Below are 57,671 nucleotides of genomic sequence, written 5' to 3'. Positions count from 1 at the left end.
GCGAGCAGGACCGCCAGGACCAGGTGCGCGAACTGACGGACCGGCTGGAGCAGTTGCGGGAGCAGCGCACCGAACAGCTCCTCGGGGGTAACTCCCGCGACGCCGAGAACACCGGGCGCCGAATCGACGAGGTGCGCGAGGAGTTGTCCTCGCACCAGACGTACGACGAACGCACCAGCACGCTACGGCAGGAGCTGGCACAGAAGACCGGGAGCCCCGAGGCCCCGGGCCACCTCGACCGCATCACCACCGGAACCGACCAGCGCGGCGGCACCGACGAGCACACACCGGCCGAGGAGCACGCACCGGCCGACGAACACACCACGCCCGCGCACGGCGGGACCTCCGCGGAGGGGAACGCGGTCAAGGTCCCCGCGGACCACACCCCCGCCCGCGACCAGCACACCCCCGGAGAGCAGGGGGCGAAGCCGGAAACCGGCTCGCGGCCGCCGCACGAGGAACAGCCGCACCGCCAGGACCAGGGGAACGGGCAACTCGTCGTCCACCGCCCCTCCGAGGACGACTCGAGGTCCGGCCGGTCGCACGAGGACTCGACCGATCCCCGCCACCATCCGGTGCCCAGCACCAAGGGACTGGACGACCTGAGCCGCCCCGCCCCGCCGCCCCGTATGAGGCTGAACCGCACCCCGCGCTATGTGGTGCGCTCAGGCTTCGACCAGCGGCGGTTCACGGTCGGCGACACCCCGTACACCGATCTGACCGTGCGCGTGGCACTGCGCGACGACGGCTCGGGCCTGCACAACGCCGACGACACCTGGAACAGGGCGCAGCAGGGCGTCAAGCAGTACTTCAACGACCCGAAGTACACGCTGCCCAACGGCGACCGGCTGCATGTCACCATCGAGCGCGTCGGACCCGGCGACAAGCCGCACCTGACCGTCGACTTGGTGGGCACCGGCCACGGCATGGACCAGCGCAGCTGGACGCCCGGGGCCAAGCCCGTCGAGTACGCGCACGAGATCTCCCACCAGCTGGGGCTGCGCGACGAGTACGCGGACGAGACCGCACCTCAGCGCCCGCACATCCCGGGCAGTCTGCTGGGCGACGTCCACCAGCGTCCAGAGCATCAGGAACTCACCCACGGCGGCCTGCGCGACCGTCATCTCCAGCTCCTCGGCGCCCTCACCGCGGGCCATGACGATCTGCTCTCCCACCAGGACCACACCGTCGACCACCGGGCGGACCACCCGCAGGACCACACCGGCGAGTCGGTCGCGCCGAGGGGGCCGCAGCAGGGCACTCTGCACGACTACCTGCCCGAGAACGAGTGGTGGAAGTTCTACATCGACCCCAAGAACCATGCCGAGGCAGAGGCCGCCTTCCCGCACGACCCGGGCTCGTACTACGACCACGACCGCTCTCCCGGGTTCCAGAAGGGCATGGTCGCGGCCTACACGAGGTTCCTGGGCGATTCCGAGACGGTCAAGACGCCGATGGACTCGTCGTCGTACCGGACGATGCACGGTCTGGCGACGAGCCACCTCAACCGTGATCTCGACTGGTCCGGTGGCCGTCCGACGCACTTCCCGTTGCGTGGCGAGACGCTGGCCCCCGACATCTTCGACGAGAAGGTCGGGGACCGGGCCCTCGTCTACGACATGACCACGCACGACTGGTCCAAGGGCCTGCCCAAGCCGCAGCCGGCCACCATCCTCACACGCTTCCTGCACAACAACCCGGCGCTGTCGACCAACTACCGCAAGGGCGAGGCGCCCGGTCTCGTCGACACGGTGTTCCACCAGCACTACGAGCGGGTCGGCGAGCCCGGCGTCGACGACAGGACGAAGCTCGCCTCGATCGCCCGTACGGTCCGCTCACTGCATGTGATCCACCCCTTCGAGGACGGCAACCTCCGTTCCAACGTCCAGATCCTGCTGCCGAAGCTGCTGCTTGAGCAGGGCTACCGGCCGATCGTGCCGGACGACATGTACAGCCTGTTCCAGGGCGGCCGCTCGGTGAACGAGATGGTCGACTCCCTGGTGCGCAACGGCGCTCTGGACACCGGCCGGCCGCACCTGTCCGGCGACCGGGGCGCCTCGGACCAGGTCGCGCCGAAGCTCCCCAGCTCCTCCACCGATGGCGCCGGCGCGCACGACGGCACCCAGCACCTGCCTCCGGTGCTGTCCGACGACCAGGGCCACGGACAGCACCAGCAGCACGACGACCCGGCGGACGACCCCGTCTGGCAGCACTCGCGTGACCGGGCGCCCGCAGTCCCACGGCAGCACACCTGGGTGGACCCGGTCTCCGACCCCACCCGGCAGCATGAACCGGCGACCACCCCGCACGAGGACCAGACCACACCGCGCCAGGACCAGGCGACGACGCACGAGGAACGGGCGACGTCCCATTCACCGAACCCGGGCGAGGTCGACGCCCACACGGCGCGTCAGACCTACGGCATGCCGGAGAAGAACTTCAAGGGCTTCCGCGACATCGCGCGGGACAAGGGCCTGGTCATCGACGTCCGCCCGACCAACCCCACCGCGCCGAAATGGCTCGACGCAGGAGCCATGGCCAAGCCACAGGCCATCAAGGCGAAGACCATCAGCGAGGCCGACGTCCACCTCGGCGCCGACCCCGAGAACATCGGACTCGTCGGCTACTTCAAGCCCAGGACACCCGACCAGGCCACCGTCCCCCCGGGCGACTGGGACAAGGTCGTATCCCGCTACAACCAGCGCTCGACCGAGTATCGCGAACTCGCCGCCAAGATGACGGCGTACGAGACGGACAACAAGTTCACCGTCAAGGACGGCGTGGTCCACGGCATCGACGAGGGCGGCACCCAGCGCCCCATCACCGGCGACCACGACCTGTTCGACGTCTCCACCCCCGGCGGCACGCGGATCCCGCATCCCGAGCACGACGAGCTGATCAAGGAGATGCAGGCCAAGGACATCGCCGTGATGCACGGCGCCCATATGTTCTGGAACCCGCCCTCCCCCTTCAGCAAGTCCGTCTTCGACAAGATCGTCGGCTCCCACCAGGGCCCCGACGGCGAACCGCTGCTTCGCTTCCGCCCCGAGAACGACCACGCCGAACTCACCTGGACCGAACCGCTCAAGACCGGTGAGGTCAACTCGTACACCGCACGTCAGACCTATGGCATCCCGGAGAAGAACTTCAAGGGGTTCCGCCAGATCGCGCGGGACAAGGGCCTGGTCATCGACGTCCGCCCGACCAACCCCACCGCGCCGAAATGGCTCGACGCCGGAGCCATGGCCAAACCGCAGGACATCAAGGCCAAGACCGTCAACGAGGCCGACGTCCACCTCGGCGCCGACCCCGAGAACATCGGACTCGTCGGCTACTTCAAGCCCAGGACACCCGACCAGGCCACCGTCCCCCCGGGCGACTGGGACAAGGTCGTATCCCGCTACAACCAGCGCTCGACCGAGTACCGCGAACTCGCCGCCAAGATGGCGCTGCTGGACAAGAAGAACAAGTTCACCGTCGTGGACGGCGTGGTCCACGGCATCGGCGAGGACGGGACGCGGCGCCCCATCACCGGCGACCACGACCTGTTCGACATCTCCACCCCGGGCGGCACCCGCATCCCGTTGGAGGAGCACGACGCGCTGATCCAGGAGATGCAGGCCAAGGACATCGCCGTCATGCACGGCGCCCATATGTTCTGGAACCCGCCCTCCCCCTTCAGCAAGTCCATTTTCGACAAGATCGTCGGCTCCCATCACGGTCCCGACGGCGAACCGCTGCTTCGCTTCCGCCCCGAGAACGACCACGCCGAACTCACCTGGACCCGGCGTCCGGAGGAGTCGCACGAGGACGAGACCCCGTCGCACGGCGGCACGGACAAGGACACCGGCGGCGGACGGGACCAGCAGGACCCCAAGGATCACGAGAAGCCCAAGAACCCCGAGGATCACGAGAAGCCCAAGAACCCCGAGGACCACGAGCGCCGGCAGGACCACGACGACCACCAGGGCCGGGGGGACGAGCACAAGGGCCGGGGGGACCAGCACAAGGACGGGGACCAGGGTCAGACCCTCACCGAGGAAGAGCCCCGCGAGAAGCCGCAGCAGGAGCCCCTCGATCAGGAGCCCCCCCAGGCGCACACCCTGGATGAGACCGAGGAAGCCCCCAAGGCCGAGCCGGAGAAGGACCACACCCCGGCCACGGACCACACGTCCGTCAAGGACGAGACTTCCGCCGAGGACCACACCTCCGCCGAGGACCACTCGTCCGCCAAGGACCACACACCCACGAAGGACCGCACTCCCGCCGAGGGCGACAGCTCCCCCGGCGACAAGCAGCAGGAGAAGTCGCCCGCGCCCCCGCAGAAGGACCCCGTCCCGGTCCTCGACGGACGGCACACGGAGTCTCTCGCCGGTAAGAAGATCACCGAGGACCCGGGGCCGGAGGGCGTGCGTACGCGGGTCGAGACGCTGCTCGGCGGCCACGGCAAGGACACGTCCGTCGTGCAGCGCCTGGACGCCGCTCTCGATCCCGCCAACTTCCGCAAGCAGCACGGCGCGATGGTCAACGGCGGCTGGCGTTTCACCGTGCATGTGGACGGCAGGCCCTACGAGGTCGAGGTGAAGGCCACCGCCTCCCCCTGGCGCCTCGACACCGCGACCGACGCCGCCAAGGACAACGACGGTGAGGGCTTCGGCGTACCGTCCGAGTCGACGCACGACTCCGACCCGCGCAAGACGGAGATGACCTCCTCCGAGGCGGGCCTGGAGTTCGGGCCGACCATCGTCCGTCCCGTCAACGGCGAGTTGTCGGTCCTCGTCACCCCCTCCGGGAAGCTGGGCGGCGCCACGCACGGCCGTGAGACCACGGTCAAGTCGTCGTCCCAGACGGCGAACCAGATCGCCTTCACCGGCAAGACCGACAGCTACACGTCCGACTTCACGTACCAGGTGAAGGTCACGGACCATCAGGGCACACAGCTCGGCGCCGGGGGCACCCACGACGCCGTCACCGGCAAGGTCCGCGCCGACGTGCCCCGGCCGGAGGACCTGGCCGACGGCCGGCCGCGCACCTGGCAGGGCTGGGACCCCGCCCGCGCGGACCAGCCGAACACCTCCGCCGCACCGGCCTCCCGGACGCCCAAGCCCGCCTCCGGCCACCCGGTGTCGATCACCGGTCTCGACACGGCACGGAACGCGGTCTACGAGGCGCTGCCGCGCGAGGCGCGCCCGGACGGCACCGCGCACCGGGACATCGAGGACTTCTTCCAGCCGTCCAATGTCATCAACGAGTTCGAGCACGCCTCGGGTTGGGGCCTGCTGTCGAAGCCGCTGACACTCAGCGACGGCAGTAAGGCCCATCTGCATCTGACGGTGGAGCCGGACGACTCCCAGGCGCTGCACACGGTGGACGACAAGGCCACTCTCGGGTCGAAGTCGACGGGCGAGCACGGCCAGAACCGCACGGAGAACAGTTCCTGGTCACTGGGCCTCAGCGGCGGCGCCACCGGCCAGGTGTGGAAGGCGAAGGACACTTCCGAGTCCACGTGGCTGACCGGTACCGCCGGCTACACGGGTTCCAGCAACCTCACCCACGGCGCCAAGGGCAAGAACGCCATCGGCACCGAGTCCAGCCGTGAGCACTCCGGCAAGGCCGACCTGGTCGCGACCAACGTGCGTCTGCGTGTCCAGCTGATACGGCACCAGTTGCGGCCGGGGCTCGACGGGCTGCACGGCACCAGCACCACGAAGATCGGGGACCACACCCCGCCGCCCTCCGAGCAGCGTCCGACGGACGCCGCCGACCACGTCGCCATCACCATCAACCCGCAGAACGGCGAGGTGCTCCGCGCCGTCCCGCACGAGGGGTCCACGCCTGCCACCACCGGCGACCATCCGCCGCTCGACGCCGGCCGGCTCACCGGCCCGGTCACGGCCCAGCGCACCACGTTCCTGGACTTCCCCGGTTCGTCGGGGCTGGAGGACCACATCGTGCGCGAGATGTGGAAGAGCTCGCCCGGTGTGCTGCCGCCGCCGGAGGCGATCCACCCCAGCACCGCCACGGCACACGACGGTGCGAGCACCACGAACCGTCCCCGGATCACCCCCGAGGCATGGGAGAACCTGCGTTCGCTGCGTCAGCAGCTCGCCCCTTCACGGCTGCGCGACTCCGGCCCGAAGCTGCTCGACGGCTCCTACCGGATCACGCTGAAAGGCTCTCATCTGCCGCTGCGCGCCGGCAGGACCCACGAGATCCTGATCAAGGCCGAGCCGTCCAGGGGCGACTATGTGCGCTCGGGCAGGTCGACGACGAAGGCCGTGACCACCCGGACGACCGGGGCCGACAAGACCGTCACCCGCAGCGCCAAGCACGTCGTCAACCTGGCGGGCAACGTGCGCAGTTCGCTGGACCACCCGGATGTGACGCGCGGCTTCGGCATCGGCAGCCTCGACATCACCGCGCACAACCCCTCGCACGGGCTGACCACGGGTGCCGAGACCGAGGTCAAGCGGCAGTTCTCCCTGGAGGCGGACACCGACGTCTACGCCCACCCGGTGACGTACCACGTCATGGTCGGCGTCGAGAACCCGAAGCAGCCCACCACACACCTGTCCACCGACGCGCCCTCGCCCCACATGCAGCGCACCAAGCAGGTGAAGCCGGACGGCCACCTCACGGTCGAGGTCGCGCGGAAACCGGAGACCACCGACACCGCGCCGCCGCGGACCATCCCCAAGCTGGATGTGCTGCCGCAGCGCCACGCGATCCGCCATGTCACCGGCTCCGACGACTTCCGCGACACGGCGCAGCGGTCGCTGACGAGCGCCTTCGAGAAGAAGAACGCGGCGTCGGCGCCTGACCTGAAGGAGGCGCTGGACGGCATCACCGATGAGGACCATCTGCGGTCCATGGTCTCCGCCTCGCACGGAGGTTGGGCCAACAGCGGTGACGAGCAGGTCGGTTCGGGCCGCAACCGCGACACCATCGGACTGTCGACGCGGACGCGTCTGAGCAACTTCAGGTTCCACGAGACGCTGCCCGGCGAGGGCAAGCTGGAGATCGAGACCAAGTCCAGCGGTTCCACCGCCGTGGCGGACAAGACTTCGCGGGCCTTCAAGGCGGGACTCGGCTTCGACGCCGGGCGTTTCCCGTCCAAGAACAGCCACGACGCGTCCCTTCAGGTGCGCGGTGGTCTCAAGGGCAAGGGTGGCGCCGGCTACAACAGCAGCGAGAACGTCAAGCAGAAGATGACCACGTCGCGTAAGGCGGCGTACAAGGGCACCTGGCACGTCTACGAGGCGGACGCGGACGTCACCGTCCAGGGCCGCATCACCGACGCGAAGGGCAACGTCACCCTCGGAAACCCGGGGACCAGCAAACACCGGGTGGTGGTGCTGCTCTCCGACGACGACGTACGCAAGCTGGGTACCGACGGGACCAGCGACACCAGCACCCCGGCCCCCTCGGGCACACGTCAGGCGCCGCTGCTGACCTCCGGGCTGCTCGGCGGGGCCACCGCGGACATCCCGAAGTCCGACGAGATCCTCGGCGAGATCGACCGGCAGATCCGCCGGCTGGACACGCCCGCCGACGTGCCGGAGACGGCGCTGCCCTTCGCGGGGACGTTCTCACCGGAGAATCTCTCGGCCAACTACGAGGACCTCGTGGGCCGGGGCATCCTCGACTATCACGTCCACGAGTCCCGCACCCAGCGGGTCATCACCGAGGTACTGGTACGCGGCATCCCGCAGGACAAGTGGACCGACGAGGGCGACCACTCCACCGGGGACACCACCCGCAAGGTCAGCATCGCGCAGACGGTCAAGGGCGGCGCGGGACACAACTGGTCGCTGGGCGCCGACGGCAACTTCCGTGTGTCCTACGCCCCGGTGGTCAAGCCCAAGCCCGGCCAGGACGCGGCCGAGGTCAAGGCCGAGGAGAAGAAGTCCGGCCTGGGCAGCATCGCGTGGGCCCCGTCCGGCGGCGGGGAGGGCAGCCGGACCAAGAGCGCCGACAGCGGTGTCACCACCAAGGTCGAGCACAAGACGTCGAAGTTCGGCGACACGGTGAAGTTCTCCAACCGGATGCGCTTCGAGGTCACCGTGACCCAGCGCACCGAGTACGGACGCTTCGTCAACCTCGGCAAACCCCGGCCCGTCGACCCGTCGTGGCCGGTCCATGCCTACGTCCCCAAGTCACTCACCGAGACCGCCGAACAGGCCGCCGCCCACCGGCAGCAGCCGCCCCGGCAGTCGTCGCAGCCGCCCCAGGTCCACGACGGCGGCAACACCATGGAGATGCAGCCGGTCACTGTCTCACAGGCCCATCGGGACCGCTGGCAGGCGTCACTGGACTCCGCCCACGACCTCGTGGGCTTCGACAACCCCGACGCACTTCTCGACCACGCGCAGACGGTGCTCACCACACCCCGTCCCTGGTCCGACAGCGCACTCGGCAAGGCAGGGTCGGCCATTTCCTGGGGGCTGGGCTCGGCCGCCTCGACGGTCGGCCGCTGGGCCGGAGCCATGACCCCCGACGCCGCGCACAGGTTGGTCAACTCCTTCATCTCCGACCCCCGGCTGGACGGCACCGACAACCCGTTGGTCAGGGAGCAGCGCCTGCCGCTGGAGCAGCAGGTGTCGCTGCGCCAGGCACTCTCCTCGTCCACTCTGCCCACGGTCTTCCACCAGCTCAAGGACACCGCGAACGGCTACCGCACGGTGCCGTTCGGCGCCGACGGCAAGACCGGCCTGGAAGTCCGTCTGCAGCCCACCGGGGAGGCACAGGAGATCTCCACACGGGACAAGGGCAGCGACGAGATCACCGTCTCCACGGAGCACGAGTCGTCCGCGACCGCGAGCAACGGCCTCAACGCGAGCCTGACGCCCCTGGCCGTCCCTGTGATCACCAAGAACCCGGCCGTCGTCGTCCCCCTCCCGACGAGCGCCCTGAAGGTGGACCGCGACCAGACGCTCGAGAGCAGCTCGCCGGTGACCCGCAAGCCCGGCGTCCCGACCCGCACCCTCACGCCCCCGGACCTCCCGCACGGCAAGGAGGCCGCCGAGCCCGGAAAGGCCACGCTCAAGGGCGCGCATGTGCTGATGCGACAGCCGGTGCGGCTGACCACACAGAAGTACGACGAGAACGGCACGTACGGGAACACCTCGCAGACCGACGGCCACGTCTACTACTGGACGGCCAAGAAGACCGACGAGACCACCGCACCGTCCACGACCACCGACCACACCCCGACGACACCCGACCCGACGAAGCCGACGGACGACACCACACAGCAGGTGAAGGACGCGGACACCACTACACAGCAGGTGAAGGACGCGGAGGGCACCGAGCAGCAGGTGCAGCTGAAGGACGCGGAGGACACCGAGCAGCAGGTCAAGGCCCCCGAGGACATCAGGCGACCGGAGAAGACGCACGAGGCGGTCAAGCCCGCCGAGGAGACGTCGAACACCGTCAAACCTCCGGTGAAGGCTCCGGACGCCCCCGCTCCGGTCGCCACGCACGATGCGGCCACAAGCACAGCCACCACCACGAGCCGGACCACGACCACCACCACGCACCACGTCACCGCCGACGTCCAGCAGACGAAGCCGGACGCGGCGGAGACCACGGTCGTCCAGCAGCCGACGCCGCGCGTCCAGGTGCCGGGCGACGGCCGGTGTCTGCTGTACTCCGTGGTGGCGAGCACCCCGCCCGAGCACTGGCCCGCCGCACTGCACCAGGGCTCCCCCGGGAACGCGCACACCCAGCACGAGGCGGTGCTGCGCCAGATCCGCACCCAGCGAGGCCCGGTCAGGTCCGACAGCGCCCTGGGCCGCGCCGCGGAAGCCCTTCGCCAGATGGTGCTGCGCAACGTACAGACGACACGGCCGGAGCATCTCCCGTTCGACGTCACCGAGTTGTACCGCCGCAGCCAGGAGAACCAGCTCCGGCAGCAACTGCAGACCGAGGGCCTCGACGCCCTGCAGGCGCGGTTGGATGCCAACGGTGTCGACCACGTCATGTCGCCGGACTGGCTCCGCCCGCAGGCTCTGCGCGATCTCTATGTGGATGCGCGGACCCAGGAGCTGATGGGCGCACCGCACCACCTCCCCGCGCAGGAAGCGGCGGAGCGCGCGGCCAACGAGGTGCCTGAGACGACGGACCACCAGGGCAACTGGACCCTGGGGGACACCGCCCTGGCGCCGCGCGCCCAGTTCGCCTACGTCACCGGGCGCTTGGGTCCCCTGACCCTGGACTACATCGACAGCCATGACCGTATGGTCGGCGCCGTCCTCGACTCGGCGCTGCACCGGCCGTTGACGCGGACGGAGCACCGGGCCCTCATCAGGGCCCTGGAGAACTGGGTGCCGGGCGACAACGCCTGGAACACCAACGAGGGCGAGATGTTCCCCGCGCTGGTCGCCCACACCCTCGGCGTACAGCTGCGTACGTTCCAGTCGACCGGCGGCGGAACGGCCCATCTGCGCACGGTCGGACCGGAGAACACCGGCCGTTCGACCGATGTCTACTACAACGGCCACAACCACTACGACGCCAGCCAGGCCCCGGCGCAGCACCGGCCCACCATGACCGAGGAGGTCGCCCCCAAGGCCCCGAGGGCACCCCGGTCCGACTCCGTCACGAGCGCCACACATGACCCGGCCACCGACAACACGCCGCCCCGACAGACCCACGACGACAACCGGCAGACCCACCACGACGACCAGCAAACCCACGACGGCGACCGACAGACCCAGGACCACAACCGGCAGACCCACCACGACGACCAGCAAACCCACGACGGCGACCGACAGACCCACCACGACGACCGCCACACCCCCGCCACCGTCACACCCCGTCGCGGTCTCAACCACGCACCCCGCTTCGTGGTGCGGTCCGCCTTCGACGCGCGCACCTTCCGCGTCGGCGAGACCACCGTCACCGACCTGACCGTGCGCGTCGCCTTCCGGGGCGGCTCGGGGCACGACACCGAGACCCCGTGGCAGCGGCTGCAACAGGGCGCCGAGGAGTACTACAACCGCCCGGAGCACCGCCTTCCCAACGGCAACCTGCTGCACGTGACGGTGGAACGCGTGGCCGAGGGTGCCGATCCCCATCTCGTCGTCGACCTCGCCGGCCACGATCGCCCGATGGACCAGCGCACCTGGTGGCCGGACGCGGATCCCGTCGCGTACGCCCATGAGCTGGGCCACCAGCTCGGTCTGCGCGACGAGCACCGCGAGGACGACGAGGGGCCGGGCCGCGCCCAGGTGACGGGCAGCCTGCTGGGCGACTTCCACCAGCCGGCGCCGTACGGTCTCGCCCAGGCCGGGCTGCGCGGCCGTCACCTCCAGCTGCTCGGCGCGCTCGTCGGGGACGTCCCGGGGCCCGGCACGGACCACGGTGTGGGCCATGCCGAGACCCAGGAACCGCCCAGGACGTCGTCGGCCTCCCCCGACGACGTCTCCGGGGCGGACGTGCGGCAGCACGCGGACCACACCCCGCTGTCGCAGGACCCCCGCTGGCACGACGCCCGCTCGGCCGCCCCACCGGTGACCCGGCGCCATGCCTGGGTGGACCCGGTGACCGACCCGGACCGCGGCGCGACCTCGCACAACGACACCGCGGCCCACGATCCGCACATGCCGCGGAACGAGCACGACGCTCCCGAGATCTACCGGGAGGAGGAGCAGGACTGGTCGCGGGTCCTGGACGAGTACACGGAGGAACGGGCGCGCGAGTACGAGTGGCTGGACCGTCTCTACGGCGACTCACTCGGCCCGGAGGCGTACGAGAGCGCCCACGGCGCCCTGCTCACGCTGCGGGCGATGGATCTGCCCCGTGCGGCACCGGGCACGGCCGGCCGCCCGCACCTGGAGGCGCTGGCCCGGCAGGTGCTGCATCTGGACACCGCGCCGACCGAGAACGACTACCGGCATCTGCTGTCGCTCACCGCGCACGCCGGAGCCGAGTCGATCACGGACGCCTCCGCGCTCGCCGCGCACTTCCTGGTGACGGAGCGCGACGCGCTGGACGACCACACCGTGCTGGTCGACGGGTCGGGATACGCGGCCGGGCGCGACTGGACGGGTTCGAGGGCGAACCCGCCCGATCTGTCGAAGTACACGGTGACCGGCCGGGACGGGCAGCCGACGGAGCATCCGGCACCGTGGCACGACCCATATGTGGTCACCGCACAGGGGACCCCGGACCACCTCGTGCTGATGGCGGGCGGCCGCGCGATCCATGTGACCGACCCGGAGGAGTTCGCCGCGCTCGTCGCCCGTGACCCGCTGCGCGGCGAGGGCCAGGACATCCTGCTGGTCGTCTCCCAGGGGCAGCATCACGGGCTCGCTCAGCTCATCGCGGGCCGGACCGGGACGGCGGTGTGGTCGACCGACTCGAATGTGCGTACCGCGACCGACTGGGAGACCGGAGCCGAACACCTGGACCTGCTCGGGGGGAGCGGCAGCTGGGCGCTGCACCTGGGCGGCGAGGGCGGCCTGCTGGACCTGTTCGACGGGCTCGGTCTCGACCTGGACTCCGCCGCGGAGGATCACGCCCCCGTGACCCCGGACCACGACTCCGTGGCACCGGGCCTCGCCCCTGTGGCGCACCCCGTGGCGCCGAGCCACGACCCCGGTGGCCCCGACTACGCGAGCAAGCTGCACCCGCCGCGGGACGCCGGCGAGTCGGCGCTGTCTCCGACGGATCTGGTGGACCGCCTCCGGGCCCGGCCACTGACGACCACCGACTACCGGGTGATCGGGACCACCCCCGAAACCGTGCTGTTCGAAGAACCGACCGGCATGTACCACGCCGCCTTCGACTACCGTCGGACAAGCTCCGACAACGTCCCGCAGCTGAGGGTGCCCGCGCAGGGCATGAGGCAGACCCTGGTCCACGAGCACCCGCCGTTGCATGTCTCGGGGGACCTGTCGCTGGCCCACCGCCAGTACGGCTACGGCCAGCAGGTCTTCGCCACCACCAAGGCCGTCGACGCGGCCAACCGCCAGTTGTCGCTCGCGGGCAGCCTGGTGAGGCTCAAGACGGACGGCCTCGCACTGCACGTCGCTGACGGCACGGGCGGCCATCGGGAACTGGTGCGTGTCACCCCGCAGTTCCTCACCCGCTCCGGCAAGTCGGAGGAGGAGGTCTGCCGTGACTTCGCCCAGATGGTGTCGGGCGGCGTGCCCGCGTCGCACGTGGTCTTCCGGGATCCCGACGGCACCGGTGTGGCCACGGGCCCGATCAACGCGCTGGGGCGCACGGAGGTCACCGGCATCCACTACCTCGCGGAGGCTCTCAGCCAGGTGGCCGACGGCCGGGAGCCGACCGGGCCCATGGATCCGTCGTGGGCCGCGCGCCAGGTGCTGCGGGACGACCGGCTCATCGCCGAGAGCGACGGTCCCACACCGGGCAGGTCCTACGGCAGCGCGCTGAGCTACGACCCGCTGGACAACCCTCGGCGCGAGGTGCTCTCCGACGCCGCGCGCGGGATCGGCATCAACGAGCACGCCTGGGCGAAGGTCGGCGAGACCTACCTCGTGCACTCGATCAACGCGCTGGACGAGAACGGCTTCCCGAGCCTGGCGCACAACTACGCCAAGCCGAGCGCGCCGGAGGGCCGCCACTTCGGCTACCACTTCGCCGCCGTCGTGCTCTCCAGCGAGGACGGCAAGCACCAGATCACGCTGGAGAACTTCGCCCGGCGCGCCCAGATCGCCGGCACCATGCGATCGGTCGTGGCGGAGAACCTCACCAGTACCTCGCCGAACGGTTTCCGGAGGCTGCACGCCGCCGTCAGCGACGAGCTGGACCGTCAGCGGGCAGGGGGTGCCGACGACGCCACGCTCAGGAGACTGGGTCGCCACCTGGACCTGGTCGACGCGCTCACCAAGGCGGCGGACGCGCGGCGAGCGGTCGGTACGACGGCTCCGGGGAGCCCGCAGGAAGCGGCCGCCATGGCGGAGTACGAGCGCACGGTCAAGGTCGCCGAGGCGCGGATGAAGCAGGCGGCGGACCTGCCCAAGGGCAGCGAGCTGTGGCACTTCCGAATGTTCTCGCAGCGCCCCGGTGAGACCATGCACGAAGTGAGCGCGGACCTCCTCAGCTCCGTTCCGTCGGCCGAGGCCAACCCGCTGACGTCCGTGATCGTGCACGGTCACCGGCTCCCACAGGTGGACATCGGGTTCGACCAGGGTTCCCGGCAGATCAGCAAGGTCGAGGCCCGCAAACTGACCTACGTGGCCGAGCACGTGGTGCGCGCCGGGCTGTGGAACCACCGCAACGGGCTGCCGCTGCCCCGGCTCACCGTGACCGGACGCGGCAACAACCGCCGTCCCACGCTGGGCGGGGTCTTCCCCGACGGCGCCCAGGGCCGGGCCGACGCCGTCCACGGGGAACTCCGGGACCGGCTGGACCGCCACCTCATCAACTACCAGCACGGTTCGGCACAGCCGCATCTGACCGCGGCCGACTTCCCGATCACGGTCACCACCGAGCGCACCCCGTCGTCAGGCGACCCCGAGCACGGCCGCCGGACGACGGTGACGGTGCACGACCCCCGGCAGGGCGACGCCCCCGCGGCCCCGCCGACCCGCCCCCGCCGGGGGGCGGGCAACACGGACGTGCAGCCCCGGGCACCCCGGCCCCCGCAGGAGCAGCGGCACACGGCACAGCCACCACCGCACACGCGACCGCAGGCCGTAGCACATGAGGCCGTAGCACATCAGGCCGTAGCACATCAGGCCGTAGCACATCAGGCCGCACCGCAGGAAGGCGTGCCGCAGGAGAGCGTGCCGCAACCGTCCTACCGCAGCGAGCGGCTGACCATCGGAGGGGTCGAGTTCGCGGACGGATCGTCCGAGCTCACGGGACCCCAGCGGGAGACGGTGCACCGGCTGGCCGCCGAGGTGGCGTGGGCCTCGCTGGCGAACGTCAGGGTGGGCTTCCCGCCGCCCCGCGTCGAGATGGTCGGCCACGCCAACGGGATGCGGGGCGGGCTCCCGCACTTCGGCGAGGCGCTCCGGCGCGGGCAGGCGCGCGCGGACGGCGTGGCCGGCATGTTCCGCTCGGCGCTGGCGCTCCATCTCGCGCGCCTCCAGGCCGACTCGGAGACCGTCATGGGCCCCGAGGACATCGAGATCACGACGCGGTCCGAGGGCAATGTGCTGCCCGGCGACAGTGCGCCGGAGGCGGATCCGACGAGCGCACGACGTCGTGCGCTCATCCTGATCGATCTGCCCCGGCCCCGGACCCAGGGCTGATGCGTTCTCAGGTTTCGAGATCGAGTAGTCGGAGTGCGTGGTCGGCTAGTGACCGATAGTGGTCGGTGGCGGCGGTGATGTTCGTCCAGCGGGCCTGACGGATGAGGCCGATGGCGAGGTGCGGAGGGTCGCCACTCTTGGACTTCGGGGCGAATCCTTGCCTTCCTCAATCTGTGGATGGTCACCCGGATCCGCCTCCGGGCGCCGTCATTGATGTCACGCGTGGATGTCAGTCTGGGTCACGTGAGAGACACAGGGCCCCGTGCCGGTGAGCCAGGCTACGCTCACCGCGACCCGTACGGCCTGGTGAGAGGCAGTGCACCTTGGCGAGCCGCCCCTCCTCTATCTCGACTTGGACGAGCCTTTGAATCCGTGTGACGCGAAGCGGGGGTGTCGCCCCGAGGGCTACACGACCCATCGAATGAAGCCAGGGAGCTGGCTCGCCCACCTTGGAGCACGACCGTGAACCCGAAAAGGCACCAGCGGACCCTACGCATCATGTTGGCCGTTGCCGTAGGGGCTGCTCTCGCCATTGCCGTCACTGCATCGATCATGAAGGACCCCAGGCATGGGGAGGGTCTCTTGGGTGAGGTACTGGTGAGCGGTGACGGCCGCACCATCACCACCCTGAACAGCCGGGCCCCATGCCAGCAGGACCCGCCCGAACTGGTGGCAAGCGAATCCCGCGATTCCGTCACCTTGGTACTGAAGGAAAGCGATATCGATCTCCGGCCTCAGTGCCACAGGATCGACGAGCAGATCACCACGAAGCTGCAGTCACCACTGGGGACACGACGGCTGGTAGACCCGGGTAACGGCTGGACCATTGCCCCCTTCGACCAGAAGCGGCTGGCCAACCCGCGATATCTCCCGCCAGGCTATGCGCCGGCCACTGACGTGCAATGGAGCGATTCCAGCCAGCATGACCTGCTGACACCCTTCATTCGGACCCGGAGCTCGGGTCCCGCCTGGACCCGTTTCTACCACCGCGCCTCGGAGAAGGCGTCTTTGAGCATCACGCAAATCGCCGGAAAGCTCACAGTGAGTGCCGCAGGCACTCCGGAGTCCATCCACGGATGGATCGGTGGGCTCGCCCCGGACTCCAATAACACCGTGACGTGGACGAACGGGACCTACACATTCATCGTGAGCACCACGGATCAGGACCTCCACGAAGCCGAACTCCTGAGGATCGCCAAACAACTCACCCCCTAAACCCGAGACCACCAACTGGAAACGACGAACGCGACCCCCGATGATCAAGGTTGTCGAAGCTTTTGATCACGAACAGGGGTCGCGTTCGCATGCCATGCTCCCTGATCGGTGTCCTGCAACGCCACCGCGAGGACATCGTCTTGTCCTGCCCACCCGCCGAACTGCCCGACCTGACCTCGTTGTCGACGGTCCTGGACCGGCTTCCCGATCCGCGGCGCGTAAGAGGCCGCCGCTACAGGCTGGGCTCTCTGCTTGCCCTGTGCCTGCTCGCGGTCCTCGGCGGAGCCACCACGCTGGCCGGCATCGCACGGTTCGCCATCGACTCCACACCTGAGGTGCGCAAACGGGTCGGGCTGGACCGTCTTCCTCGCGCCACCACCCTGGGCCGCCTTCTGTCCCGCATCGACGGGGACGCCCTTGACGACGCCGTGGGCGCCTGGCTTGCCCGGCGCTCCCGTGACCCCGTCGAAACCGATCCGCCCGAGCTGGTGGGACTGGCCGTCGACGGCAAAGCCGTGCGCGGCAGCCGTGACGGCGGCAAGAGCGCCATCCACCTGCTCGCCGCCGTCCTGCACGAAAACCAGACGGTGATCTCACAGCGGCAGATCGCCGCGAAGAGCAACGAGATCCCCGCCTTCGCCCCGCTGCTGGAACGGCTCGACCTGCACGGGCACGTCATCACCGCCGACGCGATGCACACGCAGACCGATCACGCCGAGCAGATCACCGCCCAGGGCGCCCACTACATCCTGGTGGTGAAAGGGAACCAGAAGAAGCTCCGCCGACAGTTACGGCGACTGCCCTGGCGCGAGATTCCGCTCCAGCACCGCACCCGGGACAAAACCCACGGCCGCCATGAGATCCGCCACCTGAAGGTCTGTACCGTCCAGCCCGGCCTGCGCTTCCCACATGCCGTCCAGGCCATCGAGATCAAGCGCCGCCGCACGAACCGCAAGACCGGCAAGACGACCGTCAAGACGATCTACGCGATCACCAGCCTCACCCCTGCCCAGACCACCCCGGCCCAACTCGCACAACTGATCCGTGGGCATTGGCAGGTCGAGGCCCTCCACCACGTGAGAGACGTGACCTTCGCCGAGGACGCCTCCCGCGTCCGCACCGGCACCGCACCCCGAGCGATGGCGACCCTCCGCAACCTCGCCATCGGCCTCATCCGCCAGGCTGGCTGGACGAGCATCACCGCCGCCACCGACCACTACCGGTCACGAGCCGACCACGCACTCCAACTACTCGATCTTGAAACCTGAGAACGCATCAGCCCTGGCCCCGGACCGCCGAGGAGTGACGAGTCGACGCCGGCCGGAAATCCGGCGTCGTCGCCATTCCTATAAAGGCATCTTGAAGAAGCCTCAACAATTGCTTATGAAACCAGCGCCTTTGTGACGACCGTCTCCTGAAGGAGCGGGAACCGCATACCGTCACCGCTCGTCCACGCATGGCCGAAGTTCGATACACACGCGGCCAGTTGGCGCAAGAGCATTCCGAATGATGAGATATCCTTCGGATGTGGGCGCCCCGGCTTTTCCGGGTGCGCCGATCCAGCACATCGTCAGTGACACACGTCGCTGCGCCGTTTCATGGCAAACACCATCCATCGCACCGCCGTCGGCCCTTCCCTTTGCCGACGGTTCACCCAGCATGCCTTCGAGCAGGAATTGATGCCAGTTCAACCATTCATGGAGCTGATACGCTTCGCGCGCCGCAACTCGCCTTTCTATCGGGACCTTTACGCTCATCTTCCCGATCACGTGGCCCATCTCACGGATCTTCCCGTGGTGCCCCAGGAGGAATTCTGGCGGGCCAACTCGCCGCGCGACAACAGACTGCTCACCGCGCCCCTGGACGAGGCGGTCGTCTTCCGCAGCGGCGGCACGACAGGATCCCCGAAGTTCTCCTGCTACACCCGTACGGAATGGCGCGAGTTCACCACGGCATTCGGCGCAGGCCTCGTCACAGCCGGGCTGCGGCCCGGTCACCGGGTGGCCGACCTGTTCTACGCGGGTGATCTGTACGCCAGTTTCAGCTTCGTTCTCGACTCACTGCACCGTTCCCCGGTGGCCAATGTGCGGCTGCCCATCGGCGGCGCGACACCGTGGGAATCCACCGCGGCCACCCTGGAGGAATTCCGGGTGCAGGTCGTCGCCGGAACGCCGACCACGCTGTGCTCGCTCGCCGAGCGTCTCACCTCGGCCGGTCGCACCCTGCCGGACGTGGAGTTGCTCCTCTTCGGCGGGGAGTGCCTGTTCGGCGATCAACTACCCCTGCTGAAGGCGGCGTTTCCGCACGCCCAGCCGCGTTCCCTGGGGTACGCGAGCGTGGACGCGGGACTGCTCGGCGAGGCGGTGCCCGGCGACGATCCGCGGGTGCACCGCGCGTTCGCCCCTCACACGGTGGTCGAGATACTCGACGACGAGACGGGTCAGCCGATCCAGGAGAAGGGCGTGCCCGGTCGGCTGGTCGTCACCGACCTGCGCCGCCGGCTGATGCCGATTCTGCGCTACCCGGCTGGTGACCGGGCCGCGTGGGTGGCACGGGACACGGGTGTCTTCCGCATCCTCGGCCGCGCCGAGGAGGGCGTGCGGGTCGGACCCGTCTCGCTGTACACGCAGGACGTGCACGACATCGTCACGGCTGCCGACGCCGCCGGCGAGGTGACCGGGCTGCAACTCGTGGTGCGCCGTCAGCACGGCCGGGACGGCCTGGTGCTGCGGCTGGCGACGGGCGAACCCGGCGACCGGCACACCGCCTTGGGCGAGAGCGTCGTCAAGGCGGTCCTGGAGCAGCGTCCGGCCTACCCGGGCGCGGTCGATGCCGGGCACGTCAACCCGCTCGCCGTCGAGTGGGTCCGGCACCGGGAGCTGGCGGTCAACGCCCGCTCCGGAAAGCTGATCCGCGTGGTCGACGAACGGCCGCAGTCATGAGCACACCCGTAGCCGGAGCACGACGGCTGCCCGTCGTACTGCGCAACCGGTCGTTCGGCACGGTCTGGGCCGGTCAGCTGCTCACCCAGATGGCGAGCAGGATGTTCCAGGTCGGTGCGGTCTGGTGGCTGGTGGGTTTCGCCGGCGGCGACCACCGCGGGCTCGACTCGGGTCTGTTCCTCATGGTGAGCACCCTGCCGGCGGTCGTGCTCGCCCCGGTGGTGGCCCGCGTCATCGCGCGGCACGCCCGCCGCACGGTGCTGGCCGTGGCGGCGGGGGCAGCGGGCGCCCTCGCCACGGCCGCGGCGGTCTGGGCGTACGCCGGGACACTGCCCGTGGCCGCCGTCTACGCGGCCGGACTGGCACTGGCGACCTGCCAGGCGGTCTTCGATCCGTGTCTGACGACCGCGGTGCCCGAGCTGGTCGAGGACGCGGACATCGAGGCAGCCACCGGGTTCGAGCTGTCCACCCAGTCGCTGGCCGGGCTCGCCGGGGGGCTCCTCGGCCCTGTGGTGGTCGACGCGGGCGGCCTCGCGGACGTCGTCGCCGGGTGTGCGGGCGCGTATCTGACGGCGGCCCTGCTGATCGGCTCCGTCCGGTTCCCGCACGCCACCGCCCCGCAGGAGGCCGCGAGCGGGGCCGCGCCCGAGCGGCGCACGCTGCGCCGCATCCTGGCCGGACTGCCGTTCGTCCGCCGTGTGCTGGTCTGCTTCGCCGCCGCCAACGTCTTCACCACGGCCGTCTACGTCGTCATGCCGCTGTACACCCGGGGGGTGCTGCACTCCACCGGCTCCACCGTCGCCTCCTTGGAGGTGGCGCTCGGTGCGGGCACCCTCGTCGGGTCGTTCACCGGCGGGCGCCTTCCGGGGCGCCCGGTCGCCCTGGGCAGTACCTGTCTGGCCGTCATGGCCGCCTGCCTCGGCCTGCCGGGCCTGCTCACCGGGCACGCGGTGGCAACCGGCTCGATGGCCGTCGCCGGCTGGTGCGTGGGAGTGATCGGCGTCCGCTTCGTCGCGCTGTTCCAGCGGCTGGTGCCCGCCGACGACAAAGCGGGCTTCTTCACGGCGATGCAGGCGCTGCTGGGCGCCACGTTCCCCGTCTCCTCGCTCGCCTTCGGCGCGCTCGGCGACCAGCTGACCGCGCGGGCCCTGTGCCTGGTGCAGGGAGCCGGTCTCGTCCCGGTCGCCCTCGCGCTGTGGTGGCTGGGCGGCCGCGTGGACGTCCCGAAGGACGAGCCGTCGGCCACGGCCGGACATCGGGCCGCGCTGACGGGAGACGCGTCATGAGCGTCGTTCTCGCTCCCGCCGCGGTCCAGGACATCGCGGAACTGCGGCAGTTGTACTTCGACGTGTACGGGCACGGCTACCCGGTGCCGCTCGGCAGCGACCCGGCCGTCATGCACCGGCTGATCGTGGACGGCACCGCGCACTGGCTCACCGCCCGCACCGAGCGGGGCGCCCTGGTCGGCTCCGCCGTCGTTCAGACCGACCCGGGCAGTCGCATCGGCAAGCTCGTCGGCCTCGCCGTGCATCCCGGGCACCGGGGCGGAGGCCTGGCCTCCGTGCTGAGCGGTGCGGTGTGCGACGAGGCGTTCGGCACCGGCCGCCTCGACTCGGTGTACGCCACCGTCCGCGTCGTCACCGAGGGCCCCCAGCATGTCGTCGTACGCAACGGCTTCCGGCCGCTCGGCCTGCTGCCCAACGCGGTCGAGGTCGACGGCTGCGAGAGCCTGGCCCTGTTCGCCCGCTACGCCGACGGCGTACTGGAGCGCCGCGCCCCCGTGGAGCGCGTACCGGAACGCCTCGCGGCGCTGCTGACCGCGGCGTCCTCGGGCATCGGGGTCGACTACGCGGGGACGGGGCACCTCGCCGGCCGCCCCGCGCGGCCCGCCGTCACCGGCGCCGAGCCGATCGAGCTGATCGCCGCCTCGGCCTTCGTCCGCCGTCGCTTCCTGGACCGCTTCCCCGACGCGAGCGACCGCTTCTTCCCCCTGCACACACCGAACGCGATGCTGGTCGCGGCCGACGGCAGCTTCGAGGCGTACGCCGATCTGGACCCGGTCGCGGGCAGTTGCGCCCTGATCGCGGTGCATCCACGTCCCGCGGCCGTGACGGGCGCCTTGGAGGCACTGATCTCCGTGGTCGCCCGGGCCGGCGCGGACTACGCCGAGACGCTGCTGCCGCTCGCCGACACCGAGGCGTTGGAGGTCTTCCTCGCCTCGGGTTTCGTGCCGAGCGCGGTGTACCCGGCGATGCGCCGTATGGACGACCACTTCCACGACTACGTCGTGCTGTCCCGGACCAGCCGTCAGATCGACTTCAGGACGACAGCGGTCAGCGCGCTGCTCCAGCCGTATCTGAGCGCCTATCTGAGCGCCTGGACCGCCACTTATCTGCCCCTTCACGAGGTGTCCCGATGAACCCCCATCTCGCTCCCGTCGAGGTCCCCGACCCGGCGGCACTCGGCCATGTGCAGCGGTTGTGCGACCTGGCGTCGCCGTACGACGCCGGCCCCGAGGCCGACGCGCTGTTCGCCGCCGCCATGGCCGAGGCCAACGACTGGCACGCGCGGCGTTCCCCGTTCTTCGGCTCCCTGCTCCAGGACCCGCCGGAGGTCCCGGCGCCGACCGTGGGCGAGGGGGTGCGCACCCCGCTGGTGCCGGCCGCGTTCTTCAAACACCACGAGGTGCTGTCGATCCCGCGCGAGGAGGTCTTCCTGCATCTGACCTCCTCGGGCACCACCGGCCAGAAGTCGCAGATGTTCTTCGACGAGTGGACCATCCGCTCGGCGCAGCGCATGGTGGCCCGGATCTTCGACCACTACGGCTGGATCACCCCCGATCAGCCGGTCAACTACCTCCTCTACAGCTACGAGCCCGCGCCGTCGCTGAAACTGGGCACCTCGTTCACCGACAACTATCTGTGCGACTTCGCCCCGGCCCGGCGCACCACACACGCACTGCGGCACACCGGCTCCGGCCACGAGTTCGATGTGCACGGCTGTATCGCGGCGCTCCAGCGGTACGCCGAGGACGACGTGCCGGTGCGCATCCTGGGCTTCCCCGCCTTCCTGCACTTCACCCTGGAGCGGATGAGCGCCATGGGACTGCCCCCGCTGCGGCTGCCCGAGGGGTCGCTGGTGGTGCTGGGCGGCGGCTGGAAGGGCAACGCCGACCGGCAGATCGGCAAGGAGGAGTTCTACGCCGAGATCTCCGAGCGGCTCGGTGTGCCGGACGACCGGGTCCGCGACACGTTCGGGTCCGTCGAGCACTGCGTCCCGTACATCGAGTGCGCCCGGCACCGGCTGCATGTGCCCGTGTGGTCGCGTGCCGCCGTACGCGACCCGGCGACGCTGCGCCCGCTGCCGTACGGGGAGCGCGGCTTTCTGCACCTGGTCAGCCCGTACATCACCGCCGTGCCGGCGCACAGCGTCGTGATGGGCGACCTGGCGTCGCTGCACCCCGGTGAGGAGTGCGGCTGTCCGTTGTCCACCGACTGGTTCACCGTGCACGGCCGTGCCGGGGTGAGCCGCAATCGCAGTTGCGCGGTCGCGGCAGCCGAACTCCTGAAGGGAATGTCGTGACCGCTTCCGCACTCCACCTCTGGCAGGGCGAGTTCGTGGACGACGCCGAGGCCGCCCGCCGGCTCGCCGCGCTGCCCGAGCTGACCGGCCGGGTCCTGGCCCGAGCGCTGCCCACCGATGTGGTGCTCGGCGCCTGCGCCGCGGTGAGTTCCGAACTGGCCGATCCCGCCTCCGCGCTGCACACCCGGCTCGCGGCGCACCTGCCCGCCGGCGAGGCCGGCGCCACCCTCGCCGAGCTCGCCTCGGCGCTGACCCGGAACGCCCTGGAACGCAAGCTCCGCCGGGAGCTGGGCGGCCTCCGGCCGGAGCGGCTGACGCGGCCGGACGCCCGCGAGACGGTGTACGAGTCCTGGGCTCCCGTCGGCCTGCTGGTGCACATCGCGCCCGGGAACGCCGCCATCGTGGCGCCGCTGAGCGTCGTCGAGGGGCTGCTGGCCGGGAACCTCAACGTGCTCAAGACCAGCAGCGCGGACACTGCGCTCGCCCTCGATCTGCTCGCCGCGCTCGGCGCCGCCGACACGACCGGGCTGATCGCCGAACGCGTCGTGGCCCTGCGTTTCCCGTCCTCGCGCCGGGAGTGGCTGCGGACGCTGTGCGGGCAGGCGGACGCGATCGCCGTGTGGGGCGGCGAGGACGCCATTGGGGCGGTGAGCGACCTGGCGCCGCCCGGCTGCCGGATCGTCGAGTGGGGCCACCGGATCTCCTTCGCGTATCTGACCCGCAAGGCGGCGGCCGACGCCGGCACCCTCGACGCGCTCGCCGAGGACGTCTGCCGCTTCGACCAGCAGGCGTGCTCCAGTCCGCAGGTGGTCTACCTGGACACCGAGGACGCCGAGGAGATCTGGGCATTCGCCGAGAGGTTCGCCGAGCACCTCGCCAAGGTCTCCGGCACGCGGCCGGCGCCGCGGCCGAGCACGGCCGAGCAGGCCGAGATCACGACTGTGGAACAGCTCGCCCGGCTGGAACGGCATCTCGGTCTGACCCGGGTGATCGCCGCCGCCGACGGCTCCTGGCGGGTACTGGCCGACACCCGTCCGGCGCTCGACGCCTCCCCGCTGCACCGCAGCGTCCGGGTGAAGCCGCTGCCGCGGCACGCGGTCACCGCGACGCTGCGGCCGATGCGCCGCTATCTGCAGACCATGGCGATCGGCGGCGGCCGGGCGGACGTGGCCGAGCTGTCACGGGCGGCGTTCGCGGCGGGCGTCACCCGGGTCACTCCGGTCGGCTCCATGCTGGAGGGCTACGAGGGCGAACCGCACGACGGGGTCTACGCGTTGCAGCGGTACAGCCGGCGCGTGAGCGTCCGCGCGTCCGACGCGGCGTTCCGCACGGTGGCCTGCCTGGACGACCTGGTGGCGGCGCCGGTGCTGCCCCCGGCGCCCGACGGGCCGCTGCTGGGCAAGGAGGACGCGCAGCGCGCGCTGACGTCCCTGGCCCCGGAGCACGCGCAGCTGTACTTCCGCAGCGGCGGCTCCACGGGCGCGCCCGCGCTGTCGGTGTTCACCTGCGAGGACTACGACAACCAGATGCGCGCCGCGGCGGACGGGCTGCTCGCGGCGGGGTTCGACCCGGCCCGCGACCGGGCGGCCAACCTCTTCTACTGCGGCGGGATGTACGGAAGCTTCATCAGCTTCTTCTCCATCCTCGAACGGCTGAACGCCACCCAGATCCCGATGGCCGCGGGACCCGATCACGCCGTGGTCGCCGAGGCGCTGGTCGCCCATCGAGCGGACACCCTCTTCGGCATGCCCTCCTATCTGTGGCAGCTGTTCCACGCCGAGGCGGACCGGCTCCGTGCCTACGGCGGCATCCGCACGGTGTTCTACGGCGGCGAGCACTTCACCGCGGAGCAACGACGGGTGCTGACCGAGGAGTTCGGCGTCGAGGTGATCCGTTCGGCCGCGTACGGCAGTACCGATCTGGGGCCGCTGGGCTATCAGTGCGCGCAATCCGGTGGATCGGTCCACCATGTGCTGACCGATCTGCACACGCTGGAGATCCTCGACCCGCACACGGACCGGCCGGTGCCGCCGGGCGAGCCGGGGCGGCTGGTGTTCACCTCGCGGGCGCGTGCCGGGCAGCGGCTGGACCGCTACGAGATCGGGGACCTCGGACGCGCGATCGGGGGCGCGTGTCCCTGCGGCAGCCATGTTCCGCGTCTGGAACTGCTCGGGCGCTACGGCGACGTCGTGCGGGTCGGCACGTACTTCTTCAACTACCGGCGCATCCTGGGGGCGGCGCAGGAGCGGCTGGGCTACCACGGCGAGATGCAGTTGCTGGTCGCCCCCGGCTCCGGCCGCGAGTTGCTGACGGTCCGCCTCGACGAGGACTACGCGTGCGACCCGGCCGCCGCGCGGGACGCCCTCGCCGCCGAGGTGGCGGAGCTGGCCTCGGCCGAGTCGGAGGGCCTGCTCGCGTTCGCGGTGGAGACCGTGCGGAGGGAGACGTTCGAACGCACCGCGACCAGCGGCAAACTGCGAACGGTGGTCGATCTCCGCTAGCCGGGGTGGGGTGCGGGTGGTGGACGCCCGCGCCCCGCCCGCACCACATGGGCGCGGGAGAGTCGTTTGCGGCGTCCGTCCTCGCACGAGAACCACGTCACACGTACGGCGGGAAACACCCGTACACATCGGACAAGAACCCCATCGGGCGCCGGACGAGAGCCCCCTCGCACGCCCAACGAGAACAAGGTCACAACCGTGCCCTCTGCTGCTCGTCTGCCTGCCTGACCTAACATCCGAGCATGACGGTCTTGCCTGACGACGGGCTCTCCCTGGCCGCCGAGTTCCCTGACGCGACGCGCGAGCAGTGGCAGCACCTGGTGGCGGGTGTCCTGCGCAAGTCGGGCACGGAGGTCGCGGGTACCGAGGCGGAGCACGCCCTGTCCACCACGCTGGAGGACGGGCTGAGCATCCAGCCCCTGTACACCGTGCGCGACTCCGCGCCCGACCCCGGCCTGCCCGGCTTCCCGCCGTTCGTGCGCGGCGCGCGTGCCGAGGGCAACACGGCCGGCGGCTGGGACGTACGCCAGCGGCACGCGGTCGCGGACACGAGCGCGGTCCTCGCCGATCTCGAGAACGGTGCCACCTCCCTGTGGCTGGTCGTCGGCGAGAGCGCCGGCATCGCGGTCGCGGAGCTCGACAGCGCCCTCGAAGGGGTCTTCCTCGATCTGGCCCCGGTCGTCCTGGACGCCGGTGCCGAGACCGAGCAGGCCGCTCGGCGGCTGCTGCGCCTGTACGAGGAGCGCGGCGTCGCCGCCGACGCGGCGCGCGGCAACCTGGGCGCCGACCCACTGGGCCACGAGGCGCGCACCGGAGACTCGTACGACATCGCTCCTCTGGCCGAGCTGGCCCGCGAGTGCGCCGATCGCCACCCGAGCGTACGGGCGTTCGCCGTGGACGCGTTGCCGTACCACGAGGCCGGCGGCTCCGCGGCGCAGGAACTCGGCTCCTCCCTGGCGACAGGTGTCGCGTATCTGCGTGCGCTGACCGGCGCCGGGCTGAGCGTCGAACAGGCCTGCGCGCAGCTGGAGTTCCGCTACGCCGCGACGGCCGACCAGTTCCTGACCATCGCCAAGCTGCGTGCGGCGCGCCGCCTTTGGGCGCGCGTGGCCGAGGTCTGCGGGGCGTCGCGAGCGGGCGCGCAGATCCAGCACGCGGTGACCTCGCCGGTGATGATGACGCGCCGGGATCCCTGGGTGAACATGCTGCGCGCCACGGTCGCCACGCTGGCCGCCGGGGTGGGCGGCGCGGACGCCGTCACCGTGCTGCCCTTCGACGAAGCACTGGGTGTGCCGGACGCGTTCGCGCGCCGTATCGCCCGTAACACCTCCACGATCCTCATCGAGGAGTCCCATCTGTCGCGGGTGATCGACCCGGCGGGCGGCTCTCATTACGTGGAGCGGCTGACGGACGAACTCGCTCACGCCGCCTGGGAGTTCTTCCAGGAGATCGAGCGTGCGGGCGGGCAGGCGGCGGCCCTTCGTTCCGGGACGCTGGGCGAGCGGCTGGCCCGGACCTGGTCGGCGCGCAGCGCGAAGCTCGCGAAGCGCAAGGAACCGGTCACCGGGGTCAGCGAGTTCCCGCATCTCGCCGAGAAGCCGGTGGTGCGCACCCCCGCGCCGGTGCCACCGTCCGGGGGTCTGCCCCGGGTACGGCGTGACGAGGCGTTCGAGGCGCTGCGCGCCCGTTCCGACGCCCATCTCGCGAAGACGGGCGCCCGGCCCCGCATCCATCTGGCCGCGCTCGGCCCGGCCGCCGCGCACACCGCGCGGCTCACCTTCGCCGCCAACCTCTTCCAGGCCGGCGGCATCGAGCCGGTCACCGAGGGCACCTTCGAGGAGAGCGGCGCACGGCAGGCGTGTCTGTGCTCCAGCGACGCGCTGTACGAGGAACAGGCCGAGGCCGTCGCGGCCGAGCTGCGGGCGGCGGGAGCCGAGCATGTGTTCCTCGCGGGCCGCCCGGGACCGTACGAGGGCGTCGACACCTATGTCTTCGCCGGCTGTGACGCCGTGTCCGTGCTCTCCGCCACGCTCGACCGCATGGGAGTGTCCTGATGTCCATCCCCGACTTCTCGGCGATCGAGCTGGGCACCCCGGCCGTCGACGCGGGCCCCGACGAGTGGCGCAGCGCCGTCAAGAAGGCCGCCGGCGGTGACGACCTGGTGTGGGAGACACCTGAGGGCATCACGGTCAAGCCGCTGTACACCGGGCAGGACCTGGAGGGCCTGGACTTCCTGGACACCTTCCCGGGCATCGCCCCGTACCTTCGGGGCCCGTACCCGACGATGTACGTCAACCAGCCCTGGACGATCCGGCAGTACGCGGGATTCTCCACGGCGGAGGAGTCCAACGCCTTCTACCGCCGCAATCTGGCGGCCGGTCAGAAGGGCCTGTCGGTCGCCTTCGACCTGCCCACGCACCGCGGCTACGACAGCGACCACCCGCGGGTGACCGGTGACGTCGGCATGGCGGGCGTGGCGATCGACTCGATCTACGACATGCGGCAGCTGTTCGACGGCATCCCGCTGGACCGGATGACGGTCTCGATGACGATGAACGGCGCCGTGCTGCCGGTGCTCGCGCTGTACATCGTGGCGGCGGAGGAACAGGGCGTGCCGCCCGAGAAGTTGGCCGGGACCATCCAGAACGACATCCTCAAGGAGTTCATGGTCCGCAACACCTACATCTACCCGCCGAAGCCGTCGATGCGGATCATCTCCGACATCTTCGCCTTCACCTCGCAGCGGATGCCCCGCTACAACTCCATCTCCATCTCCGGCTACCACATCCAGGAGGCGGGTGCGACGGCCGACCTGGAGCTGGCGTACACCCTCGCGGACGGTGTGGAGTACATCCGGGCCGGCCGGGACGCGGGCCTGGACGTGGACGCCTTCGCGCCCCGGCTCTCCTTCTTCTGGGCGATCGGCATGAACTTCTTCATGGAAGTCGCCAAGCTGCGCGCGGCCCGGCTGCTGTGGGCCAAGCTGGTCAAGCAGTTCGACCCGAAGAACACCAAGTCGCTGTCCCTGCGCACCCATTCGCAGACGTCGGGCTGGTCGCTGACCGCGCAGGACGTGTTCAACAACGTCACCCGCACCTGTGTGGAGGCGATGGCGGCCACCCAGGGCCACACCCAGTCGCTGCACACCAACGCCCTCGACGAGGCACTCGCGCTGCCGACGGACTTCTCGGCCCGTATCGCCCGCAACACCCAGCTGCTGATCCAGCAGGAGTCCGGCACCACACGCGTGATCGACCCGTGGGGCGGCAGCGCGTATGTGGAGCGGCTGACCTACGATCTCGCCCGCCGCGCCTGGCAGCACATCCAGGAGGTCGAGCAGGCGGGCGGCATGGCGCAGGCCATCGACGCCGGTATCCCGAAGCTGCGCGTGGAGGAGGCCGCGGCCCGTACACAGGCCCGTATCGACTCCGGGCGGCAGCCGGTGATCGGCGTGAACAAGTACCTGGTGAACTCCGACGAGCAGATCGAGGTGCTCAAGGTCGACAACTCCTCGGTGCGCGCCCAGCAGATCGAGAAGCTCCGGCGGCTGCGCGAGGAACGGGACGAGACCGCCTGCCAGGGCGCGCTGGACGCGCTCACCCGGGCGGCCGGCGGCGAGGGGAACCTGCTGGAGCTCGCCGTGAACGCGGCCCGTGCGAAGGCGACCGTCGGAGAGATCTCGTACGCGCTGGAGAAGGTGTACGGGCGGCACGCGGCCCAGATCCGTACGATCTCCGGCGTGTACCGCAACGAAGCAGGCGAGTCGCCGAACGTGGACCGCACCCGGACCCTCGTGGACGCCTTCGCGGAGGCCGAGGGCCGCCGGCCGCGCATCCTGGTCGCCAAGATGGGCCAGGACGGCCATGACCGCGGGCAGAAGGTGATCGCGACCGGCTTCGCCGACCTCGGCTTCGACGTGGACGTCGGCCCGCTGTTCCAGACCCCGGCCGAGGTGGCCCGGCAGGCGGTCGAGGCGGATGTGCACATCGTCGGGGTGTCGTCCCTGGCCGCCGGGCACCTGACCCTCGTACCGGCGCTGCGCGAGGCGCTCGCCGAGGAGGGCCGCGACGACATCATGATCGTCGTCGGCGGGGTGATCCCGCCGCAGGACGTGCCCACGCTGAGGGAGATGGGCGCGGCGGCGGTGTTCGGTCCCGGCACGGTGATCCCGGACGCGGCTCACGACCTGGTGACGCGGCTGGCGGCCGATCTCGGACACGGCGACCTGTGAGGCCATGAGTCCATGGCCATCGACCTCGACACGTACGTCAAGGGAGTCCTCGACGGCAAACGGGCGGTGATCGCGCGCGCGATCACCCTCGTCGAGTCGACGCGTCCCCAGCACCGCGCGCTGGCCCAGGAGTTGCTGACCGAGCTGCTGCCGCACAGCGGGAAGGCCCGGCGGATCGGTGTCAGCGGGGTGCCGGGGGTGGGCAAGTCGACGTTCATCGACGCCTTCGGCACCATGCTGACCGGCCTCGGGCACCGGGTGGCCGTGCTCGCCGTCGACCCGTCCTCCACCCGGACCGGCGGCTCGATCCTCGGCGACAAGACCCGGATGGAGCGGCTGGCCGTCGACCCGGCGGCCTTTGTGCGCCCCTCCCCCACCGCCGGCACGCTCGGCGGGGTCGCCAAGGCGACCCGCGAGTCGATCGTGGTGATGGAGGCCGCCGGCCACGACGTGGTCCTGGTGGAGACGGTCGGCGTCGGCCAGTCCGAGACGGCCGTCGCGAACATGGTCGACTCCTTCCTGCTGCTCACTCTGGCCCGCACCGGGGACCAGTTGCAGGGCATCAAGAAGGGCGTCCTGGAACTGGCCGACGTGATCGCCGTCAACAAGGCGGACGGACCGCACGAGCGCGACGCGCGCGCCGCCGCACGTGAACTGGCGGGCGCGCTGCGGCTGATGCACGGCAGGGACGCCTTCTGGACGCCGCCCGTGCTCAGTTGCAGCGCACGCGAGTCGGCGGGTCTGGACACCGTCTGGGAGCGGCTGGAGCAGCACCGCACACTGCTGGACTCCACCGGACGCCTCGCCGCCCGGCGCCGCGACCAGCAGGTCGACTGGACCTGGACCATGGTCCGCGACGAACTCCTCGGCCGTCTGCACGCCGACCCGTCGGTCCGCGCCCTCGCACCCACCCTGGAACAGCAGGTCAAAGACGGCGAGTTGACGGCCACACGGGCCGCCGAACGCATCCTGGACGCCTTCGGGGGGCAGGAGACCTGAGCCGGCGGCCCGGACCGGCCGCGTCGGCCGGCCGGAGCGAGGTCATCGTCCGCGCAGTGAGCCCGCCGTCGTTCCCGTGCGTTCGCGCAGCAGGATCCGGAGCGTGTTGGCGTGCTCGTAGCCGACCTTGCGCGCGATGACCTCGAGGGGCAGTCCCGTGGTCCGCAGGAGATGTGAGGCGCGTTCGACGCGCAGGTCCTGGACGAAGCGGACGGGCGAGGTGCCCAGGGTGCGGCGCACGGCCCGCTGGAGCGTGCGTTCGCTGACGCCGACGGCCCGCGCCGCGTCCGCGATCGAGATCGACTGGTCCAGGTGGACACGGGCCCAGCGCTCGAAGGCCTCGAGCGTCGGGTCGCTCTGCGCGAGTGCCGCGGAGATGGTGTAGGCCGCCTGGGACGGGCGCTCGTCGACGACCAGATAGCGGGCGACCAGCTCGGCCAGGGCCGGGCTCTTCATCCGCACGATCGCCAGGGCGAGGTCGACATGCCCGAAGGCGGCCCCCGCGGTGGTCACCCCGTGGGAGCTGGTGACCATGCGGCTCTCGTCGAGCGGCACGGCCGGGTAGCGCTTGCGGAAGTACGGTGCGAGCCACCAACTCGTCGTGGCGGGCAGACCGTCGAGGACTCCCGACTCGGCCAGCAGAAAGGTGCCCGTACAGGCGGAGGCGAGGGGCGTGCCGCGTTCGCGTGCCGCCGCGATCAGGCGCCTCACGGGCAGCGCGTCCGGGCCCGAGACATGGGCGATCAGGGCGTCGGGCCGCCGTTCGGCCAGTGCGGGCACCAGCAGCAGATCCGCGTCCGTGGCCGCGGCGACGGGGGCCGTCTCCACCACGTGCCCCGCCCCCGTACGGACCCGGCGGCGGAAGCCGATCGTGGTGATCGTCCAGGCGGGCGGGGGCTCCGGCAGCTCACCGCGCATGGCGTTCGCCGCGTCGAGCACGTCGAGCAGCGCGGAGAGCCCGGAGTCGAATACGCCGTCGTAGGCGAGCACAGCCACGTCCATGACGGAAACGCTATCTGACGCGTCGTTTCCGACGCTGGGTGGGAGGACCGGGGCGGCCTAGATTCTCCGGTGTCCGGACGAGATCGGTGCCCGGTTCCGGCACCACGCCCACCGTGAAGACCACACCACTGGAGTGCACCATGACGAAGCTCGGACTGCTCGCTCGGATCGAGGCCAAGCCCGAGTACGCCGACAAGGTCGAGGCTCTGCTGCGTGACGCGCTGCGGCTCGCACAGGAGGAGGACCACACCGTCACGTGGTTCGCGTTCCGGCAGAGCGACACCACTTTCGGCGTCTTCGACACCTTCGACGACGAGCAGGGGCGTCAGGCGCATCTGCGGGGCACGATCGCCGCCGCGCTGATGGACGCCGCCGCGACCATGCTCAGCGAGGCGCCCGACATCCGGCCCGTCGACCTCCTCGCGGTCAAGCTCCCCTGATCCGGGGAGTCCCGCGAGCGGCCGTCGCCCGGACGTGAACAACCTGGCGACGGCACCGCCGGGTGGCAGCGCGCAGACCGCACTGCCGCCCGGCGGCCCGCGCATCGAGCACCACACATCGACAACGGGCCCGGAGCCGGGGTCCTCACAGGACGGACAGCAGATGGCGCAGCCCGACACCCACCACCGCACCGCGGCCGACGGCACACCTTCCGCCGGCGCCGGACCCGCCGGGACCCGCTCGCGTACGCATACGTGGCAGCCCCCGCCGGGCTACGCGGCCGCCGGCGCCGCAACAGGCATCGAGCTGGCCCGCATGAGCCTGGCCGGAGACCTGCCCGAGGCCCCGATCTGCGGGACGCTCGGATTCCGGCTCGTGGCCGTCGACGAGGGACAGGCCGTCTTCGAGGGCGAGCCCGAGGAACACCTCTACAACCCCATGGGCACGGTCCACGGCGGCTATATGGCCACCCTGCTCGACTCGGCCCTCGGTACCGCCGTGCTGACCGCCCTGCCGGCCGGCCGCGCGTACACCACCGTCCAGCTCGGTGTGAACATGGTCAGGCCGGTGCTTGCCACGACTCCGACCCTGCGGTGCACGGGACGAGCCGTCCACGTCGGCCGGACGACGGCGACCGCCGAGGCGCGGATCATCGGGGCGGACGACGGCAGGCTGTACGCGCACGCCACGGCCACCTGCGCCGTGTTCGCGCTGCCCGGCGCCGCCTGAGGTCTCCCGTGCGTGCGGCGCGGGGCCGACTCACCTCCGGGCGAAGGCCGGGCCAGGTCCCGCCCGGAGGTGGCTTGGGGTGCTTCTACCTCTGATCTTGCGCAGTGCACCCCCGTTCACGGGGGTGGTGAAGCGCATCTCAATGCGGCTCTGACCTGGGCTGTGCGCATGGACCTGCACTGTTGAGGCTAGCCACGGTCACGGGGGTCGCTGCTGGTTGTCGATGTACTGGCGCACGGCGGTCAGCGGCGCCCCGCCGCAGCTTCCGGCGAAGTACGAGCCCGACCAGAAGTGCCCGTCCCACAGGCATTGGCGTACGTGCGTGTCGTACTCCTTGCGCAGCAGTCGGGCGGAGACGCCCTTGAGGGAGTTGACCAGCTTGGAAAGCTGGACCTTGGGCGGGTAGTGCACGAGTAGGTGCACGTGGTCCTCTTCCCCGTTGAATTGCTTGAGTTCGGCCTCGAAGTCGCGGCAGACCTCCCGCATGATCTCTTCGCAGCTTGTCAGCATCGCGCCTGTGAACGCCTCACGCCGGTACTTAGTGACAAAGACCAAGTGGACGTGAAGGTTGTGGACGACGTGGTGTCCCCTGCGTATGTCAGGGTCGGGATTCCAGCGTGGTGACATATACCAAATGCTACTGTGATCGCACAATGAGTGAAATAGTATGGCAGAAACGGCAGTTCGGGCATCGTGCCCGACTGGAACTGACGCCTGCGCAAACGCTGCTCATCGACGCCCAGGCCCATGCGGCACGGGCGACATGGAACCTCCTGCACGACTTCTGGACGATGACGCCGAAGTGCCGCCGGAGCCTCAAAGCTGCGGACGCCGCAATCCGTCAGGCCCGCAAGGACGTCGACTGGCTCGCCGTCCTCCCGGCCCAGGCCGCGCAGGCCGTGCTCAAGACGTACTTCCAGGCATGGAAGAACTGCTGGGACGGGCGGGCCGGCGAGCCCGACTTCAAGGCCCGGTTCCGCACGGTGATGTCCGTGGACATCCCGCAGGGCCGCGACCTGAACATCGTCCGCGTGCACCGCCGCTGGGGCACGGTGCAGATCCCCAAGATCGGACGTGTTCGCTTCCGTTGGACCAAGAACCTGCCGGTCGGCAAGCGAGCCAACCAGGAGAACAGGATTACCGGGGCCCGGCTGGTCAAGGAGGCACTCGGCTGGCACATCGCCTTCCGCATCCAGTTGCTCGAACCGAAGCCCGAACCCCACGAGGGACCGGAAGTCGGCATCGACTGCGGGGTGAACATCCCGCTCGCCCTGTCCGACGAGAATCACCACGACCATGGCCGGCCGGCCCGTCTCCCGGACGGAACATCCGACCGGGACAAGTGGCTGAACCCCAACGAGAAGGCCAAGCTGCTCCGGCTGGAACAGCGGGCCGCGCACCGTAAGAGTTTCCGCAAGCCCGGCCAGCGCACCAGCAACCGGCTCAAGCGGACCTACGACCAGATCGCAGGCCTTCGTGCGACAGCCAAGCGCAGGGCAACCGACTGGCAGCACCAGACCACCACCGAGATCGCCCGCGCCTACGGCGTGATCGTGGTGGAGCAACTGGACATCCCGAACATGGTCAAGAGCGCCAAGGGCACCGTCGAGGAGCCAGGGAAGAACGTCGCGCAGAAGTCCGGCCTGAACCGCTCCATCAGCCAGGAGGCATGGGGCCGCACCATGACGATGCTGACGTACAAGACCTCCCGCCACGGCGGCACCCTGCACAAGGTTCCAGCCCCTGGCACCTCCCTTCGCTGCTCAGCGTGCGGCTTCACCACACCCGGCAGTCGCAAGGACCAGGCCACGTTCGTCTGCAAGAACCCCGACTGCGGCTGGTCTGGCAACGCCGACTGGAACGCAGCTCGGTACATCTTGCACCTGTACCGGATCGGCCTCGTGACGATCCCGGCTGCCGGGAGGGCAGTCGTCAGGCGTCTCCACGACGTCAACCCCACCATCGCAAGGTAGGCGGGAATCTCCTTCCCGAGGCTTGCCGAAGGGGGGAGAGCACTTCAAAGGCCGACGTCGCGCCTGCGGATGTCGTCCAGGGACTCGCGGCGGACCAGGAGCCGGGCGTGGCCCTGCTTCACGGCGGTCACCGGCGGGCGGCCGACCATGTTGTAGCCGGAGGCCATCGACAGGTGGTACGCACCGGCGACGGGCACGGCGAGCAGATCACCCGGGCGTACGTCGTCGGGGAGGTCCACATCCGTGGCCAGCACGTCACCGGCCTCGCAGTGCCGGCCCACGACGGTGACCGGGTGCAGGGTGGAGCTGCCGCGCCGGCCCACCAGCCGGGGCTCGTACCGGACCCCGTACAGGGCGGGCCGTGGGTTGTCGCTCATCCCGCCGTCGACGGCAACGAACGTGTGACTGCCGGTGCGCTTGACCGCGAGAACGTGGTACAGGGCGACACCCGCGGGTCCCGCGATGGCCCGTCCCGGTTCGATGATCAGGCGGGGCACCGCGATCCCGGCCGACGCACAGGCCTCGGCCAGCTCGGCACGGACCTTGCGGGCCAGCGTGGTCAGGTCCATGGCCTGCTCGCCGGGGCGGTAGGCGATGCCGTGGCCGCCGCCCAGATCGAGTTCGGGCAGGACGAGTCCGTGCTGCTCGTGCAGCCGGGCCATGAGGCCGACCAGACGGCGGATCGCCTGGAGATACGGCTTCACGCTGGTGATCTGCGAGCCCAGGTGGCAGTGCAGGCCGGTGAGTTCGAGCTGCGGCTGGTCCAGGATCCGGGCGATGGCGTGCTGGGCGTAGCCGTCGGAGATCGACAGTCCGAACTTCTGGTCCTCGGTGCCGGTGCGGATCTTCTCGTGGCCGCCCGCGTGGATGCCGGGCACGACCCGGACCATGACCTTCTGATGGCTTTCGGGGCCGACCGCTGCGGCCAGCCGCGCGATCTCCGACGGGCTGTCGATGACGATCCGGCCGACGCCGAGGCGCAGGGCGGTCTCGAGGTCGCGCGGGGACTTGGCGTTGCCGTGGAGCACGATCTTCTCGGCCGGGAAGCCGGTGGTGACCGCGAGTTCCAGTTCGCCGGCCGAGCAGACGTCGAGGCCCAGGCCCTCCTCCTCCATCCAGTGGACCATGGCGCGGCACAGGAACGCCTTGGCCGCGTAGAGGACCTCGGCCTCGGGAAAGGCGTCCCGGTAGGTACGGCAGCGGTCGCGCACCTCTGCCTCGTCGAGGACGTAGACGGGGGTGCCGAAACGTTCGGCGATCTCGGCGAGCGGCACGCCGCCGACGGCGAGTTCACCGGGGTGCGGCTCGGCGGTCGAGGCCGGCCACACGGACAGCTCGTGGGCGGTCGTGGTGATCGCGGGTTCGTGGACGGTGGTCATCGTGTCCTTCCTCTCAGCCGAGCCAGAGCGACAGTGCCGAGACGAGGGCCGCGGCGCCGGTCACCCGGAGCACTCCGACGGCCTGCGGATCCCAGGTGTGCGTGTGCTCAAGGCGTTCGGCGGAGTGCTTCCGGAAGCGGGGCAGGGTTTCACCGCGACTCGGCGCGGGGGCGGTGAACTGGGGGTCGACCGTGACGGTGGTGACCCCGAGCGGGGCGGTCAGCGCGCGGAGCGCGGGTTCGGCGAGCCTGATCCACTTCTGGGACGGCCCGAGCGTCGCGGTCAGTCTGCGCTCAGAGGTGAAGCCGACAGCCGTACGTTCGCCGAGGGGGGTACGGAAGAGCCGAGCGGCGTACCGTGACGGGCCCGACCGGACCGGGACGTACAGAGGTCCGGTCGGGAAACGTTCACAGGGCTCGGGGTCTTCGGCGTACAGGGTTTCTGCCATGGGATGCCTCCCGGAGGAATCCGCGGTCCTTCAAGGACGAGCGGGTGGTTCTTCAGGGTTGAGCCGGGTGGTCCTACCGGGGTGTGCGAGGCGCCCCTCATCCGGTGGGGCGGACCGGCTCGCCGATGACGCTATGCCCGGGCACCCCGCAGGCCGGATCCTTCCTGACGGGATGCTGACGGCGAACTCGACGACGCTGACGCGTTGCTGACACCGCTGGCAAGAGGCCTGAACAAGGCCGTCAGGAGGGTGTCAGGAAAGGGCGCGAGGACTGTTCCTCAGCCCCGGCTCGGGCGTGAGATGGACGCGGTATCGACGAGCATCGCCGACGGGCGGGAGCCACCCGGGGGCCACCCCTTCGGCGTGTGAGGAACGGTGTGTGATGTCCGAGTCCGAGTCCGAGGACGCCCACTCAGCCACCCGTGTCGTGGTCGGCGTGAGCGGTTCGCTGAACAGCGTCGCCGCCCTGCGCCGGGCCGCCGACGAAGCCCGGCGCCGTGGTGCGGAGCTGTGGCCGGTGCTGGCCTGGGAGCCGCCCGGTGGGGATCTGGCCGCCCGGCGGTCCCCCGCCGCGTGCGTCATGATCGGCGAGTGGGAGCGGCTGGCGCGGGAGAGGCTGATCGAGGCGCTCGGCGGCGTGTTCGGCGCCGAGGGCCCGGGACTGCCGATGCGGGCGCTCATCGCCCGGGGCGCCCCCGGCCCGGCGCTCGTGGAGATCGCGGCCCGTGACGACGATGTGCTGATCATCGGTGCCGGGCACCGCTCCCGCTGGCACCGCGCACTGTGGCCGTCGGTCAGCCGCTACTGCCTGGCGCACGCCTCCTGCCCCGTCCTCGCGGTGCCCCCGTCACCGCTCGAGGCCGCGCTCACGGCCGCCCACCGCCGGAACTCCTGGCGGCTGCGCCTGGACACGGGCCATTTCACACGGGAGCTGGAGACCGTACCGCCCGGGGACTCGGCAGCGAAATGAACGATCGGCCGGTCTGTTCGGTGGCCGCGGGCCCTCACTGAGCAGCCGGCCGGCCGAATGCCGGTGTGGGCAGGCCGAAGCGGGACAGCACCCCGCTCAGCCACGCCATCGGGGTTTCGGCGAGCGCGGCCACGGCCGACGACGGCAGCGCTGAGTGCTGCGCCTCATCGTCCGGGTCCGCCGCGATGGGCAGCCGGCCCGTGCGGACCAGGAAACCGGCGACGGGCTCGAGCGGTCCGTGCAGGAGCGTGGCCGTGGTGATGGCCGCGAGGGCGATGCCCCAGCCGACGGGGCCCAGCGGGGTCGATCCGAAGAACTGGCTGATGACCGGGGTCTGGATGATGCCGACGAGCACCGCCGCCGAGCCGATGGTGGCGACGAGCACCTGACGGTCGGCACCGCCGCTGGCGAGGGTCTGGGCGAGCTGGGTGCCGACCACCGCGGCCAGCGCCACCGTTCCGGCGCGGCGCCGGGTGCCGGTGAAGCGGGCGGCCGTCCAGGCCAGCCCGGAACCGAGGGCGGTGGTCAGCCCGCGCTGCAGCATCTCCTGGGTGAGCGCGGTGCCCAGCGACTCGTGGGGACCCTCCTGAAGCAGCTGTTCCCCGGTGCCCTCGGCGGGGGTGCGCACCGCGATGGCGAGGGCTGGGGCGAGGTCGGTGAGCAGGTTGACCAGCATGATCTGACGGGCGCTCAGCGGTGAGCTGCCGGACAGCGCGGAGGCGAGCACGCTGAAGGTGACCTCGCCGAGGTTGCCGCCGATCAGGATGGCCAGCGCGGTCCTGACCGAGGTCCACATCGCCCGGCCCTCGGTCAGGGCGGTGACGATCGTCTCCAGGCGGTCGTCACCGATGACCAGATCGGCGGCGGCCGTGGCGGCGGGGGTGCCCCGCCGGCCCAGCGCGATGCCGACGTCGGCGAGCCGGATGGCGGGGGCGTCGTTGGCACCGTCGCCGGTCATCGCCACGACCCGGCCCAGACGCTGGAACGCCTCGACGATGCGCACCTTGTGGTGCGGGGTGCAGCGGGCGATCACATCAACCGTGGGCAGCAGCGCGTCCAGCGCGTCGTCGTCGAGCTGGTCCAACTCCGGTCCGGTGCACACCGTCTGGTTCGGGTCGCCGGTCACAGAGGCGGCGATGGCCTCGGCGGTCGCGGCGTGGTCCCCGGTGAGCAGGACCGTGTGCACCCCGGCCGCCCGCAGCCGGGTGGTGGCCGGCGCCGCTCCGGGGCGCACCGGGTCGGCCAGTACGACGAATCCCACGAAATCCAGATCGCTCACCGCCGCGTCGGTCAGCTCCTCCCCCGGTTCCATGGAGCGTTCGGCGACGGCGAGGACGCGGCGGCCCGCTCCGGCCAGTTGCTCGGTGGCCCGGGTCAGCGCCTTGTGCCCGGCGTCGTCGAGCGCGGCCCGCACCCCGTTCAGCCGGCGGTAGCGGCAGCGGTCCAGCACGGTCTCGGGGGCGCCCTTGATGCTGAGCAGGGTGCGGCCGGTCGTGCTGCCCATGGTGGCGTGGTAGGCGCGGGACGGGTCGAAGGGCAGGGTGCCGGTGCGCCGCCAGCGGGGCGCGCCACGGCCGACCGACACCCGCACCCGGCGGGCTCCCGCGTCCACGGCCCGGTCGGTCTGGTGCCCCATCGGCTCGGACTGGCGGGCGGCGGGGGTGGCGCGGAGGGCGGCCGCCAGAACGCTTCTGTGCCGTGGGGCGAGCCGGTCGACGGGGAGGGTGCGGTCTCCGTCGCTGACGGCGACGAGCTGGAGATTGCCCTCGGTGAGGGTGCCGGTCTTGTCGAAGCACAGCACATCGGCCCGGCCGAGCGCCTCGATCGTACGGGGGTTGCGCACGAGCGCGCCGTGTTCGGCCAGGCGGCGCGCGGAGGCCAGCTGGGCCGCGTTCACGAGGAACGGCAGCCCCTCGGGAACGGAGGCGACCGCCAGGTTCACCGCCGAGGCCAGGCTCTCGGCGAGGGGGCGTCCGTGCAGCAGTCCGGCCCCGGCCACCGCCGCCGCGGAGATCGTCGCCACGGGCAGGCTGGCCTTGGTGAGGGACGACAGCCGGGCCTCGACACCGGTGACGGGTGCGGCCTCCCGGGCGGTGGCCATGGTGCGCCCGACCTCGGTGGCGGGCCCGGTGGCCACGACCACGGCCACCGCCTCTCCGGCGGAGACGGTGGTGCCCTCGTAGAGCATGGAGAGTCGATCGGTGAGGTGTGCGGCGACCACGGGAGCGGGTTCCTTGGCCACGGGCAGGGACTCTCCGGTGAGTGACGACTCGTCGACCTCCAGGCCCTGGGCCCGGAGCAGACGGCAGTCGGCGGGCACCACGTCCTCAGGCCGGAGCAGCACCACGTCTCCCGGCACCAGGTCCTCCGCGGTGACCAGCCGCTCGGCGCCGCCCCGTCGCACCCGGGCGCCCACGGCGGAGCGGGCGGTGAGCTCGGCGAGGGCCCGTTCGGTCCTCACCCGCTGCACGCCGCCCACCAGGGCCGACGTGGCGGTGATCAGGGCGACCAGCAGGGCGTCCGCCCGGGACCCCACGGACGCTGCCAGGGCCGCACCGCCGGCCAGCACCGGTGTCAGGGGGTTCGCCAACTCGTCCACGAACGCCGACGGCAGGGTGGTCCGCGGCGACGCACCCGTCCGCGACGGGCCCTTGGCCCGTGCCTCGGCCTCCTCCGCGGACAGCCCGTCGATGCCCGTACACAGCCGCTCCAGGGCCCGCGCGGGCGTCATCAGGTGCCAGGGCACGGTCTCCACGGACGGTGTGACCGGGCGCGAGCACAGGTGCCGGGCCCGCCAGACCCCCAGGCCGAAGGCGATGCCCCCGGCGGTGTTGCACGCCGCCTGCCCGCGCGAGCACGCCTCGGCGACCGGTGCCCGCATCGCCGCGACGACGCCGATGCCGCTGCCGCTCGCGGCCAGCACCGCGCTGTCCCGGTCGACCTGGCGAGCCACACCGACACCGGTGAGGATCAGCGCGACCGAGTCCAGGTCGGTGCCGACCAGCAGATGTGCGCCCCAGGCCGGGGGCTCTCCCTCCCGGTGCACGCCGAGGCCGCAGTCGGACGCGCCGAGCGCGCGGCGGTTCCCCGACACGAGCAGCACCACGCGGCCGTCCGCCTGCAACCCGCGTACGGACGCCACCAGTCGGCTCCCCGTCGGCACCATCGCGTCGACGAAGCCGAGTTCGGGATACGGCCGGTCGCCGGCGAGGACCACGCGGATCCCGGAACGGCGGGCCGCGGCCGCCAGGGCCTGCGCGCCGGGCAGCGTCTGGGTCGCGACGCCCGCCACGGCCACCAGTCGGCGCCCGTGGACCAGGCCCAGCACCTCTTCGCTGCCCCGGTGCCGCAGCCGGTCCGCGGCCCCTCGGCCGGTGCCGTCCGTCAGCTCCAGCTCCGCCAGGGGGCCGAGCGTCCAGTCCTCGCCGTCGTGGTGGACGTGCCCGGGGGCGCCGGGGTCGAACAGGGCGAACAGCCGGTCGGAGACCTCGGCGGGCTCGGCGCCGTCGAGCAGTTCCAGATCGGTCAGTTCATGGCGGCCGCTGCGCAGCGCGTCCACGTCCAGGAGCACCGTGTCCACCTGGCCCAGTCGGCGCAGCGCGCCACGGTCCATGGCCACGACACCTCGCAGCGCGAGAAATCGGCCCAGGCTGGTGGCGAAGCCCTCCCGCCCGGCCTCCGGCGCCTTCGGCATGCTGGACAACGCCACCGCGAGCGCTCGTCTCGGCCCCACGCCTGGGGTCGTCAGGGCGCCGACGGCCATGCCCGCGCCCATGGCCCGCGTGGCATAGCGCGCCGTCACATCCTGGTGCACCTGGGGTCGTTGGGTGAGGGTCGGCTCGGCCCGCGCGTCCTCCGGCCCCCGTACGAGTCGCGGCTCCGCCTCCGCCCACGCCTGAAGGGCCGCGTTCGCCTCCCGCCACTGCGCCAGCCGCTGAGCGGCGTCGAGGACCAGTCCACCGCCGCGGGTGGCCACGCCCTGGACGAGCGCATTGAGTGCCGGCAGCGCTGACTCCGGGCGTTCCCGCTCGCCGAGGACCGATGCCGCCAGCCGGCGCAGCAGGGGGTGGCACTGAACGGCCGTGGCGAGGGCCCCCACCTCGGCGGGCAGCGGAGTCCACGGCGACAGGCGGGTGGCCACCGTGAGCAGCAGCCCCGCGATGTCCGCCGCGAGGACCGGAAGGGTGGGCCGGACGCGTGGTGCCTCGCACGGATGGTGCGGCTCGGGGCACCATCCGTCGAACTCGCCCTCGTCCGCGGTGTCGGCCGCCCCGTGGGCCTCCGCGTGGGCGATGATCCCGATCAGTTCCTGCCGGGACGGCGGCGGCGAACCAAGCTCCACGACCACCCGCTCCGCGGGGGCGTTCACCCGTGCCCACAGCACTCCGGGATGCTCCTCGAGCGCGCGCTCCACGAGGCGGCCCACCCACATGCCGCGCGGACCCCGCACCCCCCGCACACCGATATGGCAGCGCCCCGGGCGGGACCACACGTCCCGCCTGTCCACCCCGAGCAGCACGGCGGCCCCGCCGAGTGCCTCGCGCACACCGGCGGCCACGCCGCCCTTCAGGCTTCGGGCCAACGGCGCAGGCAGCGGCGGAAGCACCCCGGACAACAACGACATCCGTGTTCCTCCCCAGCAGGCAGGCCGGTTGCTCGTGACTTCCCGATCAGCATGAGTCACCCCGGGCCACGCCGCCCGAGGTGCTGCTCCGAACGGTTCCCGGCTCGCCGGGCCCCGGGGCCGGAGGTAGTTTGTGCCTGGCCGGGGGGCGACGTTCCGGACCCCACGAACGGATGTGAGCCGTGACCACGCCGAGGACCGCCGAGAAGGACCCGAAGACCGCACCGAAGCCGTCACGCCAGGCCTCGGAGACGCCGGACGCGAAGGAGCCGGCGGCAGCGAAGGAGACAGGGGAAGCGAAAGAGCCGGCGGCGACACGGAAGCGGTCAGGGACACGGAGGCAGTCGGGGACCCGGAAGCAGTCGAGACAGAAGCCCTCGGAGACGAACAAGCCCTCGGCTCCGCGGAAGACGCGGCGGCCCGGGGCCGAAGGCGCCGGGAACGCGCCGAAGCGGAAGAGCACCGCCGGCGACCGTACGATCACCCTCCCCGGGCTCGGCGATGCTGCCACGCGAGCGGTCAGCGCCGCCGCGAGCCCCGTGGCCACCGCCGGACGTGCACTCACCGCCCGACGCGGACTGCCCCTGTACGCCGGTCTCGGCGCGCTGGCGGTCCTGGGCGCCGTCGAGTGGCCGCTGGCGGTCGGCATCGGCATCGGCTACGCCGTACTGCGGACCAAGGGCCTGCCCACACGGTCCACGGCCGCCAGGTGAGACGGGCGCGGCCCCGCCGGAGCCGTACGGGTCAGCGGGCGCCGTTCACCTGGATCTAGCGGATTCACGCGATGTGCCGCACCTGGGCCCGCTGACACGGTGTTGACGGAAAGCACACCGGCCGAAGGGCGGAGATCATGTCGCCGGATCCATGGACACCGAGGACCGGACAGCTCTCGAGCACACACTGCACCACCGACTCCGTGCCCACCGACCGAAGAACGGCGTACTGGCGCGAGACGCTGTCCCGGACGTTCGGCGCCGTCGACATCGCCGTCCCGGACCAGGTCCCCTCGGGGGCCGTCCGGACCTCCCCGCTGGGCCGGCTCCGGGTCGCCACCGTGAAGAGCGATCCCCTGCGGGCCTGGCGGACCTCACGGCTGATCGCCCAGGGTGGTGACGCCCCTCTTGTCGTCAAGCTCCTGTCCCGGGGTGCCGCCCGGGTCGAGCAGGACGGCCGTGTGGCGGTCCTGGACGACGGTGAGATCGTCTTCTGCGACATGGCGCGCCCGATCCGGATGGAGTTCCCCCGGCCGTTCGAGACGAAGTCCATCGTCCTGCCTCGCCGCCTCCTCGGCCTGCGCGACTGCGACCTTCAGCGGATCACGGCGACGCCCATCCGCCCCGACACCACGCTGGGCTCCCTGCTGTCGCCCTTTCTGACCAGGGTCGTGGACTCGGCGGCGACGTACCCGCCGCGTACCGGTGAGGCGCTGGCCTACAACGTGGTCGACTTCCTCACCGCCCTTGCCGAGGAGCAACTCCGCCAGGACACGGCCGAAAGCCCGAGCGGCACCGGGGTGCTGGTCCTGCGGATCCAGGCGTTCATCGACCGGCACCTGGCCGAACCGAACCTGACGCCCGAGGCCATAGCCCGCGCCCACCAGATCTCCGTGCGCTATCTGCACAAGCTCTTCGAGGCGGAGGACACCACCGTCGGCCGGTGGATCCAGCGACGTCGGCTCCAGGAGTGCCGGCGTGAGCTGGCCCGCCGGCAGGCGGAGGGCCGGACCATCGCCGCAGTGGCCCGCCGGTGGGGTTTCACCAGCGCCGCCCACTTCAGCCGGGCGTTCCGGGCGGTCTACGGGATGTCCCCCACCGAGTGGCGGAACTCCGCGGCGGCACCGGGATCCCCTACGCATCCGCTGCCCAAGGGCGCGCCGGGTGAGCCGGAGCCGGGGGCGCCACGCTGTCGGCATGCCGAACTGCCCGGCGTCCGGCACCGCGCCCACCTCGTCGACGAGGCCGGGGAAACGGCCGGATGCTGCGAGAAGGCCCCCGGCCCCCACCCTCTCGGTCTCACGGCCTCGCCCGTCGAGCGCTGACCTTCCTGCTCCTTCTCCGTCGAACCCCGCCAGGTCTCCGCCGCCTCCACGGGTGTGCGCTGAGCAGCGGTTCTTTGAGATAGTGACCCTCGATGCATGGTCCGTGCGCGCCGAAGCGCCACGGGTGCGGGCAGGAAGGGACGTAGGCAATTGGCGGGGTCGGGCGGATCGCTGTCGCGGCGCGGTCTGCGCGGGCGGGAGGCCGAACTCGCGAAGCTCCGGACGCTGGTCACCTCGGTGGCCCGCACCGGAAGCGGCGCGCTGGCCCTCATCCGGGGGGAACCCGGCATCGGCAAGACCACGCTGCTCACCGAGGCCGCGGAGCGGGCCGGGGCGGCGGGATACTCGGTGGGCCTCGGCAAGGCCGATGAGCTGCATCACATCGTGCCGCTCTCGTCGTTGGCGGCCTGCGTCCTGCACGGGGACCGGCCGCTGCTGTCCGACGACGCCTTCGTCGCTCTCGCCCGCCATCACGACCAGCGGATCTGGCTGGTGGAACGTCTGGCGGAGGCGATCGAGGCCCGGGCGGGGCAGATGCCCGTGCTGATCGCGCTGGACGACGTGCAGTGGGCCGACCCGCTGAGCCGGTTCGCCCTGAAGCAGCTTCCGGCACGCCTGCGGACTTCGCCGGTGCTCTGGATGATCACCGCGCGGCAGGGCCCCACCGGTCCGGCGGAGGAGATCGTCGCCGCCGCGACGGGCGAACTCGCGACCCTCACGGTGCCCCTGGGGCCACTGTCCGGAGCGGCCATCGGGCAACTGGCCGGCGACACCTTGGGGGTAGCCGTCGACGAGCGGGTACGGGACCTGCTCGACGGAGCCGGCGGCAACCCGTTCCTGGCGGTCGAGATGCTCGGGGGACTGCGCGCCGCCGGGGCCTCGGACGATCCCGTGCCTCAGGGCCTCGTGGTGGGGGTGCGCGGCAGGCTCAGGTCCTTGCAGCCCGACACGCTGCGCTTCCTCCAGATGGGAGCGGTGCTGGGACGCGAGTTCGGCTTCCATGACGCCGCCGCGCTCTGCGGCCGCCCGCCCGCCACACTGATCCCGGCGCTCGAGGAGGCGGTGCGCGCCGGGCTCCTCGCCGACGACGGCGATCATCTGGTCTTCCGGCACGATCTGCTGCGTCAGGCCGTCTACGTCGACATCCCCCCGTCGGCCCGCAAGACCCTGCACCGCGAGGCCGCCCACCGTCTCGTCGCCGCAGGCCGCCGGCCGATCGACGCCGTATCGCACATCCTCAGGGGTGCCCTGCCAGGGGACGAGGAGGCCGTGACGCTGCTGCGGCAGGCCGCCGAGGACGTACTGCCGGTCACACCGGGCCTCGCGGCCGATCTGGCGACGCGCGCTCTGGAACTGGTGCCGTCCGCACGGCCGTTGAGGTTCGCGGTGGGTGAGCAGGCGATCGTCTGTCTGACCCGGGCCGGCCGGAACCGGGAGGCGCTGTCGACCGCCGACCGCCTGCTGGCCGACCGCCCGCCGCTGGACGCGTTCAGCCGGCTGCAGGCCGCCCTCGGCGGGACGCTGTGGAGCATGGATCTCGCCGACGAGTTGCGCCGCCGGGCCGAGACGGCTCTGGCCACCGGGGGTGCCACCCCGGAGATCGAGGCGCGGCTGGCCGCCCTGCGCGCGCTCGCCCTGTCCCGGGGCCAGGATCTGGTCGTGGCACGTGAGGCCGGTGGGACCGCGCTGCGTGCCGCCACCGCGATCGGTGACCGGGAGGCGCATGTGCTGGCCCTGTGCGCGCTCGGCGAGATCGCGCTCAACGCGGGTGAGAACGCCGTGGCGCTGGAACACTTCGCCGCGCTCAGCGCCGTCGATCCCGTGTTCCTCCCCGAGGAGATCGTCGCGCATCAGCATCTGGACGACTTCGGAGCGGGCGAACGACTGCTCCTGCGGGCGGCGGACAAGGCCGGAACGTTCCGTCAGGCCATGCTGCTGTGGGGACAGGGGCAGCAGCATCTGGGCCTGGGCAGACTCGACGACGCCGAGGCCGACTTCGTCACGATGGAGCGCCTGGAGGACGACGTACAGGTGCCCGTCCAGCAGGTGAACGCGCGGGTGATCCGTTCCCGGATCGCGCTGCTGCGCGGCGATCGCGAGGCGGCGCGGCGGCATCTGACCGCGGCGCGTGAACGGCTGGCGGTCAAACCGAACCCGGGCAACACGGCCGCGGTGCGCTTCCTGGAGGCGGTCCACGCCGAGGCCGACGGCGACGCGGCGCTCGCCGTCGACAGGATCCGGCGCGTGCAGGACGAAGGTCCCTTCATGCGCTGGCGGCTGTTGCGCGACTGGGTCGACTCGGCGATACGCATGGCGCTGCGCGGCGCGGACCACGCTCTCGCCGCGGACCTCGCCGCTCAGGCAAAGGCGCACGCCGCACGCAACCCGTCCGTGCCCACCGCAGGCGGCATCGCCGCGCAGGCCCTCGGGCTCGTAGGCGAGGATCTCACGCTGCTGGAGCGCGCCGTGACGCTGCTGCGGGCGAGTCCTCGTCCGCTGGTCCGGGCCGCCGCGCACGCCGACCTCGGGCAGGCGCTCCTGGCGGCGGGCCGAAGGCCGGAGGCGGTGACCGCCCTGACCGAGGCCCATGGCACCTTCACCGAGTCGGGCGCGCAGGCCGCGGCGGCGCGCGTGCAGCGCGACCTGGAGACCGCGGGCGCGCAGGGCCGCGGGGCAGCGGCCGCAGAGCGCCCGGTCCAGGGGTGGGAGGCCCTCACGGCCTCGGAGAAGAAGATCGCGCGCATCATCGCCGAGGGCCACACCAACCGGTCGGCCGCCGACCTGCTCGTCGTCTCCCCGCACACCGTCAACACTCATCTGACCTCCGTCTTCCGCAAGCTGTCGGTGAACTCCCGGGTTCAGCTCGCCAACCTGGTCAGGGCGTTGCCCGGCGACTGAGCGGACCGGTTGGTACGTTCACGCGATGCCCGTCCTGGTCGGGTGCGCTTGGCTGGGACGTCGTTCTCAGTCGGAGGTCACCGGCCATGCACCAGTCCACCCCCCAACCGCCGGCCGTCGTGCTCGTGCACGGGGCGTTCACGGACGCCTCGTGCTGGGCCGGGGTGATCGGTGTCCTGCACGCCGCCGGGTTACCGGTCCGCGCTCCCGCCAATCCGCTGCGCGGTCTGGCCCAGGACGCCGCCTACCTCCGAAGTGTGCTGGGCCACCTCGGGATCCCGGTCGTCCTGGTCGGCCACGGCTACGGTGGCGCGGTCATCACGGAGGCCGCCACCGACGCCGACAACGTCGTGGCGCTGTGCTACGTAGCGGCGTTCGCCCTGGACGCCGGGGAGTGCGTCCTCGACATCACCGCTCGCTTTCCCCTGATGCCGGGGTCCGACGCGACGGTCGAGACCGGGTACGGCGTCGGTGGGGAGGGCGAGTTGTCCCTCCGCGCGGAACGGTTCCCGCAGGTGTACGCGGCCGATCTGCCGCCCCGTGTCACTCGGGTGCGGTCGGTGGCGCAGCGCTCGATCGCCCGGCGGGCACTGACCGGCAGAGCGGGGCCGCCTGCCTGGGCCGGGAAACCGTCCTGGTACGCCATCGCGACCGCCGACCGGATGCTCAACCCCACCGCTCAGCGCTTCATGGCGCAGCGCATGGCCGCCGTCGAACACTTCCTGGACAGCTCACACGCGGTGATGCTGTCCCGGCCCGAGGCCGTGGCGGCGATGATCCGGGAGGCGGCCGCACAGGGCGCCGGCCGCGAGGACGGCGAGGGACCGGGGCAGGTCTTCTGAGCCGATGAGAAAGGCGACTCCGGGCCTCGCGCCGCGATGCTCTCCGGGGCCTCGCGCCGTGATGCCCGGGGCCGACCGTCCGACGAGCCGACCAGGTCCGATATCCTGCGTTCGAATCGGAAGAAGCCGGTATGGGCCGTCTTGTCGTCGACCCTGAAGCCTGGCCTTCGCCCGCGGGCCCATGCCGACCCCGTCGTCATGGGACGTCCGGGATCCCGCCTCTCCCGACCGGACACCCCGTCCCAAGACGTCGCTCGGCAAAGGCATCAGCATGATCTCATCGGCCGGACCGGCCGCGCGGCGGTTCGCCGCCCTCCTGGGAACCGTCGTCCTGACCCTGGCCGCCGCCGGGTGCGGTGCCACCACCGGAGCCGGCTCGGCCACGGGCGAGGTCGCCTCCATCACCGCCCTCGACTACTACACCGACGCCACCGAGCACGCCCAGTGGGGCGAGCGGCTCACCGCCTGCGGCAGGACCGTAGGCGTCAAGGTCGAGCACGCCAGCGTGCCGGGGACCTCGCTCATACCCAAGGTGCTGCAGCAGGCATCGTCGCGCACCCTTCCCGATCTGTTGATGCTGGACAACCCGGACCTGCAGCAGATCGCCCGGACCGGCGCGCTCACCCCGCTGGACCGGTACGGCGTCGACACCGGCGGATTCACCAAGGGGATCGTGTCGGCGGGCACGTACCAGGGGAAGGTGTACGGGCTGGCCCCCACCGTCAGCACGGTCGCGCTCTTCTACAACAAGGACATGCTCGCCGAGGCCGGGGTCGCCGTGCCGAGGACCTGGGACGAGCTGAGGACGGCGGCACAGAGGCTGACCCGCCCGGGGCGCTACGGCATGGCGCTCGACGCGAACGCCGGGTTCGAGGGCACATGGCAGTTCATGCCGTTCCTGTGGTCCAACGGCGGGGACGAGACACGGCTGGACAGCCCGCAGGCCGCGCAGGCGCTCCGGCTCTGGGTCGACCTGGTGAAGAGCGGATCCATGTCGAGGTCGGTGCTGAACTGGAACCAGTCCGACCTCCACGATCAGTTCGTCGCCGGCAGGACGGCCATGATGGTCAACGGCCCCTGGCGGATCCACGCCATGGAGCAGGTCAAAAACCTGCACTGGGGGGTCGCGCCGCTTCCAGTCCCCCGGGCCGGGCTGACTCCCGTCACCCCGCTCGGCGGTGAGGTGTGGACCGTACCGCAAAGCGCTTCCGAGGACCGGCGGGAGAAGGCCGCCCGGGTGCTCGCCTGCCTCAACGACCCCGCCGACATGCTCACCCTGGCCAAGCAGTACCTCACCGTGCCCTCCCGCTCCGCGGTGGCCGCCCGCTATGCCGAGCAGGTCCCGTCGATGGCCGCGTTCGTCCGAAGCGTCGGGAGCGCCCGGTCCCGCACCGCCCGACTCGGCGTGAAGTGGCCCGCGGCGGCGACCGGGATCTACACCGCGATCCAGTCCGCGCTGACCGGCGAACAGACTCCGGAGGAGGCACTCGAGCGTGCACAGCGGATCGCGACCCGCCCCTGAGGCCGCCCCGGACGACGCCGGGGAGATGGACGCGCCCTGCGAGGACCGGAACGCGACCCGGGCCCGCTTCCGGGAGTCGTTCGCCCGCTGGATGTTCGTCGCACCCGCCCTGACCTATCTGCTGCTGTTCTTCGGCTACCCCGTCGTCAAGAACATCGTGATGAGCCTGCAGCAGTACACGACCACGACCTTCTACACCGGTGCCGCGCCGTTCGTGGGGGCCCGGAACTACGCGGAGATCCTGACGTCGGGCGAGTTCCCCGCCACCGTGCTGACCACGGCAGTGTTCACCGCCGGTTCGCTCTGCGGGCAGTTCGTGCTCGGTCTGGTCCTCGCCGTGTTCTTCCAGCGCAGATTCCCGCTCGGCGGCGTGCTGCGGTCGCTTCTGCTGCTCCCGTGGCTGCTGCCGCTGGTCGCCTCCGGAACGACATGGAGGTGGATGCTCGACACCGACTCGGGGGTCGTCAACGACGTTCTGCGCCACCTCCACCTGGTGTCGTCCGGCATCCCCTGGCTCACCGGCACCTCACAGGCGCTCCTGTCGGTGATCCTGGTCAACGTCTGGGTCGGCATCCCCTTCAACACCGCGATCCTGTACGGCGGCCTCCAGGACATCCCGGTGCATCTGTACGAGGCGGCGAAGCTGGACGGCGCCGGTCCGACGGCCGCGTTCCGCCATGTCACCTGGCCGATGCTGCGTCCCGTGGCCGGCGTCGTAGTGCTGCTGGACCTCGTCTACACGGTCAAGGTGCTGGACATCATCCTCGTCGTGACGGGCGGAGGACCGGCCGACGCCACCGAGACCCTCGCCACCCGGGCCTATGAACTGTCCTTCCAGCAGTTCGAGTTCGGGCGCGGTGCTGCGATGAGCAATGTCCTCGTCGCCGTCTCGCTCGTCTTCGCCCTCGCCCATCTGCGCGCCCGGCGCCGCGCCCGGGACCTCTGAGAGGCGCTGCCATGAAACGCGAACCCCGCCGTGGCCTGCCGTCCACGCTCGCCGGGATCGTCCTGCTCGCGCTGATGCTGTTCCCCGTCTACTGGATGGTGAACGCCTCCCTCCAGCCGACGGGCACCGCCCTCGGGGCAGGCTGGTTTCCCCTGCACCCGGACTTCGGCGGTTACGCCACCGCGCTGCGCGACCAGGGCGGCAACCTCGTCACCAGCCTCGTCGTGGCCCTCGGCAGCGTGGTGCTCAGCCTCGGCCTCGCGGCCCCGGCGGCCTACGCGCTGGCCCGGTTCCCCCTCCGGGGAGTCAACGCGGTGCTCTTCGCCGTTCTCGTCACCCAGATGGTGCCGGACATCGTCGTGGCCGACGCGCTCTACGGCGCCTACAACGACCTGGGACTCCTCAACTCCCGTGCCGGATTGGTCCTCGCCGACTCCACCGCCGGTGTCCCCTTCTCGATCCTCGTCCTCCGCTCGTCCATGCAGGGCATTCCCCGGGAGATCGTCGAGGCCGCGCGGGTGGACGGCGCCGGGCGGCTGCGCATCCTTTTCTCCGTAGTGCTCCCGGTGAGCCGCAACGCACTGGTCACGGCCGCCGTGTTCACCTTTCTCTTCGCCTGGAGCGACTTCCTCTTCGCCCTCACGCTGACCACCACTCAGAGCGTGCGGCCGATCACCCTGGGCCTCTATCAGTACATCGGCGCTCACACCCACCAGTGGAACGCCACCATGGCCACCGCCGTGCTGGCGTCCGTCCCGGCGGCCGTGCTGCTCGTCGTCGCTCAGCGCCACGTCGCCGCCGGCGCCACCGGCGGATCCGTCAAGTGAGCAGCGAAATTTCGGGCACTCCTCACAAGCTCGTCCGAATACAGAAAAGAAAGGGAGAAGGCGTCGCCAGGAATTCCCTCGACCGTCATTTCATCGCGGAGAAAGCGTAATGGGAGAGCCGGACTCGGCCGCTCGCCTACGACACCATGAGGTATGCTGCGCGCATGCACGGTGATCAAGCGGGACTTGAATACGCATTCTCGCCGAATCGGGCGGAGAAGCGGACACAAATCATCGAAGCAGCCAAGCAGGTCCTGCTGGAGCACGGGCTCGAAGGGTGCACGGTGCGGGCGGTCGCGGCAGCGAGTCCGCTGACTAAAAGCGCGATCCACTACTACTTTCAGGACATGAACGACCTGGTGGACACGGCCATGACCGCGCACATCGCCGCATTCGTCCGCACGGTCCGCGACGCGGCGACCCGGGAGACGGATCCGCTCCGGCGATTCTGGGCGGCCACCGAGTCGTATCTCTCCCTGTTCCAGGGCGAGCCGCGAGCCATCATGCTGTGGCACGAGTACTGGATGCATTGTGTGCGGCAGGGACGGCTCACCGCGATCGACGGAATGTTCCGAGAGGCGACGTCCATTTTCCTTGACTTGCTGTCCGCAATCAATGTCGAAGACGCTCCCAGGCGCGCCCGGATGCTCACCTCTTATTTGATCGGCACCGCCACGAGGCAGACGGTCAGCCAACATGCGTTCACCGCCGTACAGGCGGAGATAAGCCTGATCTGTTCGGTCGGCGGATAGATCGCGAAGACCGGTGGCCACCTCTCCCGGAGCGGGAGGCAGCCACCGGCGCGTTGCCGTCCCAACCGCAGGTGTGACCCCAGCTGTTCACCGAAGCGACATCACATGTACGTCCCTACGGCACCCGTCGCGGAGGAAACAGGCGCACCTTCGGATATCGGACATCCGTAACCGAGTACAGAAAGTCAGCCGACATGGGCGAAATTCTTGTAGCCGTGGCCGCGAAGATCGGTCTCGCGCTGGCCGAGACGATCCTTCTGCGTCTCGCGTGGCAGCTGTGGGCCGCGTACGGCCGTCATGTGCGCACGGCCGCTGCCCCGGCCGCCGCCTGACGCACGGCCGCGACACCGACCACCCCCACCGCGCGCCCCATACCGGCCGCGACGGCGAACACACCGCCGCACCGGCCGCGGACATACGGGCATGAGGCACGCACGCGACCCGGCGCGGCGCCGTCGACGCCGCGCGCCGTCGGGTGACCGGCTACGGCCTCAGAGACCGCTCCCGGTCACGTCGCGGCCCCCGCGGTAGTTCTCGGCCGGCGGTTCGGCCCCCTGGTCCCGCCTCCTGCCGCCGCGCAGCAGCCAGGTGGCTCCGCCGACGGCCAGCGCGATCGGCCATTCCAGAGCCCCCGCCACGGCCATCGCGCCGAGACCCCCGTAGAACACGACGTCCTTGGTCGTCGGCATGCCCGGGACCCGTGACGTCGCCGCCCTCGCCGTACTCGTCACGTCGTCCCGGGTGATGTAGGGAAGCTTCAGCGACGGGTGCAGCGTGAGCGTATGAAGGTGCAGTCCGCCACCTTCATGCGCGTGCGTCTCCGGGGACTGTCTCTGGGACGTCTCCCGCTGCGGTGCGGTGCCTACTGTCTTGGCCATCCCACTGCCCTCCTCTCAGAGCGTTACATCCCTTGATTCCATTTTGACCCGCTTGGGGCAGTTTGGGGCTTTCACCGGATTGAAACCTACGTCGTGTGGCTACTCGTGCAACCGGAGTCAACCCACCGGGCCGGGAGCAGGTGATGCGTGGTGGCACTGCCGGGAGGCACGCTGCTGCGGACCGTCGTGTCCTGCGCGGCCGCCGTACTGCAGGGCGACACGTGCCGGCGCATACGGCACTTCGACGGGCGTGCCCATGTGGCCGTGCGAGGTCTGCGGGAGGGCGAGTTGCCCCCCGCCAGGACCAGGAAGCTCGCCGAGGAGGTCGAGCGGCGGCTCGCCGAGGTGCCGGGGGTGGCCTGGGCGGTGGCCAACACGGTGCTCGGGCATGTCGTCGTCGCCGCCGCGACCGGGTACGGCGCCGAGGACGTCGTCGAGACCGTCGCCGAGGCGGTCGAGACCATCGAGGAGGCCCACGACATCGACCTCCCCCTGCCCGACCATCCGCTCTCCGGCCGGGCGTCCCGGCGCGCGGGGTCGGCGATGGCCCTGCACATGGCCGCGGCGCCGCTGGCCGCGGCGGCGGTGCTGGTGCGCAGGGCTCCCCTGCCGTCCTCGGTGGCCGCGCTCGCCCCCCTCGTCGAGACGATGCCCCGGCTGCGCTCCCTGGTGGAGCGGGCGGTCGGCCCCGAGTACGCCGGACTGCTCATGGCCGGGCTCACGGCCCTGGGCCAGGCCGGCTCCGGGGGCCTCCTCGGTACCGGCGTGGACACCGTCCGGCACGCCCTGCGGATCCTGGAGGCGAACGCGGAGGAGGCGACCTGGGCCGCGGCCGAGCCGCGCCTCGCGGGCAGCGCCGAGGCGGTCGCCCACCACGCGGCGCCCCCGCTCCCCCGCGAGACCCCGCTGCGGCAGGGGCCCGTCGAGCGTTACGCCGATCAGGTGCCGCTCGTGGCCGCGGCGTCCTTCGCCGGCTCCCTCCTCGTCACCCGGCGCCCCTCGAAGGCCGCCGGCGGTGCGCTGGCGGCGATCCCCAAGGCTCCGCTGCTGGCCCGTGAAGGCTTCGCCTGCGCCCTGGGCCGGGGCCTGGCGCGCCAGGGTGTCCTGGTGGCCGAGCCCCGCGCGCTGCGTCGGCTGGACCGGATCGGCACGCTGCTCCTCGACACGGATGTGCTGGCCACGGGCTCCCATGTGCTGGCCGATCTGGTGCCCCTCGACGACGCGCCCGCGGGAGAACTCGCCGCGCGGGCCCACCGGCTCTTCGACGGTTCCGCGCCCGAGCGGCTGTCCGTGGACGACGAGTGGGCGCTCGGGCCCGTCGAGGACCTCGCGCTGGACGGGGACACAGACGCAGACACGGTCGCGGGGGCCCGGGAGCGGCTGGAACGCGACGGCGCGCGGATCGTGCTCGGCCTGGCGCGGGGGCGGCGCCTGCACGCCGTGGTCAGCGTGGTGCCGCGGCTGCACGACGCAGCCGGGGCCTTCGTGCCCGCCGCCCACGCCGCCGGGCTGACCGTCGTGGTCACCGGCGGGTACGCGCGGGAACCGGCCGTGCGGGAGGCCGACGTCGTGCGCGACGCGGGCGAGCAGGTCCTCGACGTCGTACGGGACCTCCAGCGCGACGGCACCGGGGTGCTGCTGGTCTCCCGCGACCGGACCGCGCTGCAGGCCGCCGACGTGGGGGTGGGCGTGGCCGACCCCGACAGCGGGCCGCCCTGGGGCGCTGACCTGTACGTGGACCGGGATCCGGCGGCGACCGTCGTCCTCGTGCACGCCTGTCGCGCCGCTCGGGACAGCGCCCACCGGGGAGTGCGGCTGGCACAGGCCTCCGCCGCGGTCGGCGCCACGGCGGCGGTGGCGGGGCAGGCGCGGCGGGCCGCGACACACAGCACGACGGCGTTCAACGCGGCGGCCGCCCTCGGCACGGCCGCCGGTGTCTGGTCGGCGGCACGGCTGCTGCGGCGGCCCCTGCCGCTGACCGATGTGTCCCAGCACCCCTGGCACGCGATGGACCCGGCCACCGTGCTCGCCCGGACCGGGAGCAGGGACGCCGGGCTGACCCCGGACGAGGTGCGGGAGCGGGGCATCGCCCGGGGCGAGGAGGTGCGGACGACCTCGCTCGGCCGGGCCTATCTCACCGAGATGGCCAATCCGCTCACGCCCGTGCTGGGAGCCGGCGCGGCCATGTCCGCGTCCGTGGGAGCCGTCCTCGACGCCGTCGTCATCGTGGCCGTCACCGCGCTGTCCGGGCTCTTCGGCGGTTTCCAGCGCCATCGGACCGACCGGGCGGTGGCCCGGCTGCGGCGCAAGTCGGCCGTCATGGCGAAGGCGGTGCGCAGCGGCACGGACACCGTCGTCCCCGCGCGGAACCTGACCGTGGGCGACGTGGTGCGGCTGGACGCGGGTGACGTCGTACCGGCCGACGCCCGCCTGCTGGAGGCACACCACCTGGAGACCGACGAGTCGGCGCTCACCGGCGAGTCGCTCCCGGTGGCCAAGGACGTCGCGCCGGTACTGGCCTCGGGCCTCGCGGATCGTACGTCGATGGTCTACGAGGGCACCACGGTCGCGGCGGGCCGTGGCCGCGCGGTCGTGGTCGCGACCGGCCCCGCGACCGAGGCGAGCCGGGCCGCGGCGATCGGCCGGGGCGCCGCCCCCGCCGTCGGGGTGGAGCGCAGGCTCGCCCGGATCACCCGCGGCACCCTGCCGGTGGCGCTCGGTTCGGCCGCGGCGGTGATGGCGGCCGGCGCCCTGCGCGGACGCCCGGCCCGGGACACCGTCGGCGCGGGCGTGGGGCTCGCCGTGGCCAGCGTTCCCGAGGGGCTGCCGTTTCTGGTGTCGGCGGCCCAACTCGCCTCCGCCAGAAGGCTTTCCACCCTGGGCGCCCTGGTCCGGGATCCCCGTACCATCGAGGCGGCCGGCCGCACCGACGTGCTCTGCTTCGACAAGACCGGAACCCTCACCCACGGACGCATCTCCCTCGTCTCCGTCGCGGCGGACGGCGACAGCCGGCGCCTGGAGTCACTCGGCGACGCACAGCGCTCCGTGCTCGCCGTCGCGCTGCGGGCCACACCGCGCCCGCACGGCGAGGGCGGGCTCGCCCACGCCACCGACGGCGCGGTCGCCGCGGGGGCGCAGGAGGCAGGGGTGCGCAGGACGACGGGCGCGCCCGGCTGGCAGCGTCTGTCCGCTCTGCCGTTCGAGCCGAGTCGCGGCTTCCACGCCACGCTGTGCCGGTCCGAGGGCCACCGCATCCTGTCGGTGAAGGGAGCCCCCGAGGAGGTCGTCGGACGCTGCGCCACCCGCGGCGGCCGGCCGCTGGACGAGGCGGGCCGAGCGGACATCCTCGCCGCCGGGGAGAGACTGGCGGCCGAGGGCCACCGCGTCCTCGCCGTCGCCGAACTCCACGACGCCCCCGAGGGCGACCTCACGGACGAGGCCGTGCGGGGGCTCGACTTCGCCGGTTTCCTGGCGTTCGCCGACCGCGTGCGCAAGACCGCCGCGGCCGCGGTGCGCCACCTCGCGGAAGCGGGCGTGCACATCGTGATGATCACCGGCGACCACCCGGCCACCGCCGGCTCGACCGCCGCCGAACTGGGCGTCCTGGACGACAGACGTGTGGTGACCGGTGCCGAGCTCGACGACCTCGACGACCACGCCCTCGACGCGCTGCTGCCCGACATCGGTGTGGTCGCGCGGGGCACCCCCGTGCACAAGGTCCGTATCGTGCAGGCGTTCCAGCGCCTCGGCCGCACGGTCGCGATGACCGGCGACGGCGCCAACGACGCGCCCGCCATCCGGCTCGCCGACATCGGGATCGCCTTCGGCACCCGCGCCACCCCGGCCGCTCGGGCGGCGGCCGACCTGGTGGTCACCGACGACCGGTTGGAGACGGTCCTCGCCACCCTGGTTGAGGGGCGCGCCATGTGGGCCTCGGTGCGTCAGGCCCTGGCGATCCTGGTGGGCGGCAACCTCGGGGAGATCGCGTTCACGCTGCTCGGTGCGGCCGCCACCGGCACCTCCCCGCTGACGGCCCGTCAACTGCTGTTGGTCAACCTGTTCACGGACCTCGCACCTGCCATGGCCATGGCGCTGCGCCCGCCCGAGGCCGCCGACCGCATGCTCCACGAAGGCCCCGAGGTCTCGCTCGGTACGGCGCTGACCGAGGAGACCGTGTGCCGCGCCGTGGCCACCACCCTCGGCGCGACGGCCGGTTGGCTCGCCGCGCGGTTCACCGGGCGCCGCGCCCGGGCCCGTACCGTCGCGCTGGTCGCGCTGGTGGGCTCCCAGCTCGGCCAGACGCTGCTGGCCGGGGGCCGGAGCAGATCGATCGTCGTCTCCTCCCTGGGCTCCCTTGCGGCGCTGGCGGCCGTCGTCCAGACCCCGGTGCTCAGCCAGTTCTTCGGCTGTACGCCCCTCGGCCCGGCCGCCTGGGCCATCGCCCTGTCCGCGGCGACCGGGGCGACGGTCGTCTCACCGTTCCTCCCGGCCCTGGTCCACCGGGTGAGCACCCTCGTACCGCGACCGGAGAAGCGGCCGCAGCAGCAACCGGCCGTCGTTCCGGCCTAGAGGGCTGATGAAGATCTTGGTGAGGGGCTGTCCGGCCGTAGGCCGGGCAGCCCCTGTTCGCTATGCGGTGGCCGGGGCGAGTTGCCAGCGGCCGCCAGTGTGGGTGAGTCCGAGGTTGATCAGTCGGCGAAGG

32 protein-coding genes (1 of these 32 running past the window's edge) are annotated in these 57,671 nt (G+C 71.4%); 25 read left to right on the top strand and 7 right to left on the bottom strand.

Features of this window, described 5'->3' with window-relative positions; all coding sequences use genetic code 11:
* From ACFY2Z_RS07730 to ACFY2Z_RS07720, 3 genes are all read left to right on the top strand, one after another.
* A protein-coding gene (locus tag ACFY2Z_RS07730) for a hypothetical protein (RefSeq protein WP_390743270.1) crosses the window boundary here: on the top strand, positions 1-15,230 show its 3' portion. The gene continues 3,619 nt to the left of window position 1, outside the view; only the last 15,230 of its 18,849 coding nucleotides appear in the window; its start codon lies off the left edge, out of view; it ends in the stop codon at positions 15,228-15,230.
* 498 nt (positions 15,231-15,728) lie between these two features.
* Positions 15,729-16,445, top strand: a complete 717-nt coding sequence (locus ACFY2Z_RS07725) for a hypothetical protein (protein WP_390743269.1) — start codon at positions 15,729-15,731, stop codon at positions 16,443-16,445.
* An 89-nt stretch (positions 16,446-16,534) separates the two neighbouring features.
* The gene (locus ACFY2Z_RS07720; RefSeq protein ID WP_390743268.1) at positions 16,535-17,713 is read left to right on the top strand and encodes an ISAs1 family transposase; all 1,179 of its coding nucleotides are present in this window, start codon (positions 16,535-16,537) and stop codon (positions 17,711-17,713) included.
* A gap of 171 nt (positions 17,714-17,884) precedes the next feature.
* Here ACFY2Z_RS07720 and ACFY2Z_RS07715 read toward each other — a convergent pair whose 3' ends face one another.
* Positions 17,885-18,223, bottom strand: a complete 339-nt coding sequence (locus ACFY2Z_RS07715) for a hypothetical protein (RefSeq protein ID WP_390743542.1) — start codon at positions 18,221-18,223, stop codon at positions 17,885-17,887.
* On the opposite strand from ACFY2Z_RS07715, the gene ACFY2Z_RS07710 reads away from it, so the two are divergent.
* The 8 genes from ACFY2Z_RS07710 (at position 18,125) to meaB (ending at position 30,700) form a co-directional block, all read left to right on the top strand.
* Complete coding sequence (locus ACFY2Z_RS07710) at positions 18,125-19,387, top strand: phenylacetate--CoA ligase family protein (RefSeq protein WP_390743267.1); 1,263 nt, start codon at positions 18,125-18,127, stop codon at positions 19,385-19,387. The genes ACFY2Z_RS07715 and ACFY2Z_RS07710 overlap by 99 nt on opposite strands.
* Entirely contained in the window at positions 19,384-20,673 is a 1,290-nt protein-coding gene (locus ACFY2Z_RS07705) for an MFS transporter (protein ID WP_390743266.1), read from the top strand. Before ACFY2Z_RS07710 ends, ACFY2Z_RS07705 begins: the two co-directional genes overlap by 4 nt.
* Positions 20,670-21,806, top strand: coding sequence for a GNAT family N-acetyltransferase (locus ACFY2Z_RS07700; RefSeq protein ID WP_390743265.1), 1,137 nt, complete (start codon positions 20,670-20,672; stop codon positions 21,804-21,806). Before ACFY2Z_RS07705 ends, ACFY2Z_RS07700 begins: the two co-directional genes overlap by 4 nt.
* Complete coding sequence (locus ACFY2Z_RS07695; protein ID WP_390743264.1) at positions 21,803-22,969, top strand: acyl-protein synthase; 1,167 nt, start codon at positions 21,803-21,805, stop codon at positions 22,967-22,969. Before ACFY2Z_RS07700 ends, ACFY2Z_RS07695 begins: the two co-directional genes overlap by 4 nt.
* Positions 22,966-25,470, top strand: a complete 2,505-nt coding sequence (locus ACFY2Z_RS07690; RefSeq protein WP_390743263.1) for an acyl-CoA reductase — start codon at positions 22,966-22,968, stop codon at positions 25,468-25,470. The genes ACFY2Z_RS07695 and ACFY2Z_RS07690 overlap by 4 nt, the downstream gene beginning before the upstream one ends.
* A 242-nt stretch (positions 25,471-25,712) precedes the next feature.
* Positions 25,713-27,524, top strand: coding sequence for a methylmalonyl-CoA mutase family protein (locus ACFY2Z_RS07685; protein ID WP_390743262.1), 1,812 nt, complete (start codon positions 25,713-25,715; stop codon positions 27,522-27,524).
* Complete coding sequence (gene scpA / locus ACFY2Z_RS07680; protein WP_390743261.1) at positions 27,524-29,701, top strand: methylmalonyl-CoA mutase; 2,178 nt, start codon at positions 27,524-27,526, stop codon at positions 29,699-29,701. Before ACFY2Z_RS07685 ends, scpA begins: the two co-directional genes overlap by 1 nt.
* Before the next feature lie 12 nt (positions 29,702-29,713).
* Positions 29,714-30,700 carry a methylmalonyl Co-A mutase-associated GTPase MeaB gene (gene meaB, locus ACFY2Z_RS07675; RefSeq protein WP_390743260.1) on the top strand — a complete coding sequence of 329 codons (987 nt, stop codon included), beginning with the start codon at positions 29,714-29,716 and terminating at the stop codon, positions 30,698-30,700.
* A 42-nt stretch (positions 30,701-30,742) separates the two neighbouring features.
* On the opposite strand, the gene ACFY2Z_RS07670 is transcribed toward meaB, so the two are convergent.
* On the bottom strand, positions 30,743-31,702 hold the full coding sequence (locus ACFY2Z_RS07670) for a GlxA family transcriptional regulator (RefSeq protein WP_390743259.1): 960 nt from the start codon (positions 31,700-31,702) through the stop codon (positions 30,743-30,745).
* Positions 31,703-31,815: 113 nt separating this feature from the next.
* On the opposite strand from ACFY2Z_RS07670, the gene ACFY2Z_RS07665 reads away from it, so the two are divergent.
* Together ACFY2Z_RS07665 and ACFY2Z_RS07660 are read left to right on the top strand one after the other, a co-directional pair.
* Positions 31,816-32,142 carry a putative quinol monooxygenase gene (locus ACFY2Z_RS07665; protein WP_390743258.1) on the top strand — a complete coding sequence of 109 codons (327 nt, stop codon included), beginning with the start codon at positions 31,816-31,818 and terminating at the stop codon, positions 32,140-32,142.
* A 163-nt stretch (positions 32,143-32,305) separates the two neighbouring features.
* Complete coding sequence (locus ACFY2Z_RS07660; RefSeq protein ID WP_390743257.1) at positions 32,306-32,872, top strand: PaaI family thioesterase; 567 nt, start codon at positions 32,306-32,308, stop codon at positions 32,870-32,872.
* A 198-nt stretch (positions 32,873-33,070) separates the two neighbouring features.
* Here the strand turns inward: ACFY2Z_RS07660 and tnpA are convergent, their stop codons facing one another.
* Positions 33,071-33,499, bottom strand: a complete 429-nt coding sequence (tnpA, locus tag ACFY2Z_RS07655) for an IS200/IS605 family transposase (RefSeq protein WP_390743256.1) — start codon at positions 33,497-33,499, stop codon at positions 33,071-33,073.
* 26 nt (positions 33,500-33,525) lie between these two features.
* Here tnpA and ACFY2Z_RS07650 point away from each other — a divergent pair, with 26 nt between their 5' ends.
* Entirely contained in the window at positions 33,526-34,845 is a 1,320-nt protein-coding gene (locus ACFY2Z_RS07650) for an RNA-guided endonuclease InsQ/TnpB family protein (protein ID WP_390743255.1), read from the top strand.
* 44 nt (positions 34,846-34,889) lie between these two features.
* On the opposite strand, the gene lysA is transcribed toward ACFY2Z_RS07650, so the two are convergent.
* Both lysA and ACFY2Z_RS07640 read right to left on the bottom strand, forming a co-directional pair.
* On the bottom strand, positions 34,890-36,224 hold the full coding sequence (lysA, locus tag ACFY2Z_RS07645; RefSeq protein ID WP_390743254.1) for a diaminopimelate decarboxylase: 1,335 nt from the start codon (positions 36,222-36,224) through the stop codon (positions 34,890-34,892).
* A gap of 13 nt (positions 36,225-36,237) precedes the next feature.
* Positions 36,238-36,672, bottom strand: a complete 435-nt coding sequence (locus tag ACFY2Z_RS07640; RefSeq protein ID WP_390743253.1) for an SAV_915 family protein — start codon at positions 36,670-36,672, stop codon at positions 36,238-36,240.
* A 382-nt stretch (positions 36,673-37,054) separates the two neighbouring features.
* Between ACFY2Z_RS07640 and ACFY2Z_RS07635 the strand changes: the two genes are divergently transcribed.
* Positions 37,055-37,642: a universal stress protein gene (locus ACFY2Z_RS07635; protein WP_390743252.1), complete on the top strand. Its 588-nt coding sequence runs from the start codon at positions 37,055-37,057 to the stop codon at positions 37,640-37,642.
* A gap of 34 nt (positions 37,643-37,676) precedes the next feature.
* Here the strand turns inward: ACFY2Z_RS07635 and ACFY2Z_RS07630 are convergent, their stop codons facing one another.
* Positions 37,677-42,266: an HAD-IC family P-type ATPase gene (locus ACFY2Z_RS07630; RefSeq protein WP_390743251.1), complete on the bottom strand. Its 4,590-nt coding sequence runs from the start codon at positions 42,264-42,266 to the stop codon at positions 37,677-37,679.
* 539 nt (positions 42,267-42,805) lie between these two features.
* Between ACFY2Z_RS07630 and ACFY2Z_RS07625 the strand changes: the two genes are divergently transcribed.
* The 9 genes from ACFY2Z_RS07625 to ACFY2Z_RS07585 all read left to right on the top strand — a co-directional run bounded on the left by ACFY2Z_RS07625 (position 42,806) and on the right by ACFY2Z_RS07585 (position 52,423).
* The gene (locus tag ACFY2Z_RS07625) at positions 42,806-42,979 is read left to right on the top strand and encodes a hypothetical protein (RefSeq protein WP_390743250.1); all 174 of its coding nucleotides are present in this window, start codon (positions 42,806-42,808) and stop codon (positions 42,977-42,979) included.
* Positions 42,980-43,182: 203 nt separating this feature from the next.
* Positions 43,183-44,304 (top strand): helix-turn-helix domain-containing protein, encoded by a 1,122-nt coding sequence (locus ACFY2Z_RS07620; RefSeq protein ID WP_390743249.1) that lies wholly within the window; start codon positions 43,183-43,185, stop codon positions 44,302-44,304.
* A gap of 96 nt (positions 44,305-44,400) precedes the next feature.
* Positions 44,401-47,202, top strand: coding sequence for a helix-turn-helix transcriptional regulator (locus ACFY2Z_RS07615; RefSeq protein ID WP_390743248.1), 2,802 nt, complete (start codon positions 44,401-44,403; stop codon positions 47,200-47,202).
* 86 nt (positions 47,203-47,288) lie between these two features.
* The gene (locus ACFY2Z_RS07610; protein ID WP_390743247.1) at positions 47,289-48,044 is read left to right on the top strand and encodes an alpha/beta fold hydrolase; all 756 of its coding nucleotides are present in this window, start codon (positions 47,289-47,291) and stop codon (positions 48,042-48,044) included.
* Between the two features lie 271 nt (positions 48,045-48,315).
* The gene (locus ACFY2Z_RS07605) at positions 48,316-49,566 is read left to right on the top strand and encodes an ABC transporter substrate-binding protein (protein ID WP_390743246.1); all 1,251 of its coding nucleotides are present in this window, start codon (positions 48,316-48,318) and stop codon (positions 49,564-49,566) included.
* 25 nt (positions 49,567-49,591) lie between these two features.
* Entirely contained in the window at positions 49,592-50,512 is a 921-nt protein-coding gene (locus ACFY2Z_RS07600) for a carbohydrate ABC transporter permease (RefSeq protein WP_390743526.1), read from the top strand.
* Positions 50,513-50,523: 11 nt separating this feature from the next.
* Positions 50,524-51,339, top strand: coding sequence for a carbohydrate ABC transporter permease (locus ACFY2Z_RS07595; protein WP_390743245.1), 816 nt, complete (start codon positions 50,524-50,526; stop codon positions 51,337-51,339).
* A 164-nt stretch (positions 51,340-51,503) separates the two neighbouring features.
* Positions 51,504-52,091 carry a TetR/AcrR family transcriptional regulator gene (locus ACFY2Z_RS07590; protein WP_390743244.1) on the top strand — a complete coding sequence of 196 codons (588 nt, stop codon included), beginning with the start codon at positions 51,504-51,506 and terminating at the stop codon, positions 52,089-52,091.
* 194 nt (positions 52,092-52,285) lie between these two features.
* Positions 52,286-52,423, top strand: coding sequence for a hypothetical protein (locus ACFY2Z_RS07585; RefSeq protein WP_390743243.1), 138 nt, complete (start codon positions 52,286-52,288; stop codon positions 52,421-52,423).
* A 159-nt stretch (positions 52,424-52,582) separates the two neighbouring features.
* Here ACFY2Z_RS07585 and ACFY2Z_RS07580 read toward each other — a convergent pair whose 3' ends face one another.
* The gene (locus ACFY2Z_RS07580; protein ID WP_390743242.1) at positions 52,583-52,969 is read right to left on the bottom strand and encodes a hypothetical protein; all 387 of its coding nucleotides are present in this window, start codon (positions 52,967-52,969) and stop codon (positions 52,583-52,585) included.
* A gap of 150 nt (positions 52,970-53,119) precedes the next feature.
* Here ACFY2Z_RS07580 and ACFY2Z_RS07575 point away from each other — a divergent pair, with 150 nt between their 5' ends.
* The gene (locus ACFY2Z_RS07575) at positions 53,120-57,538 is read left to right on the top strand and encodes an HAD-IC family P-type ATPase (protein WP_390743241.1); all 4,419 of its coding nucleotides are present in this window, start codon (positions 53,120-53,122) and stop codon (positions 57,536-57,538) included.
* Positions 57,539-57,671 lie beyond the last annotated feature (133 nt).

This window comes from Streptomyces sp. NPDC001222 (genome assembly GCF_042896945.1).
Classification (GTDB): Bacteria; Actinomycetota; Actinomycetes; order Streptomycetales; family Streptomycetaceae; genus Streptomyces; species Streptomyces gibsoniae.
This window is presented reverse-complemented; position numbering and strand designations above follow the sequence as displayed.

Excerpts from the sequence above, each read along its gene's own strand:
- ACFY2Z_RS07600 (WP_390743526.1), top strand. The coding sequence starts at position 49,592 with ATGGACGCGCCCTGCGAGGACCGGAACGCGACCCGGGCCCGCTTCCGG.
- meaB (WP_390743260.1), top strand. The coding sequence starts at position 29,714 with ATGGCCATCGACCTCGACACGTACGTCAAGGGAGTCCTCGACGGCAAA.
- ACFY2Z_RS07700 (WP_390743265.1), top strand. The coding sequence starts at position 20,670 with ATGAGCGTCGTTCTCGCTCCCGCCGCGGTCCAGGACATCGCGGAACTG.
- ACFY2Z_RS07585 (WP_390743243.1), top strand. The coding sequence starts at position 52,286 with ATGGGCGAAATTCTTGTAGCCGTGGCCGCGAAGATCGGTCTCGCGCTG.
- ACFY2Z_RS07725 (WP_390743269.1), top strand. The coding sequence starts at position 15,729 with ATGTTGGCCGTTGCCGTAGGGGCTGCTCTCGCCATTGCCGTCACTGCA.
- scpA (WP_390743261.1), top strand. The coding sequence starts at position 27,524 with ATGTCCATCCCCGACTTCTCGGCGATCGAGCTGGGCACCCCGGCCGTC.
- ACFY2Z_RS07685 (WP_390743262.1), top strand. The coding sequence starts at position 25,713 with ATGACGGTCTTGCCTGACGACGGGCTCTCCCTGGCCGCCGAGTTCCCT.
- ACFY2Z_RS07595 (WP_390743245.1), top strand. The coding sequence starts at position 50,524 with ATGAAACGCGAACCCCGCCGTGGCCTGCCGTCCACGCTCGCCGGGATC.
- ACFY2Z_RS07660 (WP_390743257.1), top strand. The coding sequence starts at position 32,306 with ATGGCGCAGCCCGACACCCACCACCGCACCGCGGCCGACGGCACACCT.
- lysA (WP_390743254.1), bottom strand. The coding sequence starts at position 36,224 with ATGACCACCGTCCACGAACCCGCGATCACCACGACCGCCCACGAGCTG.
- ACFY2Z_RS07640 (WP_390743253.1), bottom strand. The coding sequence starts at position 36,672 with ATGGCAGAAACCCTGTACGCCGAAGACCCCGAGCCCTGTGAACGTTTC.
- ACFY2Z_RS07715 (WP_390743542.1), bottom strand. The coding sequence starts at position 18,223 with ATGGGCCACGTGATCGGGAAGATGAGCGTAAAGGTCCCGATAGAAAGG.
- tnpA (WP_390743256.1), bottom strand. The coding sequence starts at position 33,499 with ATGTCACCACGCTGGAATCCCGACCCTGACATACGCAGGGGACACCAC.
- ACFY2Z_RS07670 (WP_390743259.1), bottom strand. The coding sequence starts at position 31,702 with ATGGACGTGGCTGTGCTCGCCTACGACGGCGTATTCGACTCCGGGCTC.
- ACFY2Z_RS07615 (WP_390743248.1), top strand. The coding sequence starts at position 44,401 with ATGGTCCGTGCGCGCCGAAGCGCCACGGGTGCGGGCAGGAAGGGACGT.
- ACFY2Z_RS07590 (WP_390743244.1), top strand. The coding sequence starts at position 51,504 with ATGCACGGTGATCAAGCGGGACTTGAATACGCATTCTCGCCGAATCGG.
- ACFY2Z_RS07710 (WP_390743267.1), top strand. The coding sequence starts at position 18,125 with ATGCCAGTTCAACCATTCATGGAGCTGATACGCTTCGCGCGCCGCAAC.
- ACFY2Z_RS07650 (WP_390743255.1), top strand. The coding sequence starts at position 33,526 with ATGAGTGAAATAGTATGGCAGAAACGGCAGTTCGGGCATCGTGCCCGA.
- ACFY2Z_RS07605 (WP_390743246.1), top strand. The coding sequence starts at position 48,316 with ATGATCTCATCGGCCGGACCGGCCGCGCGGCGGTTCGCCGCCCTCCTG.
- ACFY2Z_RS07610 (WP_390743247.1), top strand. The coding sequence starts at position 47,289 with ATGCACCAGTCCACCCCCCAACCGCCGGCCGTCGTGCTCGTGCACGGG.
- ACFY2Z_RS07580 (WP_390743242.1), bottom strand. The coding sequence starts at position 52,969 with ATGGCCAAGACAGTAGGCACCGCACCGCAGCGGGAGACGTCCCAGAGA.
- ACFY2Z_RS07630 (WP_390743251.1), bottom strand. The coding sequence starts at position 42,266 with ATGTCGTTGTTGTCCGGGGTGCTTCCGCCGCTGCCTGCGCCGTTGGCC.
- ACFY2Z_RS07695 (WP_390743264.1), top strand. The coding sequence starts at position 21,803 with ATGAACCCCCATCTCGCTCCCGTCGAGGTCCCCGACCCGGCGGCACTC.
- ACFY2Z_RS07705 (WP_390743266.1), top strand. The coding sequence starts at position 19,384 with ATGAGCACACCCGTAGCCGGAGCACGACGGCTGCCCGTCGTACTGCGC.
- ACFY2Z_RS07720 (WP_390743268.1), top strand. The coding sequence starts at position 16,535 with ATGCCATGCTCCCTGATCGGTGTCCTGCAACGCCACCGCGAGGACATC.
- ACFY2Z_RS07635 (WP_390743252.1), top strand. The coding sequence starts at position 37,055 with ATGTCCGAGTCCGAGTCCGAGGACGCCCACTCAGCCACCCGTGTCGTG.